Source organism: Pseudomonas sp. FSL R10-2189, assembly GCF_009600325.1.
Classification (GTDB): Bacteria; Pseudomonadota; Gammaproteobacteria; order Pseudomonadales; family Pseudomonadaceae; genus Aquipseudomonas; species Aquipseudomonas helleri.
On sequence record NZ_WIVZ01000025.1, the window covers coordinates 1 to 57,671 of the forward strand.

The following is a 57,671-nucleotide window of genomic DNA, read 5'->3' on the forward strand; positions in this document are numbered from 1 at the left end:
GCCTAAGCCCTGTGGGATACAGGACTCAGGCTGCGCTGGGCGCTAGTTAATCTGTCCAACTTTTGGGGGGCAGTTCAATCTGTAGGAGCGAGCTTGCCTCGCGATCTTTTAAAAGATCAAAAGATCGCGAGACAAGCTCGCTCCTACAGCATGTCGTTGATCAGGTTGAACACGGTCTGTTTGACCGCGCTGTTCAGGTCTATCCAGGCCAGGCCGGTGCTGGCTTTGTAGTCGTCCAGTTCCAGGGGCCGGGAGACCACGTTGGCGGGCAATGCGCGGCCAGCGTTGGCCGGCAGCAAGCCAATACCCAGCCCGGCTGAAACCAGCGCCAGCATGGTGGTGAATTCGCCCAGCTCGGAACCGATCTGCAATTGCACGCCCTGATTGCGCAGGGCTTGCATCAGTTCGTCGTAGAAACCCGGTGCGTAGCGTCTGGCGAGAATAAACACCGGGACGTTGGCCAACGCTGTCGCCGGAATGCTGGCACAGGCTGCCAGCGGATGATCGCTCGACAACGCGACCACGAAAGCCTCTTGCAATACCACGCGGGTATGGATGCCAGGAATCACCGCCGGTAAACGCATCAGCCCGAAATCCAGCTGGCCATTGTGCAAGGCGCTGGCCTGATCCGGTCCGGGCATGTCCTTAAGTTCCAGTTCGATCCGCGGGAAGCGCGCATGCAAGGTGCGGATCAAGGTCGGCAAGATTTCCGGCAGTACCGATGAGACAAAACCAAAGCGCACCCGGCCAATCTCCCCTCGCCCGCTGGCTTTGGCGACGTCGCTGGCGTGGGCGGCTTGCTGCAGGGTGGCGCGCGCTTCGGGCAAGAAGATCGTGCCCACCTCGGTGAGCATCACTGAATGCCGGTTGCGTTCGAACAAGCGCACGCCCAGCTCTTCTTCAAGCACCTTGATCTGCATGCTCAAGGCCGGTTGCACGATGGACAAACGGTGTGCGGCTCGCCCGAAATGCAGCTCTTCGGCCAAAGTGACAAAGGATCGCAGATGCTTGATTTCCACTCTCAAACTCCAAACAGAAGGCACGCTGACACGCGGTTATCAGTATTTCTGATCACGAGATCATCAATGACGATTGGACGCACTGCAAGGCCTGGGGTGAACTGGCTAAAACAAGATCATCTCTGTCACCGATAAAGCCTGCATCGACAGAGATAACACACAGGTGGAATACAGCATGTCATTCAATTTCAGCAGCTTTCGACTGGATGGCCGTCGCGCCTTGATCACTGGCTCTGGCAAGGGCATTGGCCTTGAGCTGGCACGCGGTCTGGGGGCTGCGGGCGCTACGGTGGTCATCAATGATCGCAATATCGAAAAAGCCTGTGCTGTTTCCAGCCAATTACGCGATGAAGGGCTCAAGGCCGAGTTCGCAGCGTTTGATGTGACCCAACGCGAGCAACTGCTCGAAGCCATCAACGCCTTTGAAGCCGACACCGGAGCCATTGATATTTTGGTCAACAACGCGGGCATTCAGCGCCGTGCGCCACTGGAAACCTACGACGCCAACGACTGGCACGATCTGATGCGGGTCAATCTGGACGGAGTGTTCTATGTCTCGCAAGCGGTTGCGCGGCACATGATTGGCCGTGGGTGCGGCAAGATCATCAATATTTGCTCGGTACAAAGCGAGCTGGCACGCCCGACCATTGCGCCTTACGCCGCCTCCAAGGGCGCAGTGAAAATGCTCACCAAGGGCATGTGCGCCGAATGGGCACGCCACGGTATTCAGGCCAATGGCCTGGCGCCGGGCTACTTTGCCACCGAGATGAACCGCGCGCTGGTGGACAACCAGGAGTTCTCAGAATGGCTGTGTAAACGCACTCCCGCCGGGCGTTGGGGCCGCGTAGAAGAACTGTGCGGCGCTGCCGTGTTCCTGGCCTCCCCGGCTTCGGATTTCGTTAACGGTCAAACGCTGTTTGTCGATGGAGGCCTGACCAGCGTCGTTTAAACCTGCATCTAAAAAAAACAATAACAGGGGGAACCCCATGAGCACTCTCAAAGAACCCGCACTGCCGCTGACAGGTGGCCGTGAGCAAACGGTCAAGGCCAAGGGCTTTGCGCCCAAACGCTGGCTGTACCTGATCCCGATCATTTTCATCACTTACAGCCTCGCTTATCTGGACCGGGCCAACTACGGCTTTGCCAGCGCTGCCGGGATCGAGCATGACCTGGGCATTACCAAAGGCATGTCCTCGCTGATCGGCGCGCTGTTTTTTCTCGGGTACTTTTTCTTCCAGGTGCCGGGGGCGATTTACGCGCAGAAATACAGCGTACGCAAACTGGTGTTCTGGAGCCTGATTCTGTGGGGCTTTTGCGCCATGGCCACGGGGCTGGTGACCAACATCCCAATGCTGATGTTCATTCGGGTGTCGCTGGGCATCGTCGAAGCGGCCGTGATGCCCGCCATGCTGATTTTTATCAGCAACTGGTTCACCCGCAAGGAGCGCTCACGGGCCAACACCTTTCTGGTGCTGGGCAACCCGGTCACGGTGCTGTGGATGTCGGTGGTGTCGGGCTACCTGATTCAGGCCTGGGGCTGGCGCGAAATGTTTGTCATTGAAGGTGCCCCGGCCGTGCTCTGGGCCTTTGTCTGGTGGCGCATGGCGCGTGACAAGCCCGAGCAGGTCAACTGGCTGACGCAACAGGAAAAAGCCCAGCTGGCCGCCACCCTGGCCGACGAACAAAAAGGCATGCCGCAAGTACGCAATTACCGCCAGGCCTTCACCAGCCCGGTGGTGATTCAGTTGTGCTGTGTTCATGCGCTGTGGAGCATCGGCGTTTACGGTTTCATCATGTGGCTTCCGAGCATCATCAAGCAGGCAGCCGCAGCTGACATCGTCACCGTCGGCTGGCTGAGCGCGGTGCCCTACGTGGCCGCTGTCGCCGCCATGTTGGCGGTGTCCTGGGCCTCGGACAAATCCCAGCAACGCAAACACTTCGTCTGGCCGTTGCTGGCACTCGGTGCGCTGGCGTTCCTCGGTTCTTATCTGCTGGGTTCTGAGCATTTCTGGCTGTCGTTCGCGCTGTTGACGATGGCCGGTGCCGCGCTGTACGCACCTTACGGGCCCTTTTTTGCGCTGATCCCGGAGATCCTTCCGGCCAACGTCTTCGGCGGTGCCATTGGCCTGATCAATGCGTGCGGCGCTTTGGGCGCTTTTGTTGGCTCATGGATCGTCGGCTACCTGATTGGCCTGACCGGCAACCCCGGTGCGGCTTACATCTTCATGTTCGCCGGGGTGCTGTCCTCAGCGATCTTGATGGCGTGGGTCAAAGTGCGTCGCTGATCGCCTGCACGCGCAGTTTTAATTGCGAACAGTTCTCACACGGGTGACAGGCACGGATCGAATGTTATAAGGTAACGCAACTTATGCCATTCACCTGCCTGTGATCTCTTCAATGCCAAACGCAATTCAAGCCCCGCCTTCAGGCCAACGCCTGCTCTCCATCGACGCCCTTCGGGGCCTGGTGATCATCTTCATGCTGCTGGACCACGTGCGCGAAACGTTCTTTTTGCACCGCCAGGTGGCCGACCCGATGAACATTGATATCACTGAACCTGCCTTGTTTTTCAGCCGGACCCTGGCCCACTTGTGCGCCCCGGTTTTTGTCTTGCTGACCGGTTTGTCGGCGTTTCTGTACGGTGAAAAATATCAGGGCACCCGCGACGTCTCGGCTTTTCTGTTCAAGCGCGGGCTGTTTCTGGTGGTCCTGGAATTCACCCTGGTGAACTTCGCCTGGACCTTCCAGTTCCCGCCAAGCGTGATTTACATGCAGGTCATTTGGGCCATCGGCGTCAGCATGATTGCCCTGGCCGCGCTGGTCTGGTTGCCGCGCCCGCTGCTTCTGCTGCTCGCCGTGGTGATCATTGCCGGGCATAACCTGCTCGACAACGTGCACTTTGCCGCTGGTTCTGCGATGCATGTGCCTTGGGCGATTTTGCATGATCGCGGCTGGATCGAGTTTTCGGACAACCTGCGTTTGCGCACGTCGTATCCGGTACTGCCGTGGATCGGGGTCATCGCGCTGGGCTACTGCCTGGGGCCGTGGTTCGCTCGCTCTGCCTCGGCGGCCTTGCGTCAGCGTTTTCTGCTGCTTGCGGGCACCGGCGCGCTGCTTGGCTTTGTCGCCCTGCGTTTACTCAATGGTTATGGCGAGGCGCAATGGGTGGGCTACAGCAACGTGACGCAAACCCTGATGAGCTTTTTCAACATCACCAAATACCCGCCTTCGCTGCTGTTTCTCACCTTGACCCTGGGCGTCGGCCTGCTGCTGTTGCTCGGCTTTGAACGCGCCGGCCAGCAACGCTGGATCCGCACACTGGCGGTGTTTGGCGCCGCGCCGATGTTCTTCTACCTGCTGCACCTGTACGTGCTCAAAGTGCTGTACCTGGTCTGCGTGGGCCTGTTTGGTTTAAATCAGGGCGATTACTTCGGTTTCAACGGCATCGGCGCCGTGTGGCTGACGGCTATTTTGCTGGCCGCGGCGTTGTATCTGCCGGTGCGCTGGTTTGCCGGGCTCAAGGCCCGTCGCCGAGATGTTTCATGGCTGAAATACTTCTAATGCGGACGACGCGGCGTGTTGTTCTAACATGCCGCGCATCCCGCGTTTGGGACCCAGACTCTATGGATAACCAGATATGCGTATTTCATCCCTGACCGTGCTGTTGACCACTGCCCTGCTTGCCCCTGCGGCCCTGGCCGAGACCCATGAAGTCAAAATGCTCACCCGTAGCCCGACCGCCGGCATGGTCTACGACCCGGATTACCTGCAGATTGCCCCCGGTGATACGGTCAAGTTCGTGGCGACGCAAAGCGGCCATAACGCAGCGACCTTGCCGGCCATTTGGCCAGAAGGCGTTCCGACCTTTATGGGTAAGATTGATCAGGAAATCGAACAGACCTTCACCGTGCCAGGCCTCTATGGCATTCAGTGCACGCCGCATCTGGCCATGGGCATGGTGATGCTGATTCAAGTGGGCGAACCACCGGCCGAGGCGCCAGCCCTGCCCGCTTCACTGCCCAAGCGCGCGCTCGACCGCATGAATGCCGCCCTCGCCCGACAGGCTGCGCCATGACCGTCCTGAGCACCCGCTCGGCCATTTTGCTGGCCCTCGCCAGCCCCGCAAGCATGGCCGATTCGGCCCAGTCCCAGGCCAATGGTTTTATCGAAGACAGCACCTGGGCGGTGCTCAATCGCAGTGTCTACGACCGCCGCGATTACCAGCATGGCAGTAGCAACAGCAGCGCACGCAATGCCTACAAAGCCAGATCTGAGCGCAACGATTACGCCGAGGAATGGGCGTACGGCCTGATGGGCACGTTGCAGTCAGGTTTCACCCAGGGGCTGATCGGTGTCGGCGTCGATGCCCACGCCTACCTTGGGGTCAAACTGGACAGTGGTGGCGGCCGCGCGGGCAAGGCCCGGTTGCTGGGGCTGGATAACGAAGGCTACCCCAAGGACGACTACGCCCGGGGCGGCGCCGCGATCAAGCTGCGCATGTCAAACACAGTGGTGTCGTACGGCGAGCAGCGGGTCAAAACACCGGTATTCAGCTCATCCGACAGCCGCCTGCTGCCCGAAACCGCCACCGGGGTGTTTGTCACCAGCAACGAGTTCAATGCCCTGAAAATGGTCGGCGGGCACTTCACCGGCAGTACCGATCGTAACGCCAGCAGCCATAACCAGGAGTTTGTGGTGAACTACTCCAACGGCCGCAAAGGCGACGCGTTCGACCTTGCGGGCGTGGTCTATAGCCCCAGCAAACAGCTGAGTACCAGCCTTTATACGTCTCGCTATGAAAACACCTGGAACCAGCAGTACGTGGGCGCCCTGTTCAACCAGCCGATTGATGAAAAACGCTCGCTGGCTTTCAACTTCAACCTCTATCGCACCACCGATGAAGGCAAGGCGCTGTCGGGCACCATCGACAACACCACCTGGAGCTTGATGAGCACCTATGCCCAAGGCCCGCACAGTTTCAGCCTGGGGTATCAAAAGGTGCATGGCGACACGCCGTTCGACTACGTGACCCGTGGCGCGATATTTATCAGCAACGCCGTGCAACTGTCTGACTTCAACGCGCCGAACGAGCAATCGTGGCAAGCCCGCTACGATCTGGACATGTCGCCCTGGAACCTGCCGGGGTTAATGCTCAGTGCCGCCTATGTGCGCGGCAGCCAGATCAACGGCACGCAGGTTGATCCCAAAGGCGGCTATGCCTATTTGGGGTATGGCAAAGGCGGCAAACACTGGGAGCGTGATCTGGAAGCGCGCTATGTGGTGCAAAGTGGCGCGGCCAAAGGCACCACCCTGTCGCTGCGCTATAACGTGCATCGCGGCAATGCGGCGCAGGCAGAACTGGACACTGACCAGTTGCGGGTAGCGGTGGAATACCCGCTGACGGGGAGGTTTTAAGCAGAATCTGTAGGAGCGAGCTTGCCTCGCGATCTGTTGATTTGAAAGATCGCGAGGCAAGCTCGCTCCTACAGGTTTGATGGGGGGATTAGTGCGCGGTGCCGTGGTCGTGCATGTCCATTTCCATGTGCATTGTGTTCAGCGCACGTGCCTGGGCTTTGACTTCGATCGACTCTTTGGTGCCTTTTGCATCTTCGACAATCAGGGTCAGCGGTACGTGATCACCGTCTTTGATCTGACCTGTCAGGTCCATCAGCATCACGTGATAACCCTCGGGTTCGATGTTGACGGTCTTGCCGGCCGGCAATGCCACGAAAGGAACGGCGTGCATGCTCATGACGTCGTTTTTCATGGTCGATTCATGAATCTCAACGGTCTTGGCCACCGGCGATTTAACCTCAACCAGCTTGCTGTCGCTGCTCGCGGTGATGTGCATAAAGGCACCGGACGAAGGCTGGCCAGGAACCGTCGCGCGCACCCAGGCTTCATCGACAACGGTCTGTGCAGAAACGTTAAGGCTCAAGCCGAGCAACGACAGCAACATCAAGCGATTTACAGTTTTCATAAGACGGACTCTTTCAAAGGAAGCGGAGATCAGCAGACCGACATCACCGTCAGCAGGTCTTCGGTGCACTGCTTGGCCGTCAGTGAAGGCGACAAGCCCAAACGCAGTACGCCACGCGTATCAAACACGAAGCTGGTGGCCGTGTGCGACAGGGTGTACGACGATCCGGTCGGGATCTTTTCGTAGAACACCTTGAACTCTTTGGCCGTGGCAGCGGTTTCTTCGAGGGTGCCAGACAACGCAATAAAGCTTGGGTCGAAGGCTTTGACATAGGCATCGAGCATTGCCGGCTTATCGCGCTCCGGGTCCAGGGTGATGAACACCACCTGCAGACGATCGCCGTCCGGGCCCATCATTTTCTTGATTTGTGCAGCGCGGGCCAATGCGGTCGGACACACGGCCGGGCATTGGGTAAAACCAAAGAAAATCATCGGCATCATTCCGCGAAAGCTGCCGAGCATCATCTCGTTGCCTTCAGCGTCGCGAAGCTTGAACTTGCGCCCCAGAATCTCGTTGCTGAGGTCTTTGCCGTATTTGTACGACAAACCGCTGCCGGGATCACAACCGGCCAGCAAGCCGAGACTGAGCAAGCCAAGACCGGCAACGACATGGCGGCGAGTCAGTAATGCATTCATGTCAGGTTCCTTTAAGCGGTCTGGCTTGTAAGCCTGACCTTTGCCCTGCGCAGTCAGCACAGGTGTGCGCATGACTCGACCAATGGACCCGCCATTAGCGACAGCGCAAGATTGCTGTGGGGTAAACGCGTTTCATGGGCGCTGAATCTACCACTGTCACGCCCCTGTCGCACGGCAAGCACGCCCCGTTGTGGTGCGCATATATGCCCAACGCCAGCAAATCCGGGCAACGTGGAGGCGGTGCGACAAATCGACTCAGGCAGGCAGCCCACCCCCTGATTGTCATAAGCGCCGCAGTGGCGATCAGGTTAATTCCTGTACAGGTGCGTGAAGTTTCGCTTTTTGATGCAAGAGAGAATCTATATCATTTGCCTTTAAGTTTGCACGGATGCCGACACCTCTCTCACTCTGCGCGGAATTCTGATGCCGACCACCCTCGCCCCGTTTCGTTTGACTTCACTGGCTGCCACCTTGCTTGGCCTGCTGGGTACCTCACTGTGCAGCGTGGCTGCTGCCGATCAGGCTCCGGCCTCTGTACTGACGCTGGACAGCACGGCCATTTCAGCCGATGAATTACCCAAAAATGCCCTGCCGACCGTATTCAGCGGCGGCCAGGTCGCTCGGGGTGGTGAGCTGGGCGTGCTGGGCAATCAGGACATGATGGATGTGCCGTTCACAATGTCGAGTTACACCGCGCAACTGATCGAAGACCAGCAAGCAGAAAACATCGGCGACGTGCTGCTAAACGATTCATCGGTACGCCAGTCCTTTGGCTACGGCAACGCGGCGCAGATTTTTGTGATTCGGGGCTTGCCTCTGAACAGTGACGATATTTCTTACAACGGCTTGTACGGCGTATTACCGCGCCAGGTGATCAGCACCGACAGCCTTGAGCGGGTTGAAGTGTTCAAGGGCCCCAATGCCTTTATTAATGGCGTGACTCCGACCGGCTCTGGCGTCGGCGGTGGCATCAACTTGCAACCCAAGCGCGCCCAGGACACCCCGACCCGGCGCTTCAGCACCGATATTTCCAGCAGCGGCCGCGTGGGTGAACACCTCGATCTGGGCCAGCGTTTTGGCGATAACAATGAGTTTGGCGTGCGTATGAACATCGCCCAGCGCGAAGGCGATACCGCTATCGACAACGAAAGCCAGCGCACCAAGCTGTTCGCCCTGGGGCTGGATTACCGGGGTGATCGCTTGCGCGTGTCGACCGATTTTGGCTATCAAAAGCAGCGCATCAATGGCAATCGCAACACGGTGTATATCCCCGCCACATTGACCGGCATCCCCCACGCACCGGATGCCGACACCAATTACAGCCAGAAGTGGACCTTCACCGAGCTGGAAGACACCTACGGCATGGCCCGTGGCGAATATGACCTCAACGACCAGTGGACCCTGTATGCCGCCGCCGGGGCCAAGCACACCCGCGAAGTGGGCAACTACTCCACCCCGACCCTGCGCAGTACCGCAGGCGCGACCACCGCTTCAAGCATGTTTGTCGCCCATGATGAAGACAACCGCAGCGCCATGGCCGGCCTGCGCGGCACGTTGCAAACCGGCCCGGTGAGCCATCAAATCAACCTGGGTGTGACGGGTATCTGGACCGAGCAACGCTCGGCATATGAGTTGAGTGGCAGTTTCGCCAACGACTTGTACCACCCGATCGACGTGGCCAAGCCAACGGTTTACCCGTACGTGGGCGGCGATATCAACGACCCGGGCATCGTCGGCAAGACCATCAACCGCAGCATGGCGATTTCCGACACCCTGGGCTTTATGGACGACCGCATCCTGGTCACCTACGGCCTGCGTCGGCAAAACCTGAAAGTCGATGGCTGGAGCTACGCCGGCGCACGCACAGCCACCTATGACGAGTCCATCACCACGCCGGTCTACGGCATCGTGCTTAAACCATGGGAACACGTGTCGCTGTATGCCAACCGCATCGAAGGTCTGGCCAAGGGCCCGACCGCTCCGGCAACCGCAGGCGGTGCTGAAGTGACAAACCGCGGTCAGACCTTTGCCCCTGCACGCTCCAAGCAGGTTGAAGCCGGGATCAAGTACGACAAAGGCACCTTTGGCGCGAGCTTTGGGGTGTATCGCATCGAGCAACCCAGCGATGGCTATGTCGACGCGCAAAATACCTACGTCCGGCAAGGTACCCTGCGCAATCGCGGGGTTGAGCTGAACATCTATGGCGAGCCGCTGGACGGCTTGCGTTTGCTGGCGGGTGCGACCGTGATGGACACCGAACTCAGCGGCACCAAAAACGGCGCCAACAATGGTAATCGGGCGATCGGCGTGCCGAACTTCCAGTACAACCTGGGTGCCGACTGGGATGTACCGGGGCTTGAGGGCGTCGCATTGAATGGGCGCATGCTGCGCACTGGCGGCCAATACGTCGATGCGGCCAACACCCTGAGCATTCCGGCCTGGAACCGCTTCGATCTGGGCGCACGTTACAGCTTCGAGGTTGAGCAGCGTGCCGTGACGCTGCGGGCCAACCTGGAAAACGTCGCCAACACCCGCTACTGGGCGTCGGCCAATGGCGGCTACCTGAGCCAGGGCGAACCGCGCGCACTGAAAGTCTCGGCTACGGTCGACTTTTAAACCCGCCCGACTCGTGTGGGAGCGGGCTTGCTCGCGATGCAGACAACACGGTTTGCCTGACACACCTTGTCGATTCATTCGCGGGCAAGCTCGCTCCAGGTTTTGCAGCGTCTGGCACGCTGCATTTTTTTTTCACATTGAGTTCACCTCCCCTCCACCCACAGCCCTCTAACGTGCCCGCCATAAATGACGTCCATTAAGGACTTTGCAGGTGGAAAGCATGACGGCTGTAGCCTCTCAACACACTCTGAGCAATCGCCTTGAGCGCTGGGCCATTCCCGGCCTGGTCGTGGCGTTTGTGCTGTTTTATCTCGTACCCTTGATGACCCACGGTTTGTGGATCCCTGACGAAACCCGGTATGCCCAGATCAGTCAAAGCATGCTGCAAAGCGGTAACTGGGTGTCGCCGCATTTCATGGGGCTGCGCTATTTCGAGAAGCCGATTGCGGGCTATTGGCTGATTGCCATCGGCCAGGCCGTGTTCGGTGACAACCTGTTCGGGGTGCGCATCGCGTCGGCACTCACCACCGGGCTGAGTGTGTGGCTGGCCTGGCTGCTCGCTAGCCGGCTGTGGAATGACCCGCGCAAGTCGTTTGCCAGCGCGCTGCTATTGATGAGCTTTGGTCTGGTTGCTGGTGAAGCGGGCTACGCCAACCTCGACCCGCAGTTCGCTTTTTGGGTCAACCTGAGCCTGGTTGCCCTGTGGTTTGCCTTTACGGCTCAAAGCCAGCGCGCACGTCTGTGGGCCTGGAGCGTGCTGGGCGTGGCCTGTGGCATGGGCTTTATGACTAAAGGGTTCCTGGCCTGGCTACTGCCGGTGTTGATCGGCGTGCCCTTTGCCCTGTGGCAGCGGCGCATCAAAGAGATGCTTTGCTATGGACCGCTGGCGGTAGTACTCGCAATCGCCGTGTGCTTGCCTTGGGCATTGATGATTCATCATCAGGAACCTGACTTCTGGCAGTTCTTCTTCTGGAATGAGCACATCCGCCGCTTCAGCGCGAGCGATGCCCAGCACATTCAGCCCTGGTGGTTCTACCTGCCGCTACTGCTGGCCGCCAGCCTGCCGTGGGCGACGCTGCTGCCTGCGGCGCTGCTCGACGCCTGGAAGCAAAAACGCCAGCCGGGTATCGCTTTCCTGCTGCTGTGGTTGCTGCTACCGCTGGCCATGTTCAGCTTGAGCAAGGGCAAATTGCCGACGTATATCCTGCCGTGCCTGCTGCCATTGGCCTTGCTCATGGGGCATGCGCTGATGTCCTGGATCGATCAGGGGCGCAGCACGGTGATACGCCTCAATGGCCTGTTGAACGCGCTGCTGGCTGTGGCTGGGCTCACGGGGTTGATCTACCTGCAAGTGACGCGCCCGGTTTACGCCAACACCGAGATGTTCAGCCTGTCGTTGGGGTTGATCGTGTTGATGGGCTGGCTGCTGGCCAATGCGCTGCAAGCTATGCGCCCATTGCAGTTGTGGGCCGCACCGGCTTTGGGCATGGGCCTGCTGGTTGCGTTGTTGCCTGCGGCGATGCCCGCCAGCGTGGTCAACAACAAGATGCCCGATCAATTTATCGCTGAGCATGTTCAAGAACTGAGCCAGACCCGCACGTTGTTGAGCAACGAACTGGGCAGCGCCGCAGCACTCTCGTGGCGCCTGAACCGCCCCGACGTGACACTGTACGACACCGAAGGCGAACTTAAATACGGCCTGGGTTATGCCGATTCAGCTACGCGTAAGGTTGATATGGCTAACATCGGCGAGTGGATGAAAGAAGCGCAAGCCCGTGGCCCGGTTGGCGTGGTGATGCGCGCTCGTTCGGCCCATGAGGTTCAGGAAGTCGACATGCTGCCCCTGGGCGGCAAGCGCTATGAGCGTGGCGACCTGGCGATCTTTATCTTCCCTCAGGCCAATCCTGAATGACCGTTATCCAACGCTGGACCTCAGAACACCGGGCGCTGCTGCTGTTGCTGGGCGTGTCTGCCTTGATGCTTTTGCTCGGTCTGGGTTCGCGCGAACTCTGGGGCCCGGAAACCCGCTGGGCCAACATTGCCCTGCAAATGCTGCAAAGCGGTGATTACCTGGACCCGTACCTCAAGGGCTCGGCCTATTACGACAAACCGCTGCCCTCCTACTGGCTGATCACCGCAACGGCCGGGGTGCTCGGTGACTTGAATCACTGGTCATTGCGCCTGCCATCGGTCATCGCCGCCTGGTTGAGTGTGTGGTTGGTGTACCTGATCGGCAAACAACTGTTCAGCCAGACCGCAGGCCTGATCGGCGGCTGGATGCTGATCAGCACGTTTTACTTCGTGTTCTGGGGACGCGTTGCCACGGCCGACATATTGACCGTGTGCGGTTTGCTGGCCGCTGTGTGGTGGTATTGGCGAGGCCCTGATGACACACGGTTTAGCCGCTACTGCGTGTTCTTTTTGTTGCTAGCCGTGAGCTCATTACTCAAAGGGCTGATCGGTTTTGTGTTGCCGGGGCTGATCTTGCTGCCCCATGTACTGAGCGAGCAGCGCTGGAAGCAACATGTGAATTGGCGTTTGTGTGCGGCCCTGGCCATCGCGCTGGTGGTGTACCTCATACCTTTTGCCCTTTCGCACCTGTATGGCGCTGCCAGCTACGGGCAAAGCGGGCTGGGCCTGGTGCTGCGCGAGAACGTGGTGCGGTTCTTTCAGCCTTTCGACAACCTGGGGCCCATTTACACCTACCTGCTCTACTTGCCGGTCTACACCCTGCCTTGGGCGCCGGTCTGGATCATTGCTCTGTGGGTCGCAGTGCGCAACTGGCGGCATATAGAGCCAAACGCCCGCTGGCTGGTCTGGGGCCTGGCCCTGTTGTTTGTGTTCTTTACCGCCAGTGGCAGCCGCCGCAGCTATTACGTGCTGCCGCTGGTGCCCTTCGCGCAACTGCTCGGCGCCTGGTGGGTTGCCCGACGCCTGCAACAACGCAAAAAAACCTTGGGCCGAGGCTGGAAAGTAGCCTTCGGGCTGAGTTGCGGCTTGCTGCTGTTGGTACTGGGGGTGTTTTACCCGTGGTCCAACGGTGGCGGCGGCGTGATGCAATTTGGTCAGGACGTTAAAGCACAAGCCAGTGCCCAAGCGCCTTGGGACGACTGGCGCATGGTGATGATTGAAGTCGACAACAAACTGCCGCTGTATGTGCAGAACGACAATCAGCCGTTTTACTTTGTCAGCGAAGACCAGGACTACCCGCGTCAGGGTGACAGCGCCGCCCTGATGGCATGGCTGGATAAAACCAGTGGCCATCACTTTGATCCAGAACGCACCTTGATCTTCGCCCAGCACCGCAGCGGCGACCCGTTACCGCTGGGCTATTTGAGCGTGGATCATCAGGTGGTCAGCAGCCAGGTCGATAACGGTGACCGCCTGCTGCACCGCCGCGAGACTGAAAGCGTGGCGTATATTCCCGACGTTGGCGGGAGCTTGTAGCTGACCGCCGGATTCAAAGAATCCTGTACAACAGACGTTCGATTCGTACCCGGCTGACGCGACGCAGGAACTTGGCCACGGCGGGTGGGTAGTCCGTCAGGGTTTCGAGATCTTTGAAGTGATCGATGCGCTGGGTGTGGGCGAAGATCGCTTCCAGTTCCTTGCGCCGGGGTTCGAGTAATTCGCGACGCGGGTCGTCGATCAGCAGGCCGTTTTCCAGGTCCAGGCGGAACGCTCGCGGGTTGAGGTTGTTGCCGGTCAGCAAGGTGTAGCGGTCATCAACCCACATGCCCTTGAGGTGATAGGTGTTGTCGCCGTCACGCCACAGGTGCAGGTTGAGCAAGCCGCTGTCGATCTGGCGCTGATGGCTTTTGGCAAAACGGCGCAGGCTCAGTTCGTACAGGTAGGGCAACGCTGCGATCACCCTGAACGGTTCACTCGGCGGGATATAGAAGTCGTTGGCAGTCTTGTCACCGACCACGATGTCGATCTTCACCCCACGCTCCAGCGCACGGTTGATCTCGCGGGTGACGGGCAATGGCAAGTTGAAATACGGCGTACAAATGGTCAATTGCTGCTGGCTGCTGGCAATCAACTCGCACACCACCCGGTTCAGCGGGTTGTTTTTACCAACGCCCAGCAGCGGGCTGACGGACAGGCCAAAGTGCCCCACCGTGCCTTGTGTGGTGTCGTAACTGGCTTTTTTCAGATGGCTGCGCAAGTTGCCAATGGCGCTGCGCAGGCTGCGCGTGGTCGGCAATGACGGCAGATCCAGACGGTGCACGGCCTTGGCTTCAATCAAGTCATGCTGAACAAAGTGCTGCATGGAATCCGCCAGCGCTTTGTTGTTCAGCACGTGATATCGGTCGTAGCGGTACTTGTCCAGCTTGTGCAAATACACGTTGTTCAAGCTGGCGCCGCTGTAGATCACGCAGTCGTCGACAATAAAGCCCTTGAGGTGCAGCACCCCGAACAGCTCACGGGTTTGCACCGGCACGCCGTAAATCGGCACCTCGCTGTCGTGAGCTGCCGTTTGCGCCTGATACCAGGCCGCGTTACCGGGCTGCTTCCCCGCGCCAATCAGCCCGCGCTGCGCCCGCAACCAGTCAACCACCACCGCAATTTCAAGTTCCGGACGTGCCGCTTTGGCAGCGTGCAAGGCGTCGAGAATTTCCTGGCCGGCTTCGTCCTGTTGCAGGTACAAGGCCACCAGCGTGATCCGATGACGAGCACCCGCGATATGCGCCAGCAGGCTGCGACGGAACTCGGCAGCACTGGGCAAAATGCTGAACGCATCGGCAGACAATGGAAAACTGCGCAGTTTGGGCAACAAGGAACGTTTGAAGAGCGACGGCATAGGGCTCGCAAGGGTCGAATGCAAAAGACCGCACAGCTTACACGATTCTTGGCAATCACATTAACTGTAGGAGCGAGCTTGCCTCGCGATCTTTTTAAAGATCAAAAGATCGCGAGGCAAACTCGCTCCTACAGAGGGGGCCGGCTGCGATTACAGGGTGCGCAATGTCAACAAACGGGCGATGTCGCGGGCGCGGTCGGTGAGCAATTGCTCTGCCTGGGCGCAGGCGTCTTCAAGGCTCATCGGGCCGTTGGTCAAGGCGAAGGCGGCGTGTATGCCATGGGCGTACAGGGCCTGATAGCCCTCGCCCAACGTACCGGCCAAAACCACCACCGGCACGCCGTGGGCCTGGGCAATACGGGCAACACCAAACGGGGTTTTGCCACGCAGGGTCTGCGCATCAAAACGCCCTTCCCCGGTGATCACCAGGTCTGCGCCCTTGACCGCCTCGGACAAACCGACCAACTCGGCGACCACCTCGACCCCGGCACGAAATTGCGCACCAAAGAACGCTTTGGCGGCAAAACCAAGCCCGCCCGCTGCACCCGAACCCGGCTCATCACGTACATCCTTAGGCAAGACCTTGGCGCAATGATCGGCAAAGTGCCCGAGGGCTTGATCCAGCAGGCGCACTTGCTCAGGCGAGGCGCCTTTTTGCGGGCCAAAAATGGCGGACGCGCCATGCTCGCCGCACAGCGGGTTATTGACGTCAGCCGCGATTTCAAAACGCACGTCATTCAAACGCGGGTCCAGACCGGTCAGGTCAATGCGCGTCACGTTAGCCAAGGCCAGGCCGCCATGGGCCAGAGGTTGGTCCTGGGCATCGAACAAACCCAGTCCCAGCGCTTGCAGGGCACCGGCACCGGCGTCGTTGGTGGCGCTGCCGCCGATGGCCAGGATGATGCGCTGGGCTCCGGCATCCAGCGCGGCCTTGATCAACTCACCGGTGCCAAACGTGCTGCTGATGCAGGCGTCGCGCTCATTGCGGGCGACCAACTGCAAGCCGCTGGCCTCGGCCATTTCAATGATTGCGGTGCGGCTGTCCGGCAGCCAGCCCCAGTTGGCCTCAACCGCAGCACCCAAAGGCCCTTGCACGCGATTACGGCGCAGTTGTCCGTTACCGGCGGCGACAATCGCATCTACTGTCCCTTCGCCACCATCGGCCATGGGGCACGTGATCAACTGCGCATCCGGCAGCACATCGCTGAATCCGGCAGCAATGGCATCGGCGACTTTTTCAGCGCTCAGGCTGTCTTTGAACGAGTCGGGGGCAATCACGATTTTCATGGGGCGAATCTCCAGTTCTTATGCCTTCCATGCTGCCAGTAATCAGCTGCAAACACGCCGGTCTGGTGCACAAGCAATCACAGGGTTTGTTGTTCATTTTTACAACCGCAGCTGTGCTGGCTAGCTGTGTGGCAGCAATTGCACCCCCAGGTACAGCGCCAGCATGCCGTTGAGGCTTAACGGATCGACCCCGCTCAACTCGGCAATACGCTCCATTCGGTAGCGCAGGCTGTTGCGGTGGATGCCCAGCGCATCGGCACATGGCTGGCTCTGGCCATCGTGTTCGCACCAACTGCGCAGGGTTGAGATCAGTTGGCCGTTACTGTCTTTGGCCACCACTTTGTGCAGCGGCCCTAACAGCTCTTCGAGGGCATCATCGTTGCGATGGCGCCACAACATCACCGGCAAGCGATAACGGTTGAGCGTTAAAACCCGGGTCTGTGGCAACACATCCCGACCATAAGCCAGCAAGTCCCCGACCCGTCGATAACAGCGGCGCAAGCCCTTCAAGCCATCGGCCTGACCGCCTGCGGCAACGCGCAAGACGTTCCAGCCCAAGCCATCAAGGCGTTCTAGCAAACGCAGGTCGTCCAGCGCAGTGGTCGAGGGGCGACACCACAACAACGAGCCGGTGGCCGGGGTCACGCACCAACTGTCCGGGTAGCGAGCCTGCAACCAGGCGCTCAGGGCTTCGGCGCTTTGCCCCGCGCCCAACTCAAACAAAAAAGGAATGCGTGATAACTGCGGCTTAAGCCCCAGTTGTTGGGCTTCATCAATCAGCCGGGGCGAGTCGCCCGCATCACTGAGCAATAAAGCCACCAGATCATCGCAACGCTGCCGCCGCCATTGTTGCTCTGCCTGCTGGTGACGCTGGCCCACCAGCATTTCAGCGGTCATGCGCACCAACTCGGCATAGGTGCGCAATAACTCGGGCTCGCCGGTCAGCCCGAGCACGCCAATCAGGCGCTGGTCTAGCAATAACGGCAGGTTGATACCCGGCTGCACGCCCTTTAGGTGCTTGGCCGTTTTCCTGTTGAGCGACAGCTTCGCCAATGCCAAATGGCTGAGCGCCCACGAGCGCGCAGTACTGGAAGCCGACCATCAACTGGACGCCGCCAACCGGCCCTCCACGGCAACTGATTCGCTGCTTGCGGTGTTCAAGAACCCGGCCATCTGGGCGTTTGGCTTGATTTACTTCTGCATTCAGAGTGGCGTGTACGCGATCAACTTCTGGCTGCCGTCGATCATCAAAAACCTGGGCTTCAATGACGCTCTGGTGATTGGCTGGATCAGCGCGATCCCCTACTTGCTGGCGGCAGTGTTCATGCTGTTGGTGGGGCGTTCTGCCGACCTGCGCAAAGAGCGGCGCTGGCACTTGGTGGTGCCGATGCTGATGGGCGCAATCGGGCTGATCATTGCGGTCAACTTCGCGACCCAGCCGGCCATTGCGATTTTGGGTCTGACCATCGCGACTATGGGCGCCCTGACCGGCCTGCCTATGTTCTGGCCGGTGCCGACCGCCCTGCTCAGTGCTGGTGCGGCAGCGGGTGGCCTGGCCTTGATTAACTCGATGGGGCAGATGGCGGGCTTCTTAAGCCCTTACCTGGTCGGGTTTGTCAAAGACGCGACCGGCTCTACGGACGTGGCCTTGTACATGCTGGCTGCCGTGATTGTCGGTGGCAGCCTGCTGGCCTTGCGCATGACCCGGGGCATGACCAACGCCTGATGGTTCACGCTTTTGCTTCGCGATCTTTTTGATTTTCAAGATCAAAAGATCGCGAGGCAAGTTCGCTCGGGTTAGAACTCGATATTCAGTTGCTCAACCACGTTGAACTGCTCGTCTACCAAGCAACCGACGCGCCATTTGTCGAAGGTCAGGCACGGATGTGAGGTGCCAAAACTGATAATGTCGCCGATGGTCAGCTCAATGCCAGGGGCAACGGTCATAAAGGCATGCTGGTCCATCACGGCGGTCACCCGGCATTCGCTGACGTCATCGCCAAACGCAGGCACTACGCCTTCGCGGTAACGTTTTAGCGGCATCGGCAAGCCCGCATCGTAGGCCACATCACGTTTGCCCAAGGCAACAACGGCAAAGCCCGGCTCAGGCAGCGATTGCACATGGGCCCAGACTTCCAGCGCCGGACGCAGACCTTCGTGCAGGTCACTGCGCCGATCCAGCACGCAGCATTGCGCCTCTTTGTAAATGCCGTGGTCGTGAACCACGTAGCTGCCAGGTCGCAGCACGCTGAGGAATCGCCCGCTGGCCGACTCGGCGGCGAACGCTTCAGCAATCAAGTCATACCAGGCAGATCCCGACGCCGTGATGATCGGTTTATCGAGGGCAAAGGCGCCGTCTTTTTGCAGATGCAGGGCCAAACGCACCAGCGAAGCTGCAAAAGCACGAATCTCGCTGATCGCTGTGTCACCCCGAATCACCCCTTCGTAGCCTTCGATGCCCGTCAACGCAAGCGCTGGCTGGGCGTTGATCGCCGCCGCCAGCGCCAGTACTTGCTCCTCTGTGCGACACCCGCAACGCCCGCCGACTACACCGTACTCGATCATCACGTTGAGACGCTGGCCGCGCCCGGCAAAAAACGCGCCCAATGCTGCGACGTTGTCCGGATGATCCACCATGCAGTAGAACTCGAACGCCGGGTCCGTTTGCAGCTCGGCTATCAGTGCCATGTTCGGCTGACCCACCAACTGGTTGGCCATCAGCACCCGGCGCACGCCGGCGGCATAGGCGGCACGGGTTTGCACCGCAGTGCCCAAGGTCATGCCCCAGGCGCCCTGCTCCAGCTGGCGGCGAAACAAGGCCGGGGCCATGCTGGTTTTGCCGTGCGGGGCCAAAACTGCGCCGCTGCGGGTTACGAAGTCCTGCATCCAGCGAATGTTGTGTTCCAGCGCCGCACGGTGGATCACCAGCGCAGGCAAGCTGACGTCACGCAGCAGATTGTCGGCACGTTTGCCGGCGCCCTTGGGCACCAGCGCAGTATTGAGTGGCATCGGTAAACCTCGTGTGTCAGACCTTGGCTTTGTAGGCGATGCAGTCGATCTCGACCTTGCAATCGACCATCATCATGGCCTGAACACAGGCGCGGGCCGGGGCATGTTCGCTTTTGAAGTACGACGCAAAGACCTTGTTGAAACTCCAGAAATCACGCGGGTCTTGCAGCCAGACGCCGGTACGCACCACATCTTCCAGGCCATAACCGGCTTCTTCGAGAATCGCGATGAGGTTTTGCATGGTCTTGTGGGTTTGCTCAACAATCCCGCCGTTGATGATTTCACCGTTTTCCATGGCCACCTGACCTGACACGTGCAGCCAGCCATCGGCCTCGACGGCGCGGGCGAATGGCAAGGGTTGACCACCGGCGCCCACAGCGCCAGTACCGTAACGTTTGATGCTCATAAGCAGGGCTCGGTTAGTGAACAGGCAGGCAGTGTGGCACACGCCACGCCATCAGCCCAATTGCCACCAACCGGGCAGCAGTTGCTGCACCTTGGGTTCGGCAAAGCGGTCATCGATCAAGAACAGCGTGCCTTGGTCGCTTTGGGTACGGATCACGCGCCCGGCGGCCTGCACCACTTTTTGCAGGCCAGGATAGAGGTACGTGTAGTCATACCCCGCGCCAAACAGCCCGGCCATGCGCTGCTTGATTTGCTCATTGACCGGGTTCAATTGCGCCAGCCCAAGGGTGGCGACAAATGCACCGATCAGCCGCGCCCCCGGCAAGTCGATGCCCTCGCCAAAAGCACCGCCCAGCACGGCGAAGCCAACCCCTTGGCTGGCCAGGGTGAATTGATCAAGAAAGCCTTGGCGCGCGGCTTCGTCCATGCGTCGTGATTGCGACCACTGCGGCACCTGTGGATGGCGTTCGGCGAGCAACTCTGCAATCTGTTGCAGGTAGTCAAAACTGCTGAAAAACGCCAGATAGTTGCCGGGGCGCTGCGCGAACTGGGCCGCAATCAATTCGACGATAGGCGCCAGGGACGCTTCGCGGTGCACATAGCGGGTCGAGATCTCGCAGACCACCTGCACTTTCAGTTGCTGTGCACTGAACGGCGATTCGACATCGATCCAGACCGTATCGGCAGGCAACCCCAGCAGGTTGGCGTAGTAAGGGCGCGGGCTCAGGGTGGCAGAAAACAAAACGTTACTTTGCGCGCTGGCCAGCCGTGGGCCGATGAATCCCGCCGGGACAATGTTGCGCAGGTTGAGTTGTGACACCCGCCGCCGGCCAGCATCGCGCACGCTGACGTCGAACAAAAAGTGCTGGTCAAACAGCTCTGCGACCCGATTGAACTGCAAGGCTTCGAAATAGAAGGCTTGCAGGTTGCCTGTCAGCCCTTGCGGATGATCGTTGAGGTAGTCACCGATTGCCGTTATGCAGCCCGACAAGGCGCTGAGCCATTTAGCCGGCAGCTGCGGATGCACCTGATAAGGCCCGGTTTGCTCCTTGTGCAACGCATTCCATTCGCGATTGAGGCGCTTGAACGGCTTGTCCAGCGCCGCCGGGGCGTTTTGCCGAACGCTGTTGAGGGTGTGTTGATCGAGGCTGGCGCTGTACATCTGCCGCGCCCGTTCCACCAGGTTATGGGCTTCATCGACCAGCGTCGCGACCCGCCATTGATTGGCTTGGGCCAGACCGTAGAGCAAGGCCGTGAAGTCGAAATAATAGTTGTAATCGGCTATTACCAGATCAGCCCAGCGGGCCATTTCCTGGCTCAGGTAGTACGGACACACCTGATGGTCCAGGGCGACGTTGCGCAGTGTCTGCTGGTCCAGCGATGACCGGGCAACGGCCGCCTGACGCGCAGCGGGCAGGCGATCATAAAAACCCTTGGCCAACGGACATGACTCGCCATTACAGGCGTTTTCGGGGTACTCACAGGCCTTGTCCCGCGCCACCAGTTCCAGCACGCGAAACGGTCTCTGCGAACCTGACGGGTACAGCACTTGTGCAGCATCCAGCGCCAATTTGCGGCCGGGCGTCTTGGCGGTCAGGAACATCAACGTGTCGAGTTGTTGCTTGGGCATGGCCTTGATCAAGGGGAACAAGGTGCCTATGGTTTTGCCGATGCCAGTGGGTGCCTGGGCCATCAGGCAGCGGCCGCCGCTGGCGGTTTTGTACACGGCCTCGGCCAGGCTGCGTTGTCCTGTACGAAATTGCGCATGGGGGAAGGCCAACTGCTGCGCCGCCTCATCACGGGCCTGACGATGGCGCATCTCCTGCTCGGCCCAGTTCAGAAACAGCGAGCATTGCTGATTGAAGAACTGCTCAAGGTCGGCAGCCTTCCAGGTTTCTTCGACGCGTGTTTCTTTTTCGCTAACGATATCGAAGTACACCAGCGCCAGATTCACCTGGGGCAGTTGCAGGCTCTGACACAGCAGCCAGCCATACACCCGGGCCTGAGCCCAGTGCAGTTGCCGGTGGTTGACGGGGATCGAGGCAAAGTCGCCGCGAAAGGTTTTCACCTCTTCCAGTACGTTGCCCTGCGGGTCATAACCGTCGGCACGACCGCGCACGGTCAAGCTCTGGTACTGGCCTTCAAGGCTCACTTCGGTTTGATACCCGGCACTGCGCCGTGAGGCTACTGTACGATGCCCGGCAATGCCCTGCTGCGCCGTCGGCGACGGGGTAAAGCGCAAGTCAAGATCGCCGACCTTGGCCGTGAACTCGCACAAGGCGCGCACTGCCACGCGATAACTCAAGGGCGAGCGTCCTGCCATTGCACGTAACACACCGTGACCGGCATCTGATGTTGCTCGCACAGCGCGAGCCAGCGCAGTTGGTTGTCTTGCAAGCGGTCACCGGGGCCTTTGACTTCGATCATGCGGTAGGCCTTCTGCGCAGGCCAGAACTGAATCAGGTCAGGCATGCCGGCACGATTGGTTTTGATGTCTTGCAACAAACGCTTGAACCAGACTTTCAGGTGTTCAGGCGGCAAGCACAGCAAGGCATCGTCCAGCAGGCTTTCGCTCACATAGTCCCAGGCCACAAAAGGTGACTGCACGCCGAATTTGGCGGCGTAGGTGGCGCGTATGGTGTGTTGGTATTGCAGGCTGTCCAGCTGCGCCAAGCAGGCGTCGAACAACTCTGCACGCCTGGAAAAGAAATCTTGATCGAGCAAATCGGCCGGGCCGCTTTGATAAGGATGAAAAAACGCCCCCGGCAGCGGTGCGAAAATCGCCGGCCAGCACAGCAAGCCGAACAGACCGTTGATCAAAGTATTTTCGACGTAGTAAACCGGTGCTTCAGGCGCTTGCAGGTGGTTGACCACTTTGAACTCAACCGACAGGGGTTCATCACGATCAAGGCTCAGGTCCAGACGCTTGATGGGCTGCGCCTTGGGTCGTTCCAGCGCCGCCAGGCCCAGCTTGCGGCGCAAACGGGGCAGCATGCGCAGCAATTGCTGTTGCTCAGCGTCGGTAAAAGGCGCATCCGCACTGGGCTTGGTCAACGCCATGGCCTGCTCAAACTCACCCAGCAGCTCAAGCACCCTAACCATGCGCAAACGCGCCTCAGGGTGCTGGCTGTCACGGTAGACTCGTAAAGCCTGGGGCAACTCCCCTGCCCGCTCGTGGAACTGGCCGATTTGAAACAACAAACGCGCCCGACGGCGTTGCAGCCAGCGGTTATCAGTGTGGTAGTCGAGCACCCTGCCCTGTATGTCCTGCACATCGCCACCCGCTTCAATCGCCTCACGGCAGGCGTGGAGGTGCAGGTAGCCATCAATATCGGTCCGGCAGCGCAAGGCGCGGGATTCCGGGCTGAACGGCACGGTTTCGTAGTTAAACAGCCCCAGATCAGCCAGGACCAGGTCCGGCCAGCCCTGGCTCAGGTTGCCAAAGAACATCAGCCGCAAACGATCGCTCAAGTCCCGGTGATTAAGGGTGTAGAGCTGTTCATCCAGTGCGGGATGCCATTCGTTCAAGCTTTGTTGATGGGTAAAATCAGCAGCAAGATCCTCAAGCCACATGGTTTTTTTACCTTTGGGCTGGGTGATGTGCGCACTGAAACGGCCAAGGATCTCGGGCTTGGTCAAGACCTCAAACACCTCGGCCAGTACCAAGGGCGCCTGATCATTCACCCAGCCGCCCTCCACCAAAGGCTGTGCAGCAGAGCGTAGATCGCCGATTTCTGCATAACTGAGCTTGCTCGCCCGAAAATGTGCGCCTTTGCGCATCACCATGCGCACCCACAGCGCTTGTGAAGCAGCGGGCAACTGGCCAAAACCAGCAATAAACTGCTGCTCTTCAGGGCTCAGGACATCCTCATACCGGGCCGCCACCCAGTCGAGTACATGCTGAAAGTTTTTGAGGTAATAAAACGGGTCTTGTAGGGGATCAGAAATCACAGGCACAACAAACCACTGGCTTTGGTTACTGGTTATGCATACAGATAGCAGTTCGCCTACCCGCCTGGCAAACCCTATTGGATGAGTGGCTGACGAGTTCGGGTGTGGTTGCCGCTGACCAGGGACCAGACAGCGGCTTCAGGTCTACTGTTAAATCTCAGAGCAGTTTGTTCGGGTCATGCATCCACAGCGCAGCAATCAGGGATTTACCGGCAGTAAAGTCTGTTTTTGACATACCGAACAGCACCCTAAGTGATGACACAGGCAGCCCGCTGATCGATTCAAGCCACTTTACATCGGCCTCAGACGCGGCATTTTCCTCCATCAGGGCAAGCCGCAAGTCATTCTGGGCGTAAAGCTTTGCAGGGTAGCGTTGTCGTAAGAAGGCTTCGAGACCACTTGCCTGATCCACGAACGGTGAATACAGTGCGCACACCAGATGTTCATCGGTCATGCCGTGAAGTTCGTCCAGATAATGCGTAATGCTGTGTCGAAGCTTTTCAATGCGTCTTGGGGTATTAAAACTTCCGCCCAGCTGTTTAATCACCTGACTTTTATAGCGCTCATTAGTTTGATTGTCGGCGCTGGCCTTGCGCAAAAACTCTTGCACCCCGACATGATATTCATCCCCGCATTGACAAACACCGCGAACGCCCTGTACATGCGCCGACAATAAAACAACAGCGGCCTGAGGCTCTTCAATATCGAGGATCTTTATGTTCCAAGACCCCTCTACAAACATCAGCACTTGCGAATGCAGCATATCGACTTCATAAGAGAGGCAATCGAACACGTTGATAATGTTAATTTCAGTGTCTGCACTTGTTGTACCCAACAGATTCAACGGTACGGGAAGGCGCAACCAGTGTTTAAAATCATCATCCAGCTTTGAACATAATTTGACTGCACTTTCAAAGCCTTGGGTATACAGAGCATTGGGCGCATGGCCCTGCTTAAGTGCCACTTGTTTTATCCATTGACTGTACTCACCCAGATGTTCGGGCGGGCGACGATCGATCAACGCATCAACGTGCCCGCCCCATTCGCAGGCACGCCGATAGAGCTTGGCACGCGACAGCAGATCAGCGTAAAAGAACGTCGCTCGGGGCACACCTTCCGAGAGATGCCCGGCCATCAGTATCTGCGTGCGATCCATGTCGGACCCCAGCCGCTCAAAGGCTACCGGTATATGTTTGTCTAACCGCCTGACTTGCGTCTCATCCACCAGTAGCAGTTCTACCGTGGGATCCTCATAAACAAACAGCTCATTGCATTGCGTCTGTATTCGCGCCATGACCTTGGTTGTGACGCGGGGCTGACGCAATACGGCAATACGCAAGGTAAATGTTTCGGGGGTACGACCGGCAATACTCAGTTGGGCTGCACGTAAAAAAGCCAAGGTGTAAGCGCATTCTTTGCCGCCTTCATGAACCACCATGACCCGATAACTTCCAATGCGCTCCAGCCCTCCAGCGGCGACTAATATGCGTTGAACCAACAACTGCAACGCAATGCGCTCGGGACGACTAAAAAAACCCAGCAGCCGGTGTAGAACTTGTTGATAAACAAAATGCATGGCTTGTTCATGAAAGTTGCTCATGGGCTATTCCTCCAGTTCGACCGCTGTATTATCGACAGCCCTCAGCACCAAGCACACCGTTACCTAGTGGGTTCACCCCATAACAGATGCGACCCACATATGCATAGGAATCCACCTACACATAAAACACACACAAAAGAATATTTTTCCAGATTAGAAAAATCTAAATGAATTGATCCCCGCCATTAAAAACTGCCAGCATCAATATTCAATAAACAAAAGCGAGGGCCATGTTTATTCATGCGCAACAAAAATGCCCTTGAACTCAAGGTTCAAGGGCAGGCTGTTTGCAACTGCAGGCGGTATGTGGACTTGAAATTACCCCAGTTCCAGCGCCACACGTCCGCGGCATGGGCAATCGTCCATGTAGCGATGGGCTTCAACGAACTTATCGAAGGGGAACACTTTTACGTCCAGAGGCAGCAACACCCTGTCAGCGGTTAACTGGTTGATTTCACGTAGGGCGCGCTGGATGGCTTCTACGTCCTGGTCAATGCCCAACTCCGGCTTGCCAGTGAAATTACCGATGCAATGCACAAAAAACTGAATATTCTTCTGAAAACAGGCGCAGGCTGGCAGACGTGTCTGGTTGCCGCCTTGCAGACCGTAGAGCACCAGACTGCCGCGAGGGGCCAGCACATCACCCAGCACTGACATTTGCGGGCCACCCAGACCATCGAAAACGGCGTCCACGCCTCGGCTGTCGGTAATCTTGTTGACCTGCATCAGCAGGTCCTGTTCCTCGGTCACGATCACGTGATCGGCACCCAGGCCCAGCAGGTATTCGCGCTCTTCACTTTCTTTGGTCGCAGCGATGACCTTCGCCCCCAACGCTTTGCCCAACTGCACAAATGAAGGGCCAGCGCAGTGGCTGGCATCGGTGATCAATACCGATTGACCCGGCTTGATACGCGCCAGATCGACATAGGCGAAATAGGCGATCAACAGCGGGGTGTAATGGGTGCTGGCCTGTACCGGGGTCAGAATATCCGGATAACGGGTGAGTGCTGAGCGCGGCATCAGGATCAGCTCGCCGTAGGTTGGATACGCGTTGGCGCTCTCGGCCGGGAAGCTCGCCACCTTGTCACCTACCGCCAAATCATCAACGCCAGCACCCACAGCAGTGACAATACCAGCCATTTCATGACCAATGCCCGCCGGCAAATGCGCCGGGCTTGGCGCCAGGTTCTGGCGCCAGAGAACGTCATACCAACTGATACCTATCGCTTCGACACGCACCTGCACTTCGCCAGGCGCAGGCGCAGCGACCTCGTGCTCTTCGCACTTGAGCACCTCGGCTGACCCAAACTTGTGAAAACGGATCGTGCGCGACATCACAAACCTCGCCTTATTAATCGCTAATACCACGGGACTTTATCCGGGCTTTGTGCGCAAGACTAACAGACAGCATTAATAGTCGACATGCCTGTCATTGATCCGGCGCGTTTTTTTAGCCGTCAAAAGCAGCGAACTGCACGGCAAAAACCCTTGAAATTCCCGGCTATAAGCCCTGAAACACGCCTCATCAATCCAAGAAAGGCAATCTACCGAGTGACGATTTATGAACTTTGCCAGTAAGATCCATTACCTGACTTTCCGTTGACCCTTCAGTGAATCCCGCCAGATGAACCGTAACGACTTGCGTCGCGTCGATCTGAACTTGCTGATCGTCTTCGAAACCCTGATGCATGAACGCAGTGTGACCCGTGCCGCCGAAAAGCTTTTTCTGGGGCAGCCGGCCATCAGTGCGGCCTTGTCGCGCCTGCGCAATTTGTTTGACGACCCCTTATTCGTGCGCACCGGCCGCAGCATGGAGCCCACAGCGCGGGCGATAGACATTTTCGCGCTGCTGTCACCGGCACTCGACTCCATCTCCACCGCCGTCAGCCGTGCTTCAGAATTCGATCCGGCCACCAGCACCTCTGTATTTCGTATTGGCTTGTCGGATGACGTTGAATTTGCACTGCTGCCTATGCTGCTCAAGCGCTTGCGCGCGGAAGCCCCGGGCATCGTCCTCGTGGTACGGCGAGTCAACTACATCCTCATGCCTCCGCTGTTGGCGTCGGGAGAGATTTCGGTAGGCGTCAGCTACACCACCGACCTGCCCGCCAATGCCAAGCGCAAAGTCTTGCGCCGCAGCCGGTCCAAACTCCTGCGAGCCGACACCATGCCCGGCGCCATGAGCCTGGACGACTTCTGCGCGCGGCCCCACGCACTGGTTTCATTTGCCGGCGACTTGAGCGGCTACATCGACACCGAACTCGAAAAAACCGGTCGCAAGCGCCATGTCGTCCTCGCCGTGCCGCAATTCAACGGTCTAAGCACATTGTTGGCGGGCACCGACATCGTCGCCATGGTCCCCGACTACACCGCCGAAGCCCTCACCGCCGCCGGCGGCGTACGCGCCGAAGACCCGCCGCTTGAGATAGAAAGCTTTGAACTGCACATGGCCTGGCGCGGGGCACAGGACAACGACCCGGGGGAACGATGGTTGCGGTCGAGGATTCAGATGTTTTTTGGGGATCCTGAGAGTCTGTAAAGAATGACAACAGTTGCTGTGAATATGCAGGAGTGAGATTGCCTCGCAATCGTTTGATTCTCCCCCCAACCAAAATCTGGCGGCACCTGCCGCCAGACATTCTTCCAAGCTAACTCAAAAATCCACCGAAGCCGAAAGCTCCACCGTCCGAGGCGCGCCCAGCCCCAGGCTGGACAGTAGTGGCGTCCCCCAATAGGCCTTGTTGGTGACGTTGGTCACGCTGCCGCGCAAGGTGATCGGGCGGCTGGCCAGGTGGGTGGTGTAGCGGGTGCCAACGTCAAAGATGGTGTAGCCAGGGATCGATTGCGAGTTGTCGGCACTGATGTATTGCTTGGACACTGAGGTTGCGTTGGCGGTGAGGGTCAGGCCGTCGATCACCGGGGTGTCCCACTCCACGCCCAGCTTGCCTTGTAATTTGGGCAAGCCGGTGGCCGTTTTGCCCTGGTTGATGCCGCCAGCAGTCTTGGTGAGTTTGGGATCAACATAGGCCACGCCGCCCATGAGCCGCACGTCGTTCAGCGGCGCGCCGAAGAAGCCCCATTCAATCCCACGGTTGCGTTGCTCGCCGCCAAAGGAGAAGACGTTGGTGTCCGGGTCGGTATAGCTGCTGGGGCGCTTGATTTCATAGAGGCTCAGGGTGTGGGTGAAGTCGCCGAGGTCCAGCTTGAGGCCAACTTCTTTTTGCTTGGATTTGTACGGCGCGAACACATCCCCGGCATTCGCAGCTGTCATCGGCGCGGTGGCGCCTTTGCTCAGGCCTTCTATGTAGTTGGCATACACGGAGATATTGTCGGTGAGCTTGACCAATAATGCCGCTGCGGGTGTGGTAGCGGCTTCGTCATAGCGGCCGGTTCGTGCGCCGGTGCTCACGCTGAAGGTATCGGTCAGGACTTGCTGACGACGTACCCCCAGGGTTAATTGCACCTGGTCTTCAAGCACCGATAAGGTGTCTGCCACGCCGTAACTGGTCAGGCGGGTTTCGCTGTGAGCAATGTACGGGAAGCTTTTATCCGCTGCCGGGCCCCACACCGGGTTGTAAATGTTGGTAATCCAGTCCGCTCCGGGCACCTGCCTGCGGCCGTAGTCCTTCTGAGTGTCGCCGTAGTGCGTGGCGTTGATCGACCATTGGTGCTTGATCGCCGCAGTCTGGAAGTTGCCTTTCAAGCCCGCTTCGCCTGAGGTTTTCTCCAGCTCCATTTTCAGTTGGCCCATGCTGGTCTTGAAGTCGCCCGCCTCGTTAAAGACCGTGGCCAACATGGTGCCGCTGTAAACGTAGCGGGTTTCGCTGGTGCCAAACGCCGCATAAGCCATCAGGTCGTCGGTCAGGTCGTACTCACCGCGCACGATGGCGCCGTGATCCTTGGTCTGCACATAGGCCCAGTCAGGGTTAAGCAAGGTATCGGACTTGGGTGGCTTTGGCACCGCAACGCCGGAGGCCAGGTTGATACCGCGGTTCTGCCCGCGAACACGGTCTTCACTCTCATACAGGTCGGCCGACAGACGCGCGCGCTCGCCTCGCCAGTCCAGACCGAGCGAGGTCAGTTCAGCTTTGAGCTTTTGATGATTCACAGCGCCGTCGCCATCCCGGTACACCCCGTTAAAGCGCACGCCGAACTGCTGGTCTTCGCCAAAGCGCCGACCCACGTCCAGGTGACCGCCAAACTGCGCATCGGACATATAGGTGCCGGTAAAGCGCGTTAACGGCTCGTTGCCTGCACGCTTGGGCACCAGATTGACGGCCCCCCCGACCGAACCTCCCGGCGGCATGCCGTTGAGCAGTGCAGACGGGCCTTTGAGCACCTCGATGCGCTCGTACATTTCCGGCGAAATCCGGTAGTAAGGGGCCACGCCATACAACCCGCCGATGGTCACGTCGCTGATGTTGCTGGCAAAACCGCGAATGGAGTAGTTCTCGCTGAAGGTGCCGGTCAACCCATTGCTGAACACCGCCGGGTCTGTGGCGGCGATCACTTGGGTGATGTTTTGTGCCTGGCGGTCAGCAATGTATTTTTCGGTGTAACTGACGGTGCTAAATGGCGTTTCCATAAAGTCTTTATTGCCCAGCAAGCCAACCCGGCTGCCGTAGGCAACCTGCCCTCCCGCGTAGCTGGGGGGCAATTCGGAAGGCAAGTCCATTTCACCCTCCACCCTCGTTTCAGGCAGTGTTGAAACGGCCTTTTCTTCGGTGTTCAAGGTGTCGGCATAGGCTGGCAAGCCGGCCACGGCCAAGGTCATGCCCAATAGCACGCGCTGTACGGCAGTGGCGGTGCGGCTCAAGGCAAAGTCTGCGCGAGGTTGCGCTATGCGGGTTGATAAGTGATTTTTACGCACGCTAAGGCTCCATTCAACTGGGAAGTTGCTGGTTGTTGTTTATCTAAATAAAAAGGGTGTTTTTAATGAGAATCGTTAGATGACCAATAAATGACTGGCCAAGGCCTGGAGCGGCCTAGAGCTGATAGCCTTTTTCAACGTCCTCAATCATCAATTTCAGCGAGGTCGGACTCGCGCCTGTCACGTACCAGGCCTGGGCATCGGCAAAAATCACCTTGCCGTTCTTCCATGCTTTGGTCTGTTGCAGCAACGGGTTGCCCATGCTTTGGGCGTCCATCACCGGGCGACGCTCCATCACCGCCGTGCGGTCCACCACATAAATGATGTCGGGGTTGGCCTGCTGAATGAATTCGCTGGAAATCGGCTGACCATGCAGACCCGCTTCGGAGGTCGCGCTAGCGGGTTTCACTCCCAGGGCATTGAAGATAAAGCCGTAGCGCGACTGCACGCCGAATGAACTGAAAGCGCCATTGTTGTGAAGCACCACCAGGGCTTTTTCGGGCCTTCCTTGCGTGAGATGCCTGACCTCTTCGACTTTGGCATCCAGCTCATCGACCTTCTCGCGGGCCAGCGCCTGCTTGTCGAAAATCTGCCCCAAGGTCAGCAAGTGGTCCTTGATGACGTCGATATGCCGCGCTTCGCTGTCGCGGTAGTCGACATCGAAATGGACGGTCGGAGCCATTTCGCTCAGCTCTTTATAGTGATTGGCCTGCAACGAGGTGATGAGGATCAGGTCCGGCCTGGCCGCATAAACGCGCTCAAGATTGGGCTGCACAATGGCGCCGACGTCTTCGACACTCGCAGCATCCTTGTAGCGGGCGAGAAAATGCGGGACAAAATCCTTTGGCATTCCCACCACCGGCACGTCGAGCTGATCAAGAAAATCGACCTCGTTCATATCCAGAGCGACCACCCGTTGCGGGGCGTGCTCGATCACCGTTGTGCCCAATTGATGCTGCACGCTGACCGGTGCGTAAGCGCCCTGCCCCGCTTGCGCGGCAGGGCTGGCCTTGGTCGGTGTTGCCGGTTTGTCGTTGCAGCCCTGCACCGCAAAAGCTGCGGCTATCAGCAGGGCCAACGGCCACAAACGCTGGGTGTGATGCGCCATGTTCAAGGTTCTCTCTAGGGGTTGAAGTAGTTGCACAGAAGCCCGCGCGGGCCCTGGCTGATGTCGAAGTCCAGCCCGTACAGCTCGCTGAGCCGGGTTTGAGTAATCACCTGCTCAACGCTCCCGGCGCAATGCACCGCACCCGCCTTCATCGCCACGATGTGATCGGAATAGCTGGCAGCAAAGTTGATGTCATGCACCACCAAAATCACCGTACGGCCGAACTCATCGCAGAGTCGGCGCAGCGCGCGCATGATCTGCACGGCGTGCTTGATATCGAGGTTATTGAGCGGTTCATCGAGCAACAGGTAGTCGGTTTGCTGAGCAATCGTCATCGCCAAAAAGGCCATTTGCCGCTGCCCGCCGCTGAGTTCGTCGAGGTAGGCGTGGCGTAACGGTTGCAGAGACAGAAATTCGATTGCCTCGCCAATCAGCCGCCGGTCTTCGGCGGTCAACGCCCCACGGCTGAAAGGAAAGCGCCCAAACGCGACCAACTCCTCCACCGTCAAGCGCAAGTTGAAGTCTGGCGACTGGCGCAACGTCGCCACCCGTTTGGCGTACTCATTGATTGGCAAGCCCGTAACCGGGCGGCCTTCGAGACGCACTTCGCCACGCCCCGGCGCCATCAGCCGCGCGATCATCATCAGCAACGTGGTCTTGCCAGCGCCGTTTGGGCCGATCAGCGAAGTCAGCCCGCCGGCCGGGAAACACGCATTAACGTTGTTCAGTACGGTCTTGGCGCCATAGGCCTTATGAATGTCATGGACAGTAATCATGGGGTTCCTCGGGTACGCACCATCAACACCAGGAAGTACCCGCCGCACACCAGATTGACGAGGATTCCGACAGTGGTCTTGTAGTTGAAAACATGCTCGACCAAGAGTTGGGCGGCGATAAACATACCGACGGCAATCGCGCTGCCCAGCACCAGGGTGACCCGGTGCCTGAAGGTGCGGGCCAACGCGTACGTGATGTTTGCGACAAATACGCCCATAAACGCCGTGGGCCCGAGCAAGCTGGTTGAAATCGCCACCAGCGCCGCAATCAAGCCCAGGTGCAGGCGCACGTTGCGCCGGTAATCAACCCCCAGCGAAATAGCCTGATCGCGCCCAAGGGCGAGTACATCGAGGGTGGGTAAGGTCTTCAGGCCCACCAGGCATACGGCTGCAACCAGCGCCCCGGAGAACAGCAACTGCTGAGGCTGTGCCCGATTGAAAGAAGCCTGGCTGAAGCCCTGCAACACAGAGAACTCACCGGGGCTGACCTTGAGCTGGACGAACTGGGTAAAGGTACTGATCACCATGGTCAGTACCAGGCCGACCAACAGCAGGAAATACACGTTGTTCTTGCCGTCCCGAAACAACCCGCGATGGATGCACCACGAATAGGCAAGCATCAGCAGCACGGACAGTAAAAAGTTACCGGAGACACCCAGCAGAACCGCGCTGTACGTGCCGAGGAACAACACCAGCAAGGCCTGCAAGAGCAGATACACCGCCTCGTAGCCCATTATTGCGGGGGTCAATATGCGGTTGCCGGTAAGGGTCTGGAAGGTGATCGACGACCAGGCAATCGCCACCCCGCCGATCACCATGGCTGCGAGCCGGGCGAGCCGCTTGGGGATCACATAGTCAAAATCCAGGCCCGAGCGCATGAACACAAACACCAGCGCCAACAATACGACCGCGCCCCACACGGCATATCGGGGCAGCGCACGGCTCATCGGTGCCTCCAGATGATCAGCACGAGGAACAACACCCCGCCCACGCTGCCCGCAGTCAAACCGATGGGCACTTCGAACGGGTAAATAATCAGACGTCCAAGAATGTCGCAGACCAACAGCAAGCACGCGCCACCCAGTGCCACGATGGGCAGCGTGCGCGCCAGGTTGTCGCCATAACGCAGCGCGACCAGATTGGGGATGACCAGGCCGACAAAGGGGATCGCGCCGACCGTAATCACGGTGGCGGACACGGTGACTGCCACCAGCAGCAACCCCAGCACCACGGTTGCGGAATAGTTGAGCCCCAGGCTGGTGGCCATGCCCTCACCCATGCCTACCACGGTGAAACGGTGGGCATACAGGTAGGTCAGAGCAACAATCGGCAGGATCAAATAGATAATTTCGTAGCTGCCCTGCACCACCCGGGAAAAGTCCCCCAGCAGCCAGCCCTGCATGCTTTGCATGATGTTATTGCGATAGGCATAAAACTCGGCAAAGGCGCTCAGTACGCCGCCATACATCAGGCCGATAACCGGGACCAATACCGTGCTTTTGAACTGGATGCGGCGGATCACCCACACAAAGATCAGGCCGGCAGCAAAACAAAACACCAGCGCAAACAACATTCGCGCAGGCGCTCCGGCAGCGGGTGCCAGAGCCAACGACACGAGGATGCCGAGCTTGGCCGCATCCAACCCGCCCGTGGTGCCCGGCTCGACGAATTTGTTACGCACAATATGTTGAAGAATCACCCCGCACACCGCCAGGCCAACCCCGGTCAGCACCAACGCGGCAAGACGCGGCAGACGGCTGGCCGTGATCGTCAGCCAGGCATCGCCCGACGCCGAGAACAACTGCGACCACTGCAACTGTCGCGCCCCAACCAACAGCGACGCCAGGCAGAGCAAGGCAAACAGCACAGCCCATCGTGCACGCATCAGGCTTGCTCGCCGTTCGTAGGCACAGCAATACGCCAGCCCTTGGCCGCCCGGCGCTGCTGCAAAAACTGCGCATAACGGCCGTTGCTGGCGCGCAATGCTGCCGGGGAACCTTGCTCAACCAATTGGCCCTTATCGAGCACCAGAATCTGGTCCGCCATGGCCACAGTCGACAGCTGGTGAGCGATCACCACCAGGGTGTGCCGACCGCGCAGCCTGGCGAGTGTCTGGGCGATTACCTGTTGGTTCTCGGCATCCAGGGCGGCGGTGGCTTCATCAACCAGCAGGATGGGGGCGTTCTTGATCAGCGCCCGGGCAATCGCAATGCGTTGGCGCTCACCGCCCGACAATTGCGCACCGCCCTCACCCACCGGCGTATCGATGCCCTGAGGCAAACGTTCGATCAGCTCGCTGACCCCGGCCTGCTGCGCCGCATCGAGAATCTCGGCCAGGCTGGCGGCAGGTCTGCCGATACGGATGTTGTCGGCAATGCTGCCCTGAAACAGATAAGTGTCCTGGAAAATCTGACTGATCTGGCTGGCCAGTTGCGCGCTGGACATCTGCCGCACGTCCACCCCGCCAATCAGCACGCTGCCCTGGCAGGCATCGAAAAACCGCGCTAGCAAGCGCACCAGCGTGGTCTTGCCGGAACCGGAAGCACCAATCAGTGCCGTCATGCTGCCCGGCGCAATGCGCAGGCTGACGCCGTGCAACACTTCCGGCTGATCGGGTGCATAACGCATGCTGACCCCGCGCAAGTCGATCGAAGCATCTGCCGGGGTCTGTGGCTGCTCGGGTTCAGGCAATGGCGCAACGGCAAAAATGCTTTGCACTTGCTCAAGCTGACCGTAGGCACCACGCACGGTTTCGGCGTAGCTGGCCACGTCGAGCAGCGGGTCGATGTAGCGACTGGCCAACACCAGCGCGACCACAACAGCAATCACCGAGCCGGTGTCCTGGGCAACGCCCAGATGTTCGTTGAGCCAGATCACAGCCGCTATCAGCAATAGCGCAAAGATGGCCTGCACCACCCAGGCGTTGAGCACCACCGAGAGCGTGGACTGCAAGATCAGGCGCATGCCGGAGCGGCGCTGCCGGTCGATGGCGTGCTCAAGCAACTGCGTCCCGCCGCCTTCGCCGTTAAAGGCGCGCAGCACCGACTGTGCCTGGGCGAACTCAACCATGCGCTGGCTGGCATCGGCAAAGTGCTGCTGGTAAGCCCGGCCGGAGTGTCGCCCCAGCCGTCCTGTTAACCGCAGCGCGAGCACCAGCAGCGGCAGCCCCAGCAGTGCGATCAGGCCCAGCGGCCAGTGCAGCGCAAACAGCGCAGCGACCATTACCAGCGGCGTGACAGCGCCGGTGATGAGGGGCGTAAAGACATGCGCCGGCAATTGCGCAACCGCCATCACGCCGTGGGTAATCACATGCCCGAGGCGACTGGTATTTTGCGCGGTGAACCAGCCCAGTGGCAGGCTCGCGACATGATCACCGATACGTTGCCGGGCGCCCTGCAAGATCGCCACACCCACCGCTACGCCGGCCTTGTCTACCTGGCGTCGCCAGGCCCAACACACCACCACGCCCGCCAGCGTCAGGCCCAGCCATAACCCGGCGCCCCGCACATCGTTGGCCAATAAATGCTGTAACACGGGGACCAGGGTGATAAGGCTCAGCCCGCTGAGCAGGCCATAGGCTACGGCCATGCACAGGTAGCGGCGCAAGACCGGCGCGTCATCGCCCAATAATTGAGTAAGGGGTTTTAGCATGACGGCACCGCCTGTTGTTCTGACTGCGAGTAACCACCCTGCGCCCACAAACGCGCATAGAGCCCCTTGCGCGCAAGTAGTTGCTGGTGCGAGCCCTGTTCATGCACCGTGCCGTTGTCGAGCACGATGATCTGGTCGGCATGCATCACCGTGTCGAGGCGATGGGCAATCACCAGCAGCGTACGGCCTTCGGCAAAGCGTGACAGCGCTTCCTGGATCGCCACTTCGCTTTCGGCGTCGGCGGCGGCCGTGGCTTCGTCGAGCACCAAAACGGGCGGATCAAGCAACACGGCGCGGGCGATGCTCAGGCGTTGCTGTTCGCCGCCGGAGAGCTGCGCGTCTTCGCCGATCACGGCGTCATAGCCGCGTGGTAACGCGAGTATTCGCTCGTGGATATTGGCGGTTCGCGCTGCCTCCTCGACCTCTTGCCGGGTGGCCGACGGCCTGCCCAGGGCAATGTTGTCGCGCACGCTGGCGTGGATCAGGCGCACCTCCTGCAAGACAAAACCGATGTGCCGGTACAGGCTGGAGGACTCGATGTGGCGAATGTCCACACCACCCAGCGTGATGCGCCCCTCGGTGGGGTCAAAGAAGCGCAGCAGCAGTCGCGCCAGTGTCGATTTGCCCGCACCGGAGTAACCGACGATGGCCGTGGTGGTACCCGGTTTCAGCGTCAAGTTGACGTCTGCAAGCACACGGCGCTCGGCGTCATAGGCGTAACCCACATGTTCAAAGCGGATCTCGTTGCCGTTGGGCGATGCCTGTTCGCTCGGGCTCGGCTGCTCCAGCACCGGTGTATCCAGCAAGGTCTGCACACGCCGGGCGGCGCCGGTCGCGTGATTCAGGTCATGGGTGATGTAGTGCAACAGCAGCAAAGGGCCGCAAAGCCCCGGGGCCACCAGGGCAAACGGCAGCACATCGAGAGGTTCCATCCAGCCCAGGCCAACGAATACGGTGCCAAAGACCAGCACCATGCCCAGTACCGTGACCGGCGCAATCAGCGCATTGGCATTGGCCATCGGCGCCACCAGTGGCCGGGTGAAGCCGACAAAAGCCTCGGCAAAGGCATCAACCGCATCGCGGTAGCTGCGGGGAGCCCTGGCGCTGCCACTAAACGATTTGACCACGGCAATACCGTTGACGAATTCCACGACTGCGTTGTCAATGCGCCCCATGCCGGCCGCGAACGCCTGCATGTTCGCTTCACTGGCTTTCATGGCCCTGGCAAAAAACAGGAAAAACCCCGGAAGCGGGAGAAGCGATAAGATTGCCAGGCGCCAATCCAGCGCAAACAGGTAGATCAGCGCGATCAGAATGGCCCCGCCTGCACGGCCCAGTGTTGTGTAGAAATGCGCCGTCAGGCTGTGCAGTGTATTGATGTCGTCCTGCATCGCCTGCTTGACCTCCCCCGAGGCCCGGCTGGTGAACCAGCCTAACGGCACGCGGCTCAGGCGTTGCGCAATCGCCACGCGCAAATGATGGGTGAGGCGGTTGTCAGCCAAATGCGCGAGCAGCTCAGAGGCGGCGATCAACAACAAACCTGCACACAGGCTTGCCAGCCCGACCGTCACGGCCCACCCCACCTGGTTTTGCGCCATGTCGGCTTCGCTCAGGGCAAGCCGGGCGATGTGTGCAATCACCGCCAGCGGCACCAGCGTCAACATCGCACCTAAAGCCGCAAGCACGGCGGCAATGATCAATCGCCCACGAACTGGCTTCAGTAGCTGGCTGATCGGGCCACGCACCTTTCGTTTGGCCGAGGCCGGGTCAGGAGTTTCCATGGAATTCAAACGTCCGGAATTTCAGGAGAGCTGGAAAGCTCGCGCTTTCCTTCGCAGGGATACAAGCGTCGTCAGGGCTCTGGAAACGCCACTGTAAACGCCAATCTTAATTAGTTGCATGACTATAAACTAATTTGCGAAATCCTGACAAGACGGCTACAAGACTGTCACCCACGTTCAAGGATCTGTTATGACCCCGCCACAATTGCCCGCAACCCGAGGGCGCCCTCGTACCATCACCCGGGAACGCATCGTCGAAGCAGGCATCAAGATGGGCTTGCCGAGCATTACCTTTGTCGGCGTTGCTGCGGCACTGGGCGTCAGCCATATGGCGCTTTATAAGCACGTGGCCAATCTCGAAGCGCTGAAGAGCATGGTCGCCGAAGAGATCTTCACCCGCTGGCAGATACCCCAGGCCGGGGCTGATCAATACAACGGGCTGAAGGACTACATGATGGTGTTTGCCACCTCGGTGCGGGTGTTCGTCAAGGCGCATCCAGGGCTGACGCCTTACGTCATCCGCAGGCTGGCGGCGACCCAACCGATGCTCGCCAAAATCGACGACCATCAGAGCCATATCGCCCAGGCCTATGGCCTTTCAAAAGAGCGCGCGCGCTGGCTGCTGGCGACCGTCGCGTTTCACGGTATCGCCGTGGCCGATACGGTGTATTCGGTGACCGGTCGGGAACCGGTGCTGGAAGCGGAGCGCGCGGCAGAAGAAGCCGAGATGGAAGCCGAGCTTGAACAAGGCATGCACGCGCTGATCGTCGGTGCACTGGTGCTGCTGGAGCAAGACGCTCAAAAAGAGGACGTAGCAAAACCGGCCATGCCCTAAAGCTGGCGGGCAAGCAGGTTGTGAAGCAACAGCGACTCGCCTGAGTCGCTGTGTGCATTGTTAATCAATCACTCCGTCGGCGCGTATTGCATCTCACCGTTACCAAAGGACCAGTCTTCGCGTTTGACATCGATCAAATTGATCCAGACGTCTTCCTTTCTCAGCCCGGTTTTCTCATGAATACCCTCGGCAATGGCTTTGTAAAAAGCCTTTTTTACCTCAACTGAGCGACCGGCATTCCAGGTGATCTGGATGAACACAATGTTCGGCGTGTAACTGATTCCCAGATACCCCGCAGCCGGGTAGACCAACTCTTCCTTGGCATGGCGGTGAATGATTTGAAACTTGTCATGCTCAGGTACGTTAGCAACGTTGACCATCGCCTCGTAAACCACATCGCCAATGGCAGCGGCGGTTTGGGCAGAGGTATCTGATGAAAGATCAATTCTGACGAGAGGCATGGAACAGTCCTATTTAGAAGGGAGAGCCTGGGGGAGTTAGCGCGTGGTTCTACGCTAAGCGCAACGACACATTGCAGCAAGCGCAGTGTTCTCGAAAAACTCAGGTTTCACTTGAGCGGCGGATAGATCCAGCCACACCGAGGATAAACAGCGCCGGCAGTAACAACCCCAGCACCAGCCAGGGTATGGCTTGCGGCCCCCAGCCTGTCAGCAGAACTGCACCGATTACGCCACTGCCTGCAAACGCCAGATTAAAGACCGTCACCAGCATTGATTGAGCGATGTCAGCGCCCTCACCCGCCACCTCGGCCAAGGCCGTTTGCAATAACGTCGGCGCTCCGCCAAAACTCAACCCCCACAGCACAAGGCAGCAATACAGTGCACTACCATTAAGACGCCCCACGCCCAAAGCAAGCGCTATCAGTGCAAAGGTGGTCAGGTTGATCAGAATCAAACGCTTGAGCCTGCCGTCGATTAAAACGCCGGTGCCCCACAGCCCAATCATCGCGGCGATCCCGAATGCCAGCAGGCCCCGATCGACCTGCACGGCCAATCCAACAGACGCCATAAACGCAGCGATGTACGTGTAAAGCGTGTAATGGGCCAGAATCCAGAGCATGACCACTACCAACACAGGTCGTACACCGGGCGTTTGCAGCACGTTGCGCAACGGCAAACGCCCAGCGGAACGCAACCCGGGATAATCAGGGATTTGCTGATGGATCCACAGCATAACCAGCAGACTAAGCCCTGAAAGCGCTGCAAATACCCAGCGCCAACCCAATAACGCACCCAGCCAGGCCCCAAGCGGTACGCCTAAAGCCAACGCTAAAGGTATGCCCAGCATCGCAAGCGCCAGGGCGCGACCTTGAAGCTCAGGAGCGACCATGCGTCTGGCATAGCCTGCCAGCAGGCTCCAGGCCAGACCGGTTGCTATCCCGACAAAAAGGCGGGCAGCCAGGGTCAGGCAAAACCACGGCGAGAACGCAGTCACGGCATTGCCGACACAAAACACACCTGCCGCCAGCATCAGCAATACACGCCGGCGCCAGCCTTGCAGCGCCAAGGTCAGAGGAATAGCCGCCAGCCCTGAACCCAGCGCGCACAGGGTCACCAGCTGCCCTGCCCAGGCTTGCGACACACCAAACGTTGCGGCAATTTGCGGCAAAAGCCCGGCGGGTACGGTTTCATTGGCGGTGGCGATAAAGCTGGCCATGGTCAGCGCCAATAGTGCCGCCAACGGAAGTCGTTCTTGGGGTCTCGATAAAGAAGAAAGTGTTTCAGCGGTCATGGCCTGTGCTCAGTAGCGATAGAAGACCAGAGTCTGCGCAATTGCCAGAACCTTGATAATTGGCCTAGCATTTGATGAACCTTCAAATCCAGATTGAATATGGCCACTGACCGCTTGGGTGATATGCGTTTGTTCGTCGAAGCGGCAGCGCTCGGCAGTTTGTCGGCTGCGGGTCGCAAACTGGGCTTGTCGCCCGCGGCGGCCAGCGCACGATTGATCAAACTGGAGGCGGCGCTGCGCACCCGTTTGTTTGATCGCACCACGCGCCAGTTACGCCTGACCGAAGAAGGCCGCTTTTACTTGCAACAATGCTGGGTCGCCTTGCGCGCAATTGACGAAGCCGAAGCCGGCCTTCAAGCCAGTGGTAAAGAAGTACGTGGCAAAGTGCGGATATCCGCCTCGGCCGATTTTGGCCGCAATCTGCTTAACGACTGGCTGCAAGACTTCAGCGCCTTATACCCGGACTTGAAAATCGCGCTGACCTTGTCGGATTCGGTGTCAAATCTGCTGCAGGACGACCTCGACCTTGCCATCCGTTTTGGCCAGCCTCAGGACAGCTCGCTGATCGCCCGCCAAATGGCCCCCAACTGGCGGGTACTGTGCGCGTCACCTGAATACCTGGCACGCCATGGTGAGCCTGAAACCCCTGCTGATCTGGCCAGGCACACGTTCATCGTCCTGGTCACGTCGACCGGCCCCCTGAATACCTTCCACTTTGTGGTTGGAGGGCAGCCGTGGGATCACGTCGTCCCCATGAGCGAGGCCTGGGAAACCAACGACGGTGCGCTGGCCAGGGAATGGGCATTGGCAGGTCACGGCATCGCCCGAAAAACCATCTGGGATGCCGCCATGGATATACGGGCAGGCCGACTGAAAGTCGTGCTCCCGGACTTTTGCATCCGCGAAGCAGGTGTCTATGCCGTTTTACACAGCAACCGCTACCGAAGCCCCCGGGTGCGGGTATTGCTGGACTTCCTTGTTGAGCGTTTCAGTCGAGCAACCAGTGATTTATTGCTCGATGCCAAGGATGCTGGGCAGCGTGGTTTGATCGAGCCTCTTGGATCAGCAGCCACGGGGTTACCTGGTTCTTGTAGCCGTTGACGAGCCTTGCGAGGCTACGTCCAGCTGCGCAGCAGCCGTAAAGCCTGGCGGCAAAGATCAAAAGATCGCGAGCAAGCGCGGGCACAGATGGAGCCCGGGTTTCGTATCAATCCCCCCAACCACAGTGATTTGGCTTGAAGCAATCGGGCCAATGTGGAATATACCTACGAGTCGACACCAATAGCCTCAAACGAGAAGGGCCTGGCATATTACGCATAATGGGTAGGGCATCATCAATCAATGTACGCAAGGTACTCTGGGCCTGTGCCGAGATGGAAATACCCTTTGAACGAGAGGATTGGGGCGCTGGCTTCAAATCGACGCACACCGCTGAGTTTTTGGCACTGAATCCCAATGCCATGGTGCCGGTCATTCAAGATGGCGATTTCATTCTGTGGGAATCAAACTCGATCATTCGCTACCTGGCTTCCCGCTCCAACGCCAGCAACCTTTACCCCCACCAAGCGAGAGCTCGAGCCCGCATAGACCAATGGATCGATTGGCAAGCGTCGGATCTCAACAAATCGTGGAGTTATGCCTTTATGTCGCTGGTCAGGCATTCGCCAGAGCATCAAGACAGCCAGGCGCTGGCTACCGCGTGCAAAGACTGGTCGAGGCACATGGAGATTCTCAACCGCCAACTTGAGTCAACCGGTGCCTACGTTGCAGGCCACGAATTTTCCCTTGCAGACATCCCCGTCGGCCTGTCGGTTAATCGTTGGTTCGAAACGCCGCTTGCACACCCGGACTTCCCGGCCGTCAGCGACTATTACGAACGTTTGAGTCAGCGACCGGGCTACCTCCTGCACGGAAGAAATGGCACGCCATGACCCGCCGGGCTAAGCCAGCGGGTATGGGTCCAAGATCAAAAGATCGCGCTACCAAAGCGCATACGTGTAGTTGATATAGAACCGGGTCTGGTCCTGGTTCTGCAACGTTGACGTCGGCAGTTCGGTTCTGAAGTTAGCCCGACGCAATGACACACCTAGCCCTTTAAGTGAGCCGCTCTGGAGTGTGTAGTCCAGGCGGTAATCACTCTCCCATTCGCTATACCGCCCGGTGGTTGTATTGCCGATGCCACGGATATCCTGGCCTTTGACATAAGTCCATTGCGCTCTCAGCCCCGGTAATCCCATGCCGGCAAAGTCATACCGGTAGATACCAAAAGTGGAGTTTTCACCCGCGCGGGTAAAGTTGTTGATCATGATATCGGTGTACAAATACACACTCGCCCCGCCCTCACCCTCTGAGCGCCCGCGACCATTCACCAGGTTGCCGTTGGTGATATAGGGCATGCCGCCACTGTCACTGACCCGTTGATGGCCCAAGGTCAGCGAGTGGGCATTGAGCGCATAAGTAAATGCCGCCGACCAGGTGGTGTTATCAATTTTCCCTGTGCCGCCTGCGTTATAACCGCTTTTATATTGGTAATCGGGGTCGCTGCCGTTCTTGCCGTCAGAGTGACTATTAAAGTAACGCAGATCGGTTTTAAGCGACTGTTGCGAATCTATTTGCAGGTCATGGACTAACCCGACAAACGATTGCCCGTAATAGTCATCCAGTTGCGCGTAGTAATACTGCAGCATCAGGTTTTTAACGGGCCTCCAGTCGGCTCCGGCAAATCGAAAGGCGTCACTGCCCTTGCGCCCGCCCGCCGCAATACCACCCCAGTTACTCGAAGCCCGCCCTATGGCGCGGTTAAGTTGCCCCGCCGTGAACGTGACGTTATCGAGGTCTTGTGAGGTAAGCATCGCGCCTTGAAAAGACTGGGGCAGCAAACGTGCGTCATTAGCCACCAACACCGGCAAGTTGGGCGCCAGCGCATTACCGGCTTTCAGTTCGGTTTTGGCGACTTTAACGCGGGCATTGGCGCCCACGCGGCTCCAGTTATCAACCGGCGTACCGTTGGTGTTCAACGGGGTGATGGTATTGCTGGTGGCGGGACTATGGGGTGAAATGCCGCCGTCCAGGTTGACGCCCAGCAAGCCCAGAACATCTAGCCCGACACCCATAAAGCCCTCGGTATAACCCGAATTAAAGTCCACTCTTAAACCCGTGACTGACTGGCGTTGATCGACGCCGTTCTTGCCACGTTGGTCACTTTCAAAATAGAGCGAGCGAGACCCAATAGAGGCTTTACTGTCGTCTATAAAACCCGCAGACCAGGCCGGTTGATAAAAGGCGGCCACGGTCAAGCCGAGTGCCATTGCACGTTTATTCATGTGTGTTTTCCCATGCAGGCGTAAAGCCCGCTGTCAGTCGCACGTTATTGTTGTTATTTGCCACACTTATAAAACTTTACGACTCAAACAGACTGCGTATTGAATAACTGGCGTTAACTTCGCATTGCACGAAACGCTTACATAATGTTCGAACTGGCCACAAGGTGCCCTGGGGCAACTTCCCTGTAACTCATGCCAGGGGCTTGGTAGTTGATGTCGTAAATCCTGCTCGGTGCCACTTCCTCGATCAGTTCAAAGCGTTTTCTGGCCACGGTGACATCCGCAGAAGGCACCGCGCTCAGCAACTTTTGGGTGTAAGCATGTTGCGGATTTTCGAAGACCGAGTGACGCGGGCCAATTTCAACAATACGCCCGTGGTACATCACTCCGACGCGATGACTCACCCGTTCGACTACCGCAAGGTCATGGGAGATAAACAGGAATGAAATGCCCATGTCCCGCTGCAAGTCCTGCAGCAGATTAATCACCTGGGCCTGAATGGACACGTCCAGCGCCGACACGGCTTCATCGGCAATGATCAACTTGGGCGATAGGGTCAAGGCACGGGCAATGCAAATCCGCTGCCGTTGCCCGCCAGAAAACTCATGCGGGTAACGCTGCGCATGTTCTGCCGACAGCCCCACACGCTCCAGCAGGCTGCGCACTTGTTTGCGGGCTTCGGCGCCATGGGCAATGTTATGGACCTGCAGCGGTTCCATCAGGCTGTCTTCAATCGTTAGGCGCGGGTTGAGCGAGGCATAAGGGTCCTGGAAGACCATTTGAATGTCCCGGCGCAAAGTCTTCAAACCACTCTTGTTCAATGAACCGAGGCTCTTGCCTTCAAAAACAATGTTCCCGCCCTGGATCGGCATCAACCCGGCAATGGCACGCGCGCTGGTGGATTTACCGCACCCGGACTCCCCGACCAAGGCCAGGGTTTCACCCGAATAGATGTCAAAGTCGATGGCCTCTACCGCATGCACCCGGCGATGAACCCTGCCCAACAGCCCGCCCTTGAGGTCGTAGCGAATGGACAGCGATTTGACGCTGAGGATGGGGGGCTGCTGGTAGTCAGGGGCAACACTGGGCTGCGTGGCCAAGGCCGCGGAGGTTTGGTCCTCAATCAGCGCAAACTTGGCGGGTAGCAACGTCCCCTGCATCGAGCCGATTTTAGGCACCGCCGCCAGCAAGGCTTGGGTGTAAGGCTGCCGGGGCGACTGCAACACCACGTTGACAGAGCCCTGCTCGACGGTCTCGCCGCGTTTCATGACCATGACCTGATCGGCCACTTCGGCCACCACGCCCATATCATGGGTAATGAAGATAACGCCCATGGCCAAGTTGCTTTGCAGCTCTTTGATGATGCGCAAAATCTGCGCCTGCACGGTCACGTCCAGCGCGGTGGTCGGTTCGTCAGCGATGAGCAGGGTCGGTTCGCAGACCAGCGACATGGCAATCATGATGCGTTGGCGCATCCCGCCGGAAAGCTCGTGGGGGAAGCGGTTCATCACTTGCCGGGCATCCGGAATACGCACCAGATCCAGCATGCGCAAGGCCTGGGCGTCAGCTTCTGCACGGGTGCAGCGCTTGTGCAGAATGATTGCCTCGGTCAATTGGGCGCTGACCTTGAACACCGGGTTCAACGAGGTCATAGGCTCCTGGAAGATCATCGACATCGACGAGCCGCGCAAGTGACGCATCACCGATTCAGGGGCCGATACCAAGTCAATGACCTGGTTGTCGCGGGTGTACAACTCCATCGATCCCGACAAGACCCTGCCGCCCGCGCGCTTGGTCAGGCCCATCATGGCCATGGACGTGACCGACTTGCCGGAGCCGGACTCACCGACTATCGCCAGTGCCTGGCCGCGCCTCACATCAAAGGAGACATCGCGCACTACGGGCAATTCACGCCCGACCGGGCCAAACCCCACGCTCAGGTTTCGAACCCGAGCGACCAAATTCTCGTTCATGTACGGCTCCTTAGTCGACGATCTTCGACACAGCGGCATCGAGGTCAGCACGGGACTGGGCGATCTTCAGGCGGTGCTCACTCACCCACTCGCAGTCCTGGGCCAGTTCAACGCGGGCAATGGTCAGCAAGCGCTCGATTTCGTTCGGGCAGACACCGCCCGCAGAGGTTCGGGTCTCGACAAATCGGCGTGGATTGAGTGCGTCTCGCACCTGTTCATCCGTATATTTAAGCGGCGAACCGATGGTTTCCAGTGCCGCGGTATCCAGGGCAGCGCCCGTGACCTGCGCCGGTATCACGCCCTCGCGCAAGCTGTTACGCACCAGACGCGCCACCACATGGTGCACCTGACGGAACGAAATACCGCGATCACGAACAATCACGTCCGCCAGATTGCTCGCAGTGCACCAACTGCCTGACAACAGCTCTGCCATGCGGTCCTCATGCACGATCAGGGTCTCGATGATGCCGGTAAACAGATCGAGCATCCCGTCGGTAATGGCCAACGCATCATGGATCAACGGCAGATCACGCATGGCCTGATCGCCAGTGCCTTCAGCACGGAACGTGGCCAATGCGGTGCTCAACCAGGTCACTGAGCCACCGGCCGCCTTTTTGATGGTTTCCAGGCCGCTGGGGTTTTTCTTCTGCGGGAAAATGCTGCTGGTGCCGCAATAACCGTCATGGCTCTCGACCGTGGCGAACTCGACACTGGACCAGATATGCAGGTCGGTGGCCAGGTCGTTGAGGTCCGCCATGATAAAAGACAACGCGCTGATGGTTTCTGCCGCATACCAGGCTTCGCGCCCCAGCTTGGAGTTCTCGACCAGACTGTCAAAACCCAACAAATACGTGGTGCGCTGACGGTCCAGCGGCCACGACGTGCCTGCCAGCCCTACCGCGCCCAGCGGGTTGCGGTTAACCCGGCTGTAGGCATGCACCAGACGGCTGAAGCTGTCATGCAGACGCGAGGTAAAGCTCAACAGGTAGTGGCCGAACACCCATGGTTGAGCGTGTTGCATATGGGTGTAGCCCGGCATGATGGTGTTCGAGTGCTGGGCGGCCTTTTGAATCAGCGCCCCCTGGAACTCATTGAGGCGGTCGAGCACACCCAGAATGCGCTTGCGATCGTACAGCCGGCGTACGGTGGCGCCCTGGTCGATACGGCTGCGCCCGGTGTGCATTTGCCCGGCCGAATCTTCGCCGATCCGGGAAAACAGGTAAGACTCGACTTGCAGCAAAAAGCTGCCTTTTTTCACGTCGAACGGGAAGTCCGCAGGCACCATGTCGCGTATTTTGCGCAGCTCAAGCAGAATCGACTTTCCGACTGCTTCGGTGAGGATATGTTGCTCAACCAGCATCACGGTGTGCGCCAAATCAACTTCGACGAACTCATGGAATTGCCGCTTCTCGGTTTCAAGCGCAGGTACATCATGATGTTTGACCATGCGTTCTGCAGGCGGAGCACTCAAACGGGCATCTGTTAACAGGGCTTCGTTGGCATGTAAATTGGACATCTTAAATCACCGTTTAATGAGTTCTACATTCTTGAAATCGAGGGTCCCTTCGTAATTAACATCGAGACCGGTTAACTCTTTACGCACGCCGATAATTTGTTCCTGATCAAACAGGGGTAAATTATCGGGGTCTTGTTCCCATAAAATTTCCTGTATGTCCTTGTAGTAAGACTGGCGTTTATCAACGTCCATTTCATGGGCCGCGAGTTTCAACAACTGATCCACTTGCGGGTTGCTGTAACCTGTGAGGTTTTGCGGATCACCGGTCGACAACTTGCGCCTTAGTCGAATATCAGCGTCCGATAGACCCGTGCCCAATAACCACATATTGGCGTCGTTAGTGCCTTTACCCGTACCCTTTCCAGGGTCGGCGCGGTACAGACTTTTTTGATAAGTGGCCCATTCCCACACTTTGAAATCGGTTTTAAGCCCCACCGCATTGAGATAACCCTGCACCACTTCGGCAACCTGGCGATCTTTGGTATAGCGGCCCGCGGGTGTCCACATCACCACGGTGCCGGGGTAACCGCCCGGGTAAACGTCGTTAATGATTTTTCTTGCCGCGTCCGGGTCGTACTTGACCGGCTCAAACACTTGTCGTGCCTGCGTGCCTTCGGGGAATGGCCCCGTCGGGACCTTTCCATAACCCAGCAGCACCTTGTCGACCAGCGCCTGACGGTCAATCGCCATGCTCACCGCGCGACGGATTCGCGGATCATCAAAAGGCGGCTTGGTCAGGTTCATTTCAAAGAACACCTGAAACGTACTGGGCACCCGCAACAGATCAGACTTGTTGAGCGACTGTAATTCGATCGCCGCTTCGGGCGATAAATTGCCCGCCACGTCAGCATTGTTGGTGCGCAGTTCAATCACCCGGGATGAATCCTCCCGCACAGGGCGGAAGACTATTTTCGAAGGTTTGCCGGGCTCACCATAAAAGGCCGGGTTCTTTTCAATAATCGCCTGATCATTGGGTATCCAGCTGTCGAAGGTATAAGGCCCCGTCCCGACCGGATGATGACCATAGGCCCGTCCGTATTGCGTGACCGCCGCTGGGCTGCTGATGGACGAAGACTCTTTGGCCAGTATCTCCAGCAGCGTCGGCGAAGCTTCTTTGGTGGTAATGCGAAGTTCGTAAGGTGATACCGCCTCGACCGAACTGATGTCCGCATAGTACGAACGGTGCGGAGAGCCCAACTTGGGGTCACGAATACGGTCCAGGTTGAATTTCACCGCTTCGGCATTAAAGTCCGTACCGTCATGAAACTTCACGCCCTGCTTTAGAACAAAGGTCCAGGTTTTACCGTCTTCGGTTTTTGACCATGAAGTGGCCAAATCCGGAACAACCGCCGAGCGATCGCGGCCATCCCAGGCCACCAGGCGGTTGAACACATGATTAATCACATTGTAAGAAGGCACACTGCGCGAGACAGCCGGGTCCAGCGTATCGATATCAGAACCTTGCACAAAGGTTATTTTGCCCGCGTCTTTAGCTTGGGCAACCAGCGGTAAACTGAGCGACAGCCCGATCATGCCCACCACAGAAACCCGGCGCATAAGTGCTGCCAGTAACGTTAAGCGTCCCATTCTTTTTTCTCGCTTTATTATTGTTGTCGCGTTTATCGGCCACTGCCTCGCCTGATGTTGACTCAGGCGTTACGTGATTTCGGATCGATAAAGTCCCGTAGTGCATCGCCAACAATGTTGAAGCTCAAGATGGTCAGCACCAGCGCGCAACCGGGGGCAAACAACACGTAAGGGTGTGTGGTCAACAACGGCCGTGACTCGGCGATCATCGAACCCCACTCTGGTGTGGGCGGCGGTGGCCCCAACCCGAGGAAGCTCAGCCCGGAGCCAATCAAGATGGCTTCGGCCAGCGATACGGTGATTTGAATAATCACCAGCGAACCGATGTTGGGCAGGATATGCACCAGCAACAGGCGCAGGTCACTCACACCGATGGATTTGGAAGCCAGCACAAACTCGCGGTTTCTCAGAGCCATGACCGGCCCGGCAAAGAAGCGCACATAGATCGGAATGCTGGAGATGGCAATCGCCAGAGTCAGGCTCAAGATGCTGTTACCGGCCACCGTAATCACCAGAATGGCCACCAGGGTGCGCGGGAAGGCAATCATGGAGTCCATGATGCGCATCACCACACTGGAAAGCGCCCCGTTGTAATAGCCGCAGGCAGCGCCGACCGAAACACCCACCAGCATCGCAATCGCCACGCTGGAAACCGCAACGGTCAGGGTGATGCGCGCGCCCCACAAAACCCGTCCGAGCAAGTCCCTGCCCATCTGGTCGGTGCCGAGCCAGTAGTCACTGCCCGGGGCAATCAGTGATTTGGACAAGTTGATTTTGGTCACCGAGTCCCAATCGAAGAACAACGGTGCACAAAGTGCCGCCAGAACCATGGCAACAATGACAATTAATGCACTAAGTGCGAACCAGCGCTGATGGGAAACCAGAAACCGTACAAAGCCCAATCGACGTTTAACCGACGGCTGTGCATCCGTCTTAGTTGTAGGTGATGCGAGGGTCGAGGATGCCATATACGAGGTCCACCATTAAATTAATGATTACAACGAGGGCCGCAAATACAAGGATGGTTCCCTGAACGACGTAAAGATCTCGCGCCATGATTGCATCGATCAAATATCGCCCCATGCCGGGCCAGGCAAATACGGTTTCAACAATGACGGCACCGCCCAGCAAGCGACCGAAGTCCATCCCGAACACTGTTACTAATGGAATCGCCGCATTGGAAAGTGCATGTTTAAGAACAACTTTATAACTGGGGACACCTTTGGCGTAGGCGGTGCGAATGTAGTCTTCCTTGAGCACGTCCATCATGGTGGAGCGTGCCAGCCGCGAGAACGTCGCCACATAAGGAAAGCCCAGGGTGATGGCCGGCAGTATCAAATGTTGCCAGCCGCCTCTGCCCGTCGGCGGAAGCCACCCCAGATAAGCCGAAAAGATCGACATCAGGATGAGCCCTAAAAAGAAGCCGGGCATGGAGATACCCAACACCGCAAACGTTGTCAGTGAACTGTCCAGAAAACTTCGTGGCCGCAGCGCCGCGATAATCCCTAATGGCACTCCGATAATGATTGCCAGGAGCATCGCTGCCAATGTCAGTTCAAGGGTTGCCGGTAATGTTCTGGCGATACCTTGCAGTACCGGTGTATAGGTTTGGAACGATTCACCAAAGTCGCCGGTGACTATCTTTTTCACATAAATGAAGTATTGCGTGGCCAGCGGTTTATCCAACCCGTAGTTATGGCGTATTTGCGCAATATCTTCTTCAGTTGCATCGGGGCCGGCCGCCAGTTGAGCCGGGTCTCCTGGAATAAAATGCATCACCAGGAATACCACGATGGATACCCCCGCCAGCATCGGAAGCAGGAGTAATAACCTGCGCAAGGTATAGTTCAGCACGAGTTGCCCTCTTCTTATTTTGTTCAGCAGCGTCTGGCGTTAGTGGCCGGTCAGTGCTGTATCGCGAAACATCGCCGACAAATCATCGCTCGGCCACCTCACTATCGCAAACCGGCAACATGTTGGACGCACATAACAAAATGTTATACGTTGGCGCCGCATGCATCTCACACCACGCCGAGCACGTCGATGAAACTCAACCCCCGCCAACTCGAAGCCTTCAGGGCCGTCATGCACACCGGGAGCATGACCATTGCGGCCGAAAGCCTGCAGATCAGCCAGCCAGCGGTCAGCAGGCTGGTACGTGATCTGGAATCAATACTGTCGCTAAAGCTGTTTCGCCGTGAAGGCAACCGCCTGATACCCGGCGCAGAGGCACAGGTGCTGTACGCCGAAGTCGACAAGTTTTATCAGGGGATCGAGCGAATTGAGCGCATTGCAGACGACCTGGTGACACTGCGCACCGGTACGTTGCGAATCGCGTCCATGAGTACGCTGGGGCTCAGCGTGGTTGCAGAAGGTGTTTGCCGGTTTGCCCGCAAACACCCCGAGGTCAAAACATCATTGGATGTTCGCAACTCGTTGGGGATTCTGGAGCTGACGTCGGCCAACCAGACAGACATCGGTTTTGTTCAGATACCGTCGGGGGACTATCCGGGGATACAAACGATTCCACTGCCCCCCATCAGTGCCGTGTGCGTGCTTCCTGTAGACGATGTACTGGCGGCTAAAAGCGTTATCTCACTGGAGGATCTGCACCAGCGCCGCTTGATTAGCCTCAATACCCACAACCCGCTGCAACGGCGCATTAGTTCGGCCATGGAGTCACGCGGGGTTGCCGGGCTGTCCAATGTGGAAACCACGGCCGCGCACTCAGCCTGTGGCATGGTCGCCGGAGGGTTGGGTATCACGATCTGCGACCCGTTTACAGCGGCCTACTCCAAATACCCGGGCATTACCTTCAGAAAGCTGGATCAGGATATCCCTTTCGAGATTTCCATGGTCTTTCCTAGCCACCAGCATCGTTCAAGGCTGACCCAGGACTTTATGAACGTCATGGAGAGCCTGTTCAAATCGCAGTTCCTGTCCATGTATCAAGTGGCACCTTGATGTGGGAGCGGGCTTGCTCTCATGCGGGCAAGCCCGCTCCCGTGGGATTTAAGCCAAGTGCTTAGTTGCCCCAGCCCACCACGCCCTTGATTTCTAGGAAGTCGTGAATGCCCCAGCCCGCATATTCGCGACCATTACCCGACTGTTTGTAGCCACCAAACGGCGCAAATGTGTCCCAGTCCGGATAGTTCAGGTACACCGAACCTGCACGCATGCGCCCGGCCACGGCGCGGGCGTGTTCTAGATGGGTGGATTGAACATAGGCGGCCAGGCCGTAAACGGTATCGTTGGCGATTTCGATGGCTTGCTCTTCGCTGTCGTAAGGCAGAATCGACAGCACCGGCCCGAATATCTCTTCGCGGGCAATGGTCATGCTCGGCTGCACGTTACCGAACACTGTGGGGCGTACGTAATAGCCCTTGTCCAACCCTTCCGGGCGGCCCAGACCACCCGTCACCAGGGTGGCGCCCTCCTCGATTCCGGCCTTGATCAAGCCCTGGATCTTGTCGAACTGCGCCGCGCTGATCACCGGGCCCAGGTTGGTGTTGGCATCACGCGGGCTGCCGGTGACCAGTTGCTGCGCCGTACGTTTGGCAATGTCCAGCGCCCGGGCATGCTGCGCCGCCGGGACCAGCATGCGCGTCGGCGCGTCGCATGACTGCCCAGAGTTGGAGAAACAGCCCTGCACGCCCTTGACAACAGCTACCTCAAAGTCAGCGTCTTCCAGCAGGATATTCGCCGACTTGCCGCCCAGTTCCTGAGCTACACGCTTGACCGTATCGGCTGCCGACTTGGCGACCATGATGCCTGCACGCGTAGAGCCGGTGAACGAAACCATGTCGACCTGCGGGTGGCTGCTCATGGGTTGGCCGACGTCCGGGCCGGTGCCATTGACCAGGTTGAAAACCCCGGCCGGCACGCCCGCTTCATGCAAAATTTCGGCAAAGATGATGCCGGTCAACGGTGCGATTTCACTCGGTTTTAGCACCACGGTGCAACCCGCGGCAATGGCCGGCGCGACTTTGCAGACGATCTGGTTGAGCGGCCAGTTCCACGGCGTGATCAGCGCACACACGCCGATGGCTTCACGCACCACACGGGTGGTGCCGTGCTGTTCGCTGAACGTGAACGACTTCAGCGCGCTGATGGTCGACTCAAGGTGCGCACGACCGCTCCAGACCTGCGCGTCGCGGGCAAAATGCAGCGGCGCGCCCATTTCCTGGCTGACGGCCTGGACCAGGTCGTCATAGCGCAGGTTGTAGACCCGCAAAATCTCTTCCAGCAGTGCCAGACGCTCACCGACGCTGGTCAGCGAAAACGCCGGGAAAGCCCTGCGGGCCGCTGCCACAGCTTTGTTCACATCCTCGCCATTGCCTACGGCGATTTTGATAAAGGCCTGTTCGGTTGAGGGATCAACCACCTCAAGCGTCTCTCCAGACTCGGCCTCAAGCCATTGACCCTCGATATAAAACTTCAGTGCATTGTTCATTGTGTTCACTCGGCTCAATGGTGACTGGGGAAGGCAAACTGTGCCGCTTCGTGGCTGGCACGGCGCGGCCAACGTTGGGTAATGGCTTTTTTCCGGGTGTAGAAACGTACCCCGTCCGGGCCATAGGCGTGCAGATCGCCAAACAGTGAGCGCTTCCAGCCGCCAAAGCTGTGGTAGCTCACAGGCACGGGCAGCGGGACGTTAACTCCGACCATGCCCACTTCGATTTCATCGCAGAACAACCGGGCTGCTTCACCGTCGCGGGTGAAGATGCACGTGCCATTACCGTATTCGTGTTCATTGATCAGTTGCATGGCCGCTTCGAGGCTGCCCACGCGAACGATACACAATACCGGGCCGAAGATTTCATCGGTATAGATGCTCATCTGCGCGGTTACCCGGTCGAACAGCGTACCGCCGACAAAGAAGCCGTTTTCGTGCCCTTGCACCTGCAAGTCACGGCCATCCACCACCAACTCAGCACCTTGGGCAACGCCCGCATCAATGTAGCCCTTGACCTTGTCCCGCGCCGCAGCGGTGACCAACGGCCCCATGTCGAGGCCGCTGGAAGTGCCCGCACCAATTTTCAGTCCACGGATTTGCGGCAGCAGTTTTGCTATCAGCGCATCGGCAACCGCATCGCCCACACACACCGCCACCGACAGGGCCATGCAGCGCTCACCGCAAGAGCCATAGGCTGCGCCCATCAAGGCGCCGACGGTATTGTCCAGATCCGCGTCGGGCATCACCACGCAATGGTTTTTTGCCCCGCCCAATGCCTGTACACGTTTGCCGCGCTTGGTGCCCTCGCTGTAGATGTATTGCGCAATCGGCGTGGAACCGACAAAACTCAGGGCTTTGACATGCACAGACTCGATCAGGCCATCTACTGCTTCCTTGTCGCCATGCACCACGCTCAGCACGCCGTTGGGCAAACCCGCCTGAATCAGCAATTCAGCGATATACAAGGTCGAACTCGGGTCGCGTTCCGAGGGTTTGAGGATAAAGCAGTTACCGCAGACGATCGCCAACGGGTACATCCACAACGGCACCATGGCCGGAAAGTTGAACGGCGTAATGCCTGCCACCACCCCTAGCGGTTGCAGGTCGCTCCAGGCATCGATGCCGGGGCCAACATTGCGGCTGTAATCACCCTTCAGCAGTTGCGGCGCGCCACAGGCGAATTCGACGTTTTCAATCCCGCGTTTGAGTTCACCCGCTGCATCTTCAAGCGTTTTGCCGTGCTCTTCGCTGATCATCAGGGCAATCGCCGCTTCGTGTTCCTCAAGCAACTGTTTGAAGCGGTACATCACCTGCGCGCGCTTGGCCGGTGGCGTGTTGCGCCAGGCCGGAAACGCCGCCTTGGCGGCCTCAATGGCCTGCTGCAAAGTCGCTGCGTCAGCCAGAGCCACTTGCTTGCTCACCGCGCCCGTGGACGGGTTGTAAACGTCGGCGGTGCGGCCAGTGCCCTGAACCCGCACACCGTTGATCAAATGAGGAACGATACTGCCCATTACGACTCTCCCATGCCGGGCAAGCAGCCCTTGCCCGGCCGTATTAAATGGCTCAGGCCTTGACGGCTGCCTGCAAGGCGATTTCAACCAAAATGTTGTCGGCAGCCATATTGGCCTCGACGGTGGCGCGTGCCGGCAATGCATCCTGCGGAATCCACTCACGCCAGACCGCGTTCATGGCGGCAAAATCCTGCACGGCATGCTTGAGCCAGATCTGTGCGAACAGAATGTGTGACTTGTCCGACCCGGCTTCGGCGAGCAAGGCGTCGATCCGCGCCAGAACCTGCGCGGTCTGCCCGGCGACGTCTTGAGTGCGGTCGGCCGGGACCTGGCCGGTGATGTAGACAATACCGTTGTGTACCAGCGCATGGCTGAGCAGGCCCGGATTGGGTTGCAGGCGAGTAATGGTCATGGGTGCTAACTCCTGTTGAGGTTTAAAGGATCAGGTCAGGCGATTTTCAGGACCGTGCGCCCGACCAGTTGGCCCCGGCGCATGCGTTCAAAGATGTCGTTGATGTCTTCCAGGCGTTCAAGGCTGATCTGCGCCTTGACCTGGCCACGGGCGGCAAACGCCACCGCCTCGTTAAGGTCCTGGCGGGTGCCGATATTGGAGCCGGTGATCGACAGCTCCCAGCCGCTGATGCTGGAAATGGAAGCGCGAACCGTGTCGGCATCGCCGCCTGGCAAGCCGATAAACACCGCTGTACCACCGGGGCGCAGCATCTTGATCGACTGCTCAAAAGCGGCATTGGCCGTGGCGGTCACCAACACCGCATGCACGCCACCGGGGATTTGTTGCTTGAGTGTTGCCACCGGGTTGTCGAGGGCATTGATCAGGCACTCGGCACCATAACTGCCGGCCAGTTCGAGCTTGTCGGGCGACACATCAATGGCCGCTACGCGCAAGCCCATGGCGATGGCGTACTGCACGGCGACGTGGCCCAGGCCACCGATGCCCATGACGGCCACCCATTGCCCCGGTCGGGCCCGCGAGCGCATCAGGCCGCGATAAGTGGTGACACCCGCGCACAGAATCGGCGCCAGGGCGTAAAGGTCGGCACCGGAGGGGATGCTGGCGACGAATGCCGCCGGGGCAATCATGTATTCGGCATAACCGCCCTGCTTGCTGTAGCCCGTGGATTCACGCTGCTCACAGATGGTTTCCATGCCGCCCAGGCAAAACTCGCAGGTGCCGCAGGCGCTGTACATCCAGGGCATGCCGACCGCTGTGCCGATGGCGGGCTCAGTCACGCCTGCGCCGTGGGCGGCGACATGGCCGGTGATTTCATGGCCCGGGATCAGCGGCAAGGTGGGCAAATCCGACCAGTCACCGTCCATGGCATGCAGGTCGCTGTGGCAGACGCCACAGGCAACGATGCGAATCAGGATTTCACCGGCCCCCGGGGTCGGGATTGTCACCTGTTCGATCCGCAGTGGCTCACCCACGGCGTGCAGTACGGCAGCCTTCATGGTTTGACTCATCGCTGTCTCCTTGTAGTTGGGCCCTAAAGCCGGGCAAAGCGGCACCTATACCGCGGGCCAGGCCCGCAGCAGTGCGTATCAGGTAAAAGGATTGCCCTGGGGGGTTAGCCCGCCGGGCGCAAACTGCGTGTCGCGCTGGCGATGGACCGGGCGGTGTTGATCACTTTGGGTGCCAGTTGTTTACGGGCGTCGTCCAGGTTCCAGCGACTGAACGGCACCGAAATGTTCACGGCCCCCAGCGGGTAACCATCGGCATTGACCACCGCCGCGGCCACGCTGATATCCCCGGCGTAATACTCTTCGAGGGCGTAGGCGTACCCGTCGTGACGGGCCTCGGCGACGATGGCGCGCAGTTGATCAAGGTCGGTGACGGTGTTGGGGGTGTAGCCCTTGCGTTCGGAGGCGACCAGGATCGCGTCAGCCTCGTGCTCCGGCAGCGCTGCCAGATAAGCCCGGCCTGCCGAGGTGCAGTACATGGGCAGGTGGCGACCTAGCGGGATGTGAATGGCAATTTGTCTGTGGCTGGGAAAACGCGCCACGTAGAGCATGTCCAGGCCGCAGGGTTCCAGCAGGTTGCAGCTCTCTTCGACATCCCGGTTGAGCTCATGCAGGTACGGGTTGGCGCGTTCGATCAGCTCACTGGTTTGCAGGTAGCCGGTGCCCAGGTCAAGGGATTTGGGGGCCAGGCGAAAGCGCTTGGTGACCGGGTCCTTGTACAGGTAGCCCAGCGCCTCAAGGGTGAACGCCGAACGCTGCACGGCGCTTTTGTTCAGCCCTGTCGCTTCTGCCAGTTCAATCAGGCTCATGCTGGGGCGCCCGGCGCGAAAGGCGGTCAGCAAAGACAGACCCTTGGACAAGGCGGTAATGAAGAGTGGCGAGTCTTCCAGAGAACTCATGGTTGTTTCCTTGTGTGCCGCGAGGCATGTCGATCACGGTGCGTAAATTCGAGAGCCGGCGTGGGGCTCAAGCACGGTTGGTTATTCAAAATGACTCAATACAATACCGGGCTCTACCACGGATTGGTTACGTTCAAAACGGTCGACGGCGAACGGGCGCATACGCTCATCCACCACGCCCTTGACGATGGCCTTGGCCAGAAATTCACCGGCGGCCGGCGCCCCGGCGTGACCGTAGCACCAGCCAGCGCTGATAAACAAACCCGGCAAGGCATTGTGTGCGCCCAGCAGCGGGCCAAAATCTTTGGATATATGCACCAGCCCGGCCCATTGCCGCAAGATACGGGCATGCCCCAGTTGAGGAAACATCTCCAGATACGCTTTGGCAGTCGCGGCCATCACCGGCACGTCGGCATTCAAGGTGTTTTGCGGGCGTTCGGCAACTTCTGCGCCACCCACCACCTCGCCGCGTGCGGTCTGGTGCATGTAACAAAGTCGGTCCAACAACGCCACGGCGGGGCCTATCAAGGGCCGCATCGGCTCCAGCGCAATGGCTTCCAGACGCATCGGGTAGCCGTCCAGCGGTACGCCGGCCAATTGCGCCAACCGGTTGCTTTCGGCACCGCCAGCCAGCACCAGGGTGTCGGTGGCAATCCGCTGTTCACCCACACGAATGCCGGTCACCCGACCGGCGCTGCGGTCGATGGCGCTGACCTCGGTGCGGTAACGAATGCTCACGCCACGTGCTTCGCATGCTTGGCGATAGGCAAACATGGCGGCATGGTGCGGCGCGACTCCACTGTCGGGCAGGTGCAATGCCGCGCTGACCCGCTGGTGTGCCAGCGCCG

Annotated in this window: 45 protein-coding genes and 2 pseudogenes (1 of these 47 running past the window's edge); 14 read left to right on the plus strand and 33 right to left on the minus strand. The window is 58.7% G+C overall.

Annotated features, from left to right (window positions below):
- Positions 1-143 precede the first annotated feature (143 nt).
- Positions 144-1,019, minus strand: coding sequence for a LysR family transcriptional regulator (locus tag GHO32_RS17585; RefSeq protein WP_368668465.1), 876 nt, complete (start codon positions 1,017-1,019; stop codon positions 144-146).
- A 175-nt stretch (positions 1,020-1,194) separates the two neighbouring features.
- Here GHO32_RS17585 and GHO32_RS17590 point away from each other — a divergent pair, with 175 nt between their 5' ends.
- The 5 genes from GHO32_RS17590 (at position 1,195) to GHO32_RS17610 (ending at position 6,434) form a co-directional block, all read left to right on the plus strand.
- Complete coding sequence (locus GHO32_RS17590; protein ID WP_153332594.1) at positions 1,195-1,968, plus strand: SDR family NAD(P)-dependent oxidoreductase; 774 nt, start codon at positions 1,195-1,197, stop codon at positions 1,966-1,968.
- Between the two features lie 37 nt (positions 1,969-2,005).
- On the plus strand, positions 2,006-3,304 hold the full coding sequence (locus tag GHO32_RS17595; RefSeq protein ID WP_153332596.1) for an MFS transporter: 1,299 nt from the start codon (positions 2,006-2,008) through the stop codon (positions 3,302-3,304).
- Between the two features lie 112 nt (positions 3,305-3,416).
- A complete protein-coding gene (locus GHO32_RS17600; RefSeq protein WP_153338249.1) occupies positions 3,417-4,580 on the plus strand; it encodes a DUF1624 domain-containing protein in 1,164 nt (387 codons plus the stop codon).
- A 76-nt stretch (positions 4,581-4,656) separates the two neighbouring features.
- The gene (locus GHO32_RS17605; RefSeq protein WP_153332600.1) at positions 4,657-5,094 is read left to right on the plus strand and encodes a pseudoazurin; all 438 of its coding nucleotides are present in this window, start codon (positions 4,657-4,659) and stop codon (positions 5,092-5,094) included.
- Positions 5,091-6,434 carry an OprD family porin gene (locus tag GHO32_RS17610; protein WP_153332602.1) on the plus strand — a complete coding sequence of 448 codons (1,344 nt, stop codon included), beginning with the start codon at positions 5,091-5,093 and terminating at the stop codon, positions 6,432-6,434. The genes GHO32_RS17605 and GHO32_RS17610 overlap by 4 nt, the downstream gene beginning before the upstream one ends.
- 88 nt (positions 6,435-6,522) lie before the next feature.
- Here GHO32_RS17610 and GHO32_RS17615 read toward each other — a convergent pair whose 3' ends face one another.
- Together GHO32_RS17615 and GHO32_RS17620 are read right to left on the minus strand one after the other, a co-directional pair.
- Positions 6,523-6,999 (minus strand): copper chaperone PCu(A)C, encoded by a 477-nt coding sequence (locus GHO32_RS17615; protein WP_153332604.1) that lies wholly within the window; start codon positions 6,997-6,999, stop codon positions 6,523-6,525.
- A 29-nt stretch (positions 7,000-7,028) separates the two neighbouring features.
- Positions 7,029-7,634: an SCO family protein gene (locus tag GHO32_RS17620; protein WP_048372059.1), complete on the minus strand. Its 606-nt coding sequence runs from the start codon at positions 7,632-7,634 to the stop codon at positions 7,029-7,031.
- 423 nt (positions 7,635-8,057) lie between these two features.
- Here GHO32_RS17620 and GHO32_RS17625 point away from each other — a divergent pair, with 423 nt between their 5' ends.
- From GHO32_RS17625 to GHO32_RS17635, 3 genes are all read left to right on the plus strand, one after another.
- Positions 8,058-10,250: a TonB-dependent siderophore receptor gene (locus GHO32_RS17625; RefSeq protein WP_153332606.1), complete on the plus strand. Its 2,193-nt coding sequence runs from the start codon at positions 8,058-8,060 to the stop codon at positions 10,248-10,250.
- A gap of 220 nt (positions 10,251-10,470) precedes the next feature.
- Positions 10,471-12,162, plus strand: coding sequence for a lipid IV(A) 4-amino-4-deoxy-L-arabinosyltransferase (gene arnT / locus GHO32_RS17630; RefSeq protein WP_153332608.1), 1,692 nt, complete (start codon positions 10,471-10,473; stop codon positions 12,160-12,162).
- The gene (locus tag GHO32_RS17635) at positions 12,159-13,697 is read left to right on the plus strand and encodes a glycosyltransferase family 39 protein (RefSeq protein WP_153338248.1); all 1,539 of its coding nucleotides are present in this window, start codon (positions 12,159-12,161) and stop codon (positions 13,695-13,697) included. Before arnT ends, GHO32_RS17635 begins: the two co-directional genes overlap by 4 nt.
- Before the next feature lie 13 nt (positions 13,698-13,710).
- On the opposite strand, the gene pssA is transcribed toward GHO32_RS17635, so the two are convergent.
- From pssA to GHO32_RS17650, 3 genes and pseudogenes are all read right to left on the minus strand, one after another.
- Positions 13,711-15,054: a CDP-diacylglycerol--serine O-phosphatidyltransferase gene (gene pssA, locus GHO32_RS17640; protein ID WP_153332612.1), complete on the minus strand. Its 1,344-nt coding sequence runs from the start codon at positions 15,052-15,054 to the stop codon at positions 13,711-13,713.
- 150 nt (positions 15,055-15,204) lie between these two features.
- Complete coding sequence (locus GHO32_RS17645; protein WP_153332614.1) at positions 15,205-16,341, minus strand: glycerate kinase; 1,137 nt, start codon at positions 16,339-16,341, stop codon at positions 15,205-15,207.
- A gap of 120 nt (positions 16,342-16,461) precedes the next feature.
- A pseudogene (locus tag GHO32_RS17650) lies at positions 16,462-17,370 on the minus strand (PucR family transcriptional regulator); the annotation flags it as partial.
- Between GHO32_RS17650 and GHO32_RS17655 the strand changes: the two are divergent.
- Positions 17,360-18,067: pseudogene (locus GHO32_RS17655) on the plus strand (MFS transporter); the annotation flags it as partial. The pseudogenes GHO32_RS17650 and GHO32_RS17655 sit on opposite strands and share 11 nt — an antisense overlap.
- A gap of 71 nt (positions 18,068-18,138) precedes the next feature.
- Here the strand turns inward: GHO32_RS17655 and GHO32_RS17660 are convergent.
- From GHO32_RS17660 to GHO32_RS17685, 6 genes are all read right to left on the minus strand, one after another.
- Complete coding sequence (locus GHO32_RS17660; RefSeq protein WP_153332618.1) at positions 18,139-19,350, minus strand: amino acid deaminase; 1,212 nt, start codon at positions 19,348-19,350, stop codon at positions 18,139-18,141.
- Between the two features lie 16 nt (positions 19,351-19,366).
- The gene (locus GHO32_RS17665) at positions 19,367-19,756 is read right to left on the minus strand and encodes a RidA family protein (protein WP_123749255.1); all 390 of its coding nucleotides are present in this window, start codon (positions 19,754-19,756) and stop codon (positions 19,367-19,369) included.
- Between the two features lie 51 nt (positions 19,757-19,807).
- Entirely contained in the window at positions 19,808-22,060 is a 2,253-nt protein-coding gene (locus GHO32_RS17670; RefSeq protein ID WP_153332620.1) for an ATP-dependent DNA helicase, read from the minus strand.
- Positions 22,057-23,706 carry a VRR-NUC domain-containing protein gene (locus tag GHO32_RS17675; protein ID WP_372239828.1) on the minus strand — a complete coding sequence of 550 codons (1,650 nt, stop codon included), beginning with the start codon at positions 23,704-23,706 and terminating at the stop codon, positions 22,057-22,059. The genes GHO32_RS17670 and GHO32_RS17675 overlap by 4 nt, the downstream gene beginning before the upstream one ends.
- Positions 23,707-23,863: 157 nt before the next feature.
- Positions 23,864-25,306 (minus strand): hypothetical protein, encoded by a 1,443-nt coding sequence (locus GHO32_RS17680; RefSeq protein WP_153332624.1) that lies wholly within the window; start codon positions 25,304-25,306, stop codon positions 23,864-23,866.
- Between the two features lie 318 nt (positions 25,307-25,624).
- Complete coding sequence (locus GHO32_RS17685) at positions 25,625-26,641, minus strand: zinc-dependent alcohol dehydrogenase family protein (RefSeq protein ID WP_153332626.1); 1,017 nt, start codon at positions 26,639-26,641, stop codon at positions 25,625-25,627.
- A 289-nt stretch (positions 26,642-26,930) separates the two neighbouring features.
- Here GHO32_RS17685 and GHO32_RS17690 point away from each other — a divergent pair, with 289 nt between their 5' ends.
- Complete coding sequence (locus GHO32_RS17690; RefSeq protein WP_153442942.1) at positions 26,931-27,845, plus strand: LysR family transcriptional regulator; 915 nt, start codon at positions 26,931-26,933, stop codon at positions 27,843-27,845.
- Positions 27,846-27,959: 114 nt separating this feature from the next.
- Here the strand turns inward: GHO32_RS17690 and GHO32_RS17695 are convergent, their stop codons facing one another.
- The 7 genes from GHO32_RS17695 to GHO32_RS17725 all read right to left on the minus strand — a co-directional run bounded on the left by GHO32_RS17695 (position 27,960) and on the right by GHO32_RS17725 (position 37,492).
- Positions 27,960-30,176 carry a TonB-dependent receptor gene (locus tag GHO32_RS17695; protein WP_368668332.1) on the minus strand — a complete coding sequence of 739 codons (2,217 nt, stop codon included), beginning with the start codon at positions 30,174-30,176 and terminating at the stop codon, positions 27,960-27,962.
- A gap of 115 nt (positions 30,177-30,291) precedes the next feature.
- Positions 30,292-31,284, minus strand: coding sequence for a siderophore ABC transporter substrate-binding protein (locus GHO32_RS17700; protein WP_153332687.1), 993 nt, complete (start codon positions 31,282-31,284; stop codon positions 30,292-30,294).
- 14 nt (positions 31,285-31,298) lie between these two features.
- Positions 31,299-32,060, minus strand: a complete 762-nt coding sequence (locus tag GHO32_RS17705) for an ABC transporter ATP-binding protein (RefSeq protein WP_153332689.1) — start codon at positions 32,058-32,060, stop codon at positions 31,299-31,301.
- Positions 32,057-33,007 (minus strand): iron chelate uptake ABC transporter family permease subunit, encoded by a 951-nt coding sequence (locus GHO32_RS17710; protein ID WP_153332691.1) that lies wholly within the window; start codon positions 33,005-33,007, stop codon positions 32,057-32,059. Before GHO32_RS17710 ends, GHO32_RS17705 begins: the two co-directional genes overlap by 4 nt.
- Positions 33,004-33,945 (minus strand): ABC transporter permease, encoded by a 942-nt coding sequence (locus GHO32_RS17715; protein WP_153332693.1) that lies wholly within the window; start codon positions 33,943-33,945, stop codon positions 33,004-33,006. The genes GHO32_RS17710 and GHO32_RS17715 overlap by 4 nt, the downstream gene beginning before the upstream one ends.
- Positions 33,945-35,711, minus strand: coding sequence for an ABC transporter ATP-binding protein (locus GHO32_RS17720; protein ID WP_153332695.1), 1,767 nt, complete (start codon positions 35,709-35,711; stop codon positions 33,945-33,947). The genes GHO32_RS17715 and GHO32_RS17720 overlap by 1 nt, the downstream gene beginning before the upstream one ends.
- Positions 35,705-37,492 (minus strand): ABC transporter ATP-binding protein, encoded by a 1,788-nt coding sequence (locus GHO32_RS17725; RefSeq protein WP_153332696.1) that lies wholly within the window; start codon positions 37,490-37,492, stop codon positions 35,705-35,707. The genes GHO32_RS17720 and GHO32_RS17725 overlap by 7 nt, the downstream gene beginning before the upstream one ends.
- A gap of 190 nt (positions 37,493-37,682) precedes the next feature.
- Between GHO32_RS17725 and GHO32_RS17730 the strand changes: the two genes are divergently transcribed.
- On the plus strand, positions 37,683-38,327 hold the full coding sequence (locus GHO32_RS17730; RefSeq protein ID WP_153332698.1) for a TetR/AcrR family transcriptional regulator: 645 nt from the start codon (positions 37,683-37,685) through the stop codon (positions 38,325-38,327).
- A gap of 68 nt (positions 38,328-38,395) precedes the next feature.
- On the opposite strand, the gene GHO32_RS17735 is transcribed toward GHO32_RS17730, so the two are convergent.
- Positions 38,396-38,788: a tautomerase family protein gene (locus tag GHO32_RS17735; RefSeq protein ID WP_153332700.1), complete on the minus strand. Its 393-nt coding sequence runs from the start codon at positions 38,786-38,788 to the stop codon at positions 38,396-38,398.
- Positions 38,789-38,888: 100 nt separating this feature from the next.
- Positions 38,889-40,079 carry an MFS transporter gene (locus GHO32_RS17740; RefSeq protein ID WP_153332702.1) on the minus strand — a complete coding sequence of 397 codons (1,191 nt, stop codon included), beginning with the start codon at positions 40,077-40,079 and terminating at the stop codon, positions 38,889-38,891.
- Positions 40,080-40,178: 99 nt separating this feature from the next.
- Here GHO32_RS17740 and GHO32_RS17745 point away from each other — a divergent pair, with 99 nt between their 5' ends.
- Positions 40,179-41,180 carry a LysR family transcriptional regulator gene (locus tag GHO32_RS17745; protein WP_153442944.1) on the plus strand — a complete coding sequence of 334 codons (1,002 nt, stop codon included), beginning with the start codon at positions 40,179-40,181 and terminating at the stop codon, positions 41,178-41,180.
- Positions 41,181-41,386: 206 nt separating this feature from the next.
- Positions 41,387-42,010 (plus strand): glutathione S-transferase family protein, encoded by a 624-nt coding sequence (locus GHO32_RS17750; RefSeq protein ID WP_153332706.1) that lies wholly within the window; start codon positions 41,387-41,389, stop codon positions 42,008-42,010.
- Positions 42,011-42,058: 48 nt separating this feature from the next.
- On the opposite strand, the gene GHO32_RS17755 is transcribed toward GHO32_RS17750, so the two are convergent.
- The 6 genes from GHO32_RS17755 to GHO32_RS17780 all read right to left on the minus strand — a co-directional run bounded on the left by GHO32_RS17755 (position 42,059) and on the right by GHO32_RS17780 (position 50,332).
- Positions 42,059-43,402 carry an OprD family outer membrane porin gene (locus GHO32_RS17755; protein ID WP_153332708.1) on the minus strand — a complete coding sequence of 448 codons (1,344 nt, stop codon included), beginning with the start codon at positions 43,400-43,402 and terminating at the stop codon, positions 42,059-42,061.
- A gap of 137 nt (positions 43,403-43,539) precedes the next feature.
- A complete protein-coding gene (locus GHO32_RS17760; protein ID WP_153332710.1) occupies positions 43,540-45,375 on the minus strand; it encodes a dipeptide ABC transporter ATP-binding protein in 1,836 nt (611 codons plus the stop codon).
- Between the two features lie 10 nt (positions 45,376-45,385).
- On the minus strand, positions 45,386-46,891 hold the full coding sequence (gene argH / locus GHO32_RS17765) for an argininosuccinate lyase (RefSeq protein WP_256665427.1): 1,506 nt from the start codon (positions 46,889-46,891) through the stop codon (positions 45,386-45,388).
- A gap of 6 nt (positions 46,892-46,897) precedes the next feature.
- Entirely contained in the window at positions 46,898-48,424 is a 1,527-nt protein-coding gene (locus tag GHO32_RS17770; protein ID WP_256665436.1) for an ABC transporter substrate-binding protein, read from the minus strand.
- A 116-nt stretch (positions 48,425-48,540) separates the two neighbouring features.
- Complete coding sequence (locus tag GHO32_RS17775) at positions 48,541-49,446, minus strand: ABC transporter permease (RefSeq protein WP_153332714.1); 906 nt, start codon at positions 49,444-49,446, stop codon at positions 48,541-48,543.
- Positions 49,412-50,332 carry an ABC transporter permease gene (locus tag GHO32_RS17780; RefSeq protein ID WP_368668333.1) on the minus strand — a complete coding sequence of 307 codons (921 nt, stop codon included), beginning with the start codon at positions 50,330-50,332 and terminating at the stop codon, positions 49,412-49,414. Before GHO32_RS17780 ends, GHO32_RS17775 begins: the two co-directional genes overlap by 35 nt.
- A 189-nt stretch (positions 50,333-50,521) precedes the next feature.
- On the opposite strand from GHO32_RS17780, the gene GHO32_RS17785 reads away from it, so the two are divergent.
- On the plus strand, positions 50,522-51,442 hold the full coding sequence (locus GHO32_RS17785; RefSeq protein ID WP_153332716.1) for a LysR substrate-binding domain-containing protein: 921 nt from the start codon (positions 50,522-50,524) through the stop codon (positions 51,440-51,442).
- A gap of 61 nt (positions 51,443-51,503) precedes the next feature.
- Here the strand turns inward: GHO32_RS17785 and GHO32_RS17790 are convergent, their stop codons facing one another.
- The 6 genes from GHO32_RS17790 to GHO32_RS17815 all read right to left on the minus strand — a co-directional run.
- The gene (locus GHO32_RS17790) at positions 51,504-52,931 is read right to left on the minus strand and encodes an aldehyde dehydrogenase family protein (protein ID WP_153332718.1); all 1,428 of its coding nucleotides are present in this window, start codon (positions 52,929-52,931) and stop codon (positions 51,504-51,506) included.
- A gap of 14 nt (positions 52,932-52,945) precedes the next feature.
- Positions 52,946-54,445: a CoA-acylating methylmalonate-semialdehyde dehydrogenase gene (locus tag GHO32_RS17795; protein ID WP_153332720.1), complete on the minus strand. Its 1,500-nt coding sequence runs from the start codon at positions 54,443-54,445 to the stop codon at positions 52,946-52,948.
- Positions 54,446-54,497: 52 nt separating this feature from the next.
- A complete protein-coding gene (locus tag GHO32_RS17800) occupies positions 54,498-54,857 on the minus strand; it encodes a RidA family protein (protein ID WP_048371995.1) in 360 nt (119 codons plus the stop codon).
- Between the two features lie 35 nt (positions 54,858-54,892).
- The gene (locus GHO32_RS17805; protein ID WP_153337963.1) at positions 54,893-55,927 is read right to left on the minus strand and encodes a zinc-dependent alcohol dehydrogenase; all 1,035 of its coding nucleotides are present in this window, start codon (positions 55,925-55,927) and stop codon (positions 54,893-54,895) included.
- Between the two features lie 104 nt (positions 55,928-56,031).
- Positions 56,032-56,823: an IclR family transcriptional regulator gene (locus tag GHO32_RS17810; RefSeq protein WP_153332725.1), complete on the minus strand. Its 792-nt coding sequence runs from the start codon at positions 56,821-56,823 to the stop codon at positions 56,032-56,034.
- 81 nt (positions 56,824-56,904) lie between these two features.
- On the minus strand, positions 56,905-57,671 hold the 3' portion of the coding sequence (locus GHO32_RS17815; protein ID WP_153332727.1) for an FAD-binding oxidoreductase. The gene runs 403 nt beyond the window's last position; the window shows 767 of its 1,170 coding nt (coding positions 404-1,170); its start codon lies off the right edge, out of view; it ends in the stop codon at positions 56,905-56,907.

Coding starts and splice junctions, on each gene's coding strand:
- GHO32_RS17590 (WP_153332594.1), top strand. CDS start 1,195: ATGTCATTCAATTTCAGCAGCTTTCGACTGGATGGCCGTCGCGCCTTG.
- GHO32_RS17680 (WP_153332624.1), bottom strand. CDS start 25,306: ATGAGCAACTTTCATGAACAAGCCATGCATTTTGTTTATCAACAAGTT.
- GHO32_RS17705 (WP_153332689.1), bottom strand. CDS start 32,060: ATGATTACTGTCCATGACATTCATAAGGCCTATGGCGCCAAGACCGTA.
- pssA (WP_153332612.1), bottom strand. CDS start 15,054: ATGCCGTCGCTCTTCAAACGTTCCTTGTTGCCCAAACTGCGCAGTTTT.
- GHO32_RS17810 (WP_153332725.1), bottom strand. CDS start 56,823: ATGAGTTCTCTGGAAGACTCGCCACTCTTCATTACCGCCTTGTCCAAG.
- GHO32_RS17770 (WP_256665436.1), bottom strand. CDS start 48,424: ATGATCGGGCTGTCGCTCAGTTTACCGCTGGTTGCCCAAGCTAAAGAC.
- GHO32_RS17715 (WP_153332693.1), bottom strand. CDS start 33,945: ATGCGTGCACGATGGGCTGTGCTGTTTGCCTTGCTCTGCCTGGCGTCG.
- GHO32_RS17795 (WP_153332720.1), bottom strand. CDS start 54,445: ATGGGCAGTATCGTTCCTCATTTGATCAACGGTGTGCGGGTTCAGGGC.
- GHO32_RS17685 (WP_153332626.1), bottom strand. CDS start 26,641: ATGTCGCGCACGATCCGTTTTCACAAGTTTGGGTCAGCCGAGGTGCTC.
- GHO32_RS17625 (WP_153332606.1), top strand. CDS start 8,058: ATGCCGACCACCCTCGCCCCGTTTCGTTTGACTTCACTGGCTGCCACC.
- GHO32_RS17800 (WP_048371995.1), bottom strand. CDS start 54,857: ATGACCATTACTCGCCTGCAACCCAATCCGGGCCTGCTCAGCCATGCG.
- GHO32_RS17720 (WP_153332695.1), bottom strand. CDS start 35,711: ATGCTAAAACCCCTTACTCAATTATTGGGCGATGACGCGCCGGTCTTG.
- GHO32_RS17600 (WP_153338249.1), top strand. CDS start 3,417: ATGCCAAACGCAATTCAAGCCCCGCCTTCAGGCCAACGCCTGCTCTCC.
- GHO32_RS17745 (WP_153442944.1), top strand. CDS start 40,179: ATGGCCACTGACCGCTTGGGTGATATGCGTTTGTTCGTCGAAGCGGCA.
- GHO32_RS17595 (WP_153332596.1), top strand. CDS start 2,006: ATGAGCACTCTCAAAGAACCCGCACTGCCGCTGACAGGTGGCCGTGAG.
- GHO32_RS17660 (WP_153332618.1), bottom strand. CDS start 19,350: ATGCCACTCAATACTGCGCTGGTGCCCAAGGGCGCCGGCAAACGTGCC.
- GHO32_RS17735 (WP_153332700.1), bottom strand. CDS start 38,788: ATGCCTCTCGTCAGAATTGATCTTTCATCAGATACCTCTGCCCAAACC.
- arnT (WP_153332608.1), top strand. CDS start 10,471: ATGACGGCTGTAGCCTCTCAACACACTCTGAGCAATCGCCTTGAGCGC.
- GHO32_RS17725 (WP_153332696.1), bottom strand. CDS start 37,492: ATGGAAACTCCTGACCCGGCCTCGGCCAAACGAAAGGTGCGTGGCCCG.
- argH (WP_256665427.1), bottom strand. CDS start 46,891: ATGTCCAATTTACATGCCAACGAAGCCCTGTTAACAGATGCCCGTTTG.
- GHO32_RS17615 (WP_153332604.1), bottom strand. CDS start 6,999: ATGAAAACTGTAAATCGCTTGATGTTGCTGTCGTTGCTCGGCTTGAGC.
- GHO32_RS17790 (WP_153332718.1), bottom strand. CDS start 52,931: ATGAACAATGCACTGAAGTTTTATATCGAGGGTCAATGGCTTGAGGCC.
- GHO32_RS17605 (WP_153332600.1), top strand. CDS start 4,657: ATGCGTATTTCATCCCTGACCGTGCTGTTGACCACTGCCCTGCTTGCC.
- GHO32_RS17710 (WP_153332691.1), bottom strand. CDS start 33,007: ATGAGCCGTGCGCTGCCCCGATATGCCGTGTGGGGCGCGGTCGTATTG.
- GHO32_RS17620 (WP_048372059.1), bottom strand. CDS start 7,634: ATGAATGCATTACTGACTCGCCGCCATGTCGTTGCCGGTCTTGGCTTG.
- GHO32_RS17635 (WP_153338248.1), top strand. CDS start 12,159: ATGACCGTTATCCAACGCTGGACCTCAGAACACCGGGCGCTGCTGCTG.
- GHO32_RS17785 (WP_153332716.1), top strand. CDS start 50,522: ATGAAACTCAACCCCCGCCAACTCGAAGCCTTCAGGGCCGTCATGCAC.
- GHO32_RS17805 (WP_153337963.1), bottom strand. CDS start 55,927: ATGAGTCAAACCATGAAGGCTGCCGTACTGCACGCCGTGGGTGAGCCA.
- GHO32_RS17610 (WP_153332602.1), top strand. CDS start 5,091: ATGACCGTCCTGAGCACCCGCTCGGCCATTTTGCTGGCCCTCGCCAGC.
- GHO32_RS17645 (WP_153332614.1), bottom strand. CDS start 16,341: ATGAAAATCGTGATTGCCCCCGACTCGTTCAAAGACAGCCTGAGCGCT.
- GHO32_RS17775 (WP_153332714.1), bottom strand. CDS start 49,446: ATGGCATCCTCGACCCTCGCATCACCTACAACTAAGACGGATGCACAG.
- GHO32_RS17760 (WP_153332710.1), bottom strand. CDS start 45,375: ATGAACGAGAATTTGGTCGCTCGGGTTCGAAACCTGAGCGTGGGGTTT.
- GHO32_RS17690 (WP_153442942.1), top strand. CDS start 26,931: ATGAACCGTAACGACTTGCGTCGCGTCGATCTGAACTTGCTGATCGTC.
- GHO32_RS17755 (WP_153332708.1), bottom strand. CDS start 43,402: ATGAATAAACGTGCAATGGCACTCGGCTTGACCGTGGCCGCCTTTTAT.
- GHO32_RS17740 (WP_153332702.1), bottom strand. CDS start 40,079: ATGACCGCTGAAACACTTTCTTCTTTATCGAGACCCCAAGAACGACTT.
- GHO32_RS17730 (WP_153332698.1), top strand. CDS start 37,683: ATGACCCCGCCACAATTGCCCGCAACCCGAGGGCGCCCTCGTACCATC.
- GHO32_RS17665 (WP_123749255.1), bottom strand. CDS start 19,756: ATGAGCATCAAACGTTACGGTACTGGCGCTGTGGGCGCCGGTGGTCAA.
- GHO32_RS17700 (WP_153332687.1), bottom strand. CDS start 31,284: ATGGCGCATCACACCCAGCGTTTGTGGCCGTTGGCCCTGCTGATAGCC.